At 65.4% G+C, this 57671-nt stretch carries 49 protein-coding genes and 2 tRNA genes (2 of these 51 only partly in view); 26 read left to right on the top strand and 25 right to left on the bottom strand.

The window, feature by feature from the left end; genetic code table 11:
* The 6 genes from NCW75_03535 to serC all read left to right on the top strand — a co-directional run.
* Nucleotides 1-565, top strand: partial view of a prepilin-type N-terminal cleavage/methylation domain-containing protein gene (locus NCW75_03535; GenBank protein ID UYV13362.1) — the 3' portion only. The gene continues 485 nt to the left of window position 1, outside the view; the window shows 565 of its 1050 coding nt (coding positions 486-1050); the start codon falls outside the window, past its left edge; its stop codon occupies nucleotides 563-565.
* Between the two features lie 223 nt (nucleotides 566-788).
* Nucleotides 789-1844: a type II secretion system GspH family protein gene (locus NCW75_03530; protein UYV13361.1), complete on the top strand. Its 1056-nt coding sequence runs from the start codon at nucleotides 789-791 to the stop codon at nucleotides 1842-1844.
* A 260-nt stretch (nucleotides 1845-2104) separates the two neighbouring features.
* On the top strand, nucleotides 2105-3148 hold the full coding sequence (locus tag NCW75_03525; GenBank protein UYV13360.1) for a prepilin-type N-terminal cleavage/methylation domain-containing protein: 1044 nt from the start codon (nucleotides 2105-2107) through the stop codon (nucleotides 3146-3148).
* 306 nt (nucleotides 3149-3454) lie between these two features.
* Nucleotides 3455-4522, top strand: a complete 1068-nt coding sequence (locus NCW75_03520; protein ID UYV13359.1) for a type II secretion system GspH family protein — start codon at nucleotides 3455-3457, stop codon at nucleotides 4520-4522.
* An 84-nt stretch (nucleotides 4523-4606) separates the two neighbouring features.
* On the top strand, nucleotides 4607-5641 hold the full coding sequence (locus tag NCW75_03515; protein ID UYV13358.1) for an NAD(P)-binding domain-containing protein: 1035 nt from the start codon (nucleotides 4607-4609) through the stop codon (nucleotides 5639-5641).
* 56 nt (nucleotides 5642-5697) lie between these two features.
* Nucleotides 5698-6819, top strand: a complete 1122-nt coding sequence (gene serC, locus NCW75_03510; GenBank protein UYV13357.1) for a phosphoserine transaminase — start codon at nucleotides 5698-5700, stop codon at nucleotides 6817-6819.
* On the opposite strand, the gene NCW75_03505 is transcribed toward serC, so the two are convergent.
* On the bottom strand, nucleotides 6788-7885 hold the full coding sequence (locus NCW75_03505; GenBank protein UYV13356.1) for a glycosyltransferase family 9 protein: 1098 nt from the start codon (nucleotides 7883-7885) through the stop codon (nucleotides 6788-6790). The genes serC and NCW75_03505 overlap by 32 nt on opposite strands.
* Nucleotides 7886-7945: 60 nt before the next feature.
* Here NCW75_03505 and NCW75_03500 point away from each other — a divergent pair, with 60 nt between their 5' ends.
* The gene (locus tag NCW75_03500; protein ID UYV13355.1) at nucleotides 7946-9109 is read left to right on the top strand and encodes a hypothetical protein; all 1164 of its coding nucleotides are present in this window, start codon (nucleotides 7946-7948) and stop codon (nucleotides 9107-9109) included.
* A 7-nt stretch (nucleotides 9110-9116) separates the two neighbouring features.
* On the opposite strand, the gene NCW75_03495 is transcribed toward NCW75_03500, so the two are convergent.
* Entirely contained in the window at nucleotides 9117-10808 is a 1692-nt protein-coding gene (locus tag NCW75_03495; GenBank protein UYV13354.1) for a GspE/PulE family protein, read from the bottom strand.
* A gap of 177 nt (nucleotides 10809-10985) precedes the next feature.
* Here NCW75_03495 and NCW75_03490 point away from each other — a divergent pair, with 177 nt between their 5' ends.
* Nucleotides 10986-11504: a DinB family protein gene (locus tag NCW75_03490; protein ID UYV13353.1), complete on the top strand. Its 519-nt coding sequence runs from the start codon at nucleotides 10986-10988 to the stop codon at nucleotides 11502-11504.
* Nucleotides 11505-11522: 18 nt separating this feature from the next.
* Nucleotides 11523-12353 (top strand): metalloregulator ArsR/SmtB family transcription factor, encoded by an 831-nt coding sequence (locus NCW75_03485; protein ID UYV13352.1) that lies wholly within the window; start codon nucleotides 11523-11525, stop codon nucleotides 12351-12353.
* A gap of 6 nt (nucleotides 12354-12359) precedes the next feature.
* Here the strand turns inward: NCW75_03485 and NCW75_03480 are convergent, their stop codons facing one another.
* A complete protein-coding gene (locus NCW75_03480) occupies nucleotides 12360-13820 on the bottom strand; it encodes a hypothetical protein (GenBank protein UYV13351.1) in 1461 nt (486 codons plus the stop codon).
* 432 nt (nucleotides 13821-14252) lie between these two features.
* Between NCW75_03480 and NCW75_03475 the strand changes: the two genes are divergently transcribed.
* Entirely contained in the window at nucleotides 14253-14855 is a 603-nt protein-coding gene (locus NCW75_03475) for an SRPBCC domain-containing protein (protein UYV13350.1), read from the top strand.
* Nucleotides 14856-14862: 7 nt separating this feature from the next.
* Here the strand turns inward: NCW75_03475 and NCW75_03470 are convergent, their stop codons facing one another.
* The 3 genes from NCW75_03470 to gluQRS form a co-directional block, all read right to left on the bottom strand.
* On the bottom strand, nucleotides 14863-16131 hold the full coding sequence (locus NCW75_03470; GenBank protein ID UYV13349.1) for a SpoIIE family protein phosphatase: 1269 nt from the start codon (nucleotides 16129-16131) through the stop codon (nucleotides 14863-14865).
* Nucleotides 16132-16193: 62 nt separating this feature from the next.
* On the bottom strand, nucleotides 16194-16697 hold the full coding sequence (locus NCW75_03465; GenBank protein ID UYV13348.1) for a DUF192 domain-containing protein: 504 nt from the start codon (nucleotides 16695-16697) through the stop codon (nucleotides 16194-16196).
* Nucleotides 16676-17623, bottom strand: coding sequence for a tRNA glutamyl-Q(34) synthetase GluQRS (gluQRS, locus tag NCW75_03460; protein UYV13347.1), 948 nt, complete (start codon nucleotides 17621-17623; stop codon nucleotides 16676-16678). Before gluQRS ends, NCW75_03465 begins: the two co-directional genes overlap by 22 nt.
* Before the next feature lie 97 nt (nucleotides 17624-17720).
* Between gluQRS and NCW75_03455 the strand changes: the two genes are divergently transcribed.
* The gene (locus tag NCW75_03455; GenBank protein ID UYV13346.1) at nucleotides 17721-18059 is read left to right on the top strand and encodes a 4a-hydroxytetrahydrobiopterin dehydratase; all 339 of its coding nucleotides are present in this window, start codon (nucleotides 17721-17723) and stop codon (nucleotides 18057-18059) included.
* A gap of 29 nt (nucleotides 18060-18088) precedes the next feature.
* Here the strand turns inward: NCW75_03455 and NCW75_03450 are convergent, their stop codons facing one another.
* The 6 genes from NCW75_03450 to NCW75_03425 all read right to left on the bottom strand — a co-directional run bounded on the left by NCW75_03450 (nucleotide 18089) and on the right by NCW75_03425 (nucleotide 22967).
* Nucleotides 18089-18487 (bottom strand): 2Fe-2S iron-sulfur cluster-binding protein, encoded by a 399-nt coding sequence (locus tag NCW75_03450; GenBank protein UYV13345.1) that lies wholly within the window; start codon nucleotides 18485-18487, stop codon nucleotides 18089-18091.
* Nucleotides 18488-18559: 72 nt separating this feature from the next.
* Nucleotides 18560-19246: a hypothetical protein gene (locus NCW75_03445; protein UYV13344.1), complete on the bottom strand. Its 687-nt coding sequence runs from the start codon at nucleotides 19244-19246 to the stop codon at nucleotides 18560-18562.
* A gap of 54 nt (nucleotides 19247-19300) precedes the next feature.
* Nucleotides 19301-20416: a hypothetical protein gene (locus tag NCW75_03440; GenBank protein UYV13343.1), complete on the bottom strand. Its 1116-nt coding sequence runs from the start codon at nucleotides 20414-20416 to the stop codon at nucleotides 19301-19303.
* A gap of 20 nt (nucleotides 20417-20436) precedes the next feature.
* Complete coding sequence (locus NCW75_03435; GenBank protein ID UYV13342.1) at nucleotides 20437-20997, bottom strand: hypothetical protein; 561 nt, start codon at nucleotides 20995-20997, stop codon at nucleotides 20437-20439.
* On the bottom strand, nucleotides 20994-21896 hold the full coding sequence (locus tag NCW75_03430; protein UYV13341.1) for a hypothetical protein: 903 nt from the start codon (nucleotides 21894-21896) through the stop codon (nucleotides 20994-20996). The genes NCW75_03435 and NCW75_03430 overlap by 4 nt, the downstream gene beginning before the upstream one ends.
* Nucleotides 21897-21935: 39 nt before the next feature.
* On the bottom strand, nucleotides 21936-22967 hold the full coding sequence (locus NCW75_03425; GenBank protein ID UYV14220.1) for a rod shape-determining protein: 1032 nt from the start codon (nucleotides 22965-22967) through the stop codon (nucleotides 21936-21938).
* 549 nt (nucleotides 22968-23516) lie between these two features.
* Between NCW75_03425 and NCW75_03420 the strand changes: the two genes are divergently transcribed.
* The gene (locus tag NCW75_03420) at nucleotides 23517-24344 is read left to right on the top strand and encodes a hypothetical protein (protein UYV13340.1); all 828 of its coding nucleotides are present in this window, start codon (nucleotides 23517-23519) and stop codon (nucleotides 24342-24344) included.
* Nucleotides 24345-24360: 16 nt separating this feature from the next.
* Here NCW75_03420 and NCW75_03415 read toward each other — a convergent pair whose 3' ends face one another.
* Both NCW75_03415 and NCW75_03410 read right to left on the bottom strand, forming a co-directional pair.
* The gene (locus NCW75_03415; protein UYV13339.1) at nucleotides 24361-25119 is read right to left on the bottom strand and encodes a fumarylacetoacetate hydrolase family protein; all 759 of its coding nucleotides are present in this window, start codon (nucleotides 25117-25119) and stop codon (nucleotides 24361-24363) included.
* Nucleotides 25120-25274: 155 nt separating this feature from the next.
* Nucleotides 25275-26297 (bottom strand): fasciclin domain-containing protein, encoded by a 1023-nt coding sequence (locus NCW75_03410; GenBank protein UYV13338.1) that lies wholly within the window; start codon nucleotides 26295-26297, stop codon nucleotides 25275-25277.
* A gap of 422 nt (nucleotides 26298-26719) precedes the next feature.
* On the opposite strand from NCW75_03410, the gene tig reads away from it, so the two are divergent.
* Together tig and NCW75_03400 are read left to right on the top strand one after the other, a co-directional pair.
* Nucleotides 26720-28090, top strand: a complete 1371-nt coding sequence (tig, locus tag NCW75_03405) for a trigger factor (GenBank protein UYV13337.1) — start codon at nucleotides 26720-26722, stop codon at nucleotides 28088-28090.
* 93 nt (nucleotides 28091-28183) lie between these two features.
* The gene (locus NCW75_03400; protein UYV13336.1) at nucleotides 28184-28822 is read left to right on the top strand and encodes a response regulator; all 639 of its coding nucleotides are present in this window, start codon (nucleotides 28184-28186) and stop codon (nucleotides 28820-28822) included.
* Between the two features lie 149 nt (nucleotides 28823-28971).
* Here NCW75_03400 and NCW75_03395 read toward each other — a convergent pair whose 3' ends face one another.
* From NCW75_03395 to NCW75_03385, 3 genes are all read right to left on the bottom strand, one after another.
* Nucleotides 28972-30030 (bottom strand): hypothetical protein, encoded by a 1059-nt coding sequence (locus NCW75_03395; GenBank protein UYV13335.1) that lies wholly within the window; start codon nucleotides 30028-30030, stop codon nucleotides 28972-28974.
* 237 nt (nucleotides 30031-30267) lie between these two features.
* Nucleotides 30268-30765: an SsrA-binding protein SmpB gene (gene smpB / locus NCW75_03390; protein ID UYV13334.1), complete on the bottom strand. Its 498-nt coding sequence runs from the start codon at nucleotides 30763-30765 to the stop codon at nucleotides 30268-30270.
* Nucleotides 30766-31750: 985 nt separating this feature from the next.
* A complete protein-coding gene (locus NCW75_03385; protein UYV13333.1) occupies nucleotides 31751-34234 on the bottom strand; it encodes a hypothetical protein in 2484 nt (827 codons plus the stop codon).
* A 1689-nt stretch (nucleotides 34235-35923) separates the two neighbouring features.
* On the opposite strand from NCW75_03385, the gene NCW75_03380 reads away from it, so the two are divergent.
* Nucleotides 35924-36610: a hypothetical protein gene (locus tag NCW75_03380; GenBank protein ID UYV13332.1), complete on the top strand. Its 687-nt coding sequence runs from the start codon at nucleotides 35924-35926 to the stop codon at nucleotides 36608-36610.
* 112 nt (nucleotides 36611-36722) lie between these two features.
* Here the strand turns inward: NCW75_03380 and NCW75_03375 are convergent, their stop codons facing one another.
* From NCW75_03375 to NCW75_03365, 3 genes are all read right to left on the bottom strand, one after another.
* A complete protein-coding gene (locus NCW75_03375; GenBank protein UYV13331.1) occupies nucleotides 36723-37586 on the bottom strand; it encodes a DUF4198 domain-containing protein in 864 nt (287 codons plus the stop codon).
* An 81-nt stretch (nucleotides 37587-37667) separates the two neighbouring features.
* Nucleotides 37668-39275, bottom strand: coding sequence for a DUF4331 domain-containing protein (locus tag NCW75_03370; GenBank protein UYV13330.1), 1608 nt, complete (start codon nucleotides 39273-39275; stop codon nucleotides 37668-37670).
* Nucleotides 39276-39506: 231 nt separating this feature from the next.
* Entirely contained in the window at nucleotides 39507-42353 is a 2847-nt protein-coding gene (locus NCW75_03365) for a sodium/proton-translocating pyrophosphatase (GenBank protein UYV13329.1), read from the bottom strand.
* Nucleotides 42354-42541: 188 nt separating this feature from the next.
* On the opposite strand from NCW75_03365, the gene NCW75_03360 reads away from it, so the two are divergent.
* Complete coding sequence (locus NCW75_03360; GenBank protein UYV13328.1) at nucleotides 42542-42766, top strand: DUF1427 family protein; 225 nt, start codon at nucleotides 42542-42544, stop codon at nucleotides 42764-42766.
* Here NCW75_03360 and NCW75_03355 read toward each other — a convergent pair.
* Nucleotides 42764-42838 (bottom strand) — tRNA-Glu (locus NCW75_03355). The two genes, NCW75_03360 and NCW75_03355, sit on opposite strands and share 3 nt — an antisense overlap.
* A 493-nt stretch (nucleotides 42839-43331) precedes the next feature.
* Here NCW75_03355 and NCW75_03350 point away from each other — a divergent pair.
* A complete protein-coding gene (locus NCW75_03350) occupies nucleotides 43332-44255 on the top strand; it encodes a LamG domain-containing protein (protein UYV13327.1) in 924 nt (307 codons plus the stop codon).
* Nucleotides 44256-44335: 80 nt separating this feature from the next.
* On the opposite strand, the gene NCW75_03345 is transcribed toward NCW75_03350, so the two are convergent.
* Both NCW75_03345 and rpsT read right to left on the bottom strand, forming a co-directional pair.
* Nucleotides 44336-44599, bottom strand: a complete 264-nt coding sequence (locus NCW75_03345) for a CPBP family glutamic-type intramembrane protease (GenBank protein ID UYV14219.1) — start codon at nucleotides 44597-44599, stop codon at nucleotides 44336-44338.
* A 652-nt stretch (nucleotides 44600-45251) separates the two neighbouring features.
* Nucleotides 45252-45527 carry a 30S ribosomal protein S20 gene (rpsT, locus tag NCW75_03340; protein UYV13326.1) on the bottom strand — a complete coding sequence of 92 codons (276 nt, stop codon included), beginning with the start codon at nucleotides 45525-45527 and terminating at the stop codon, nucleotides 45252-45254.
* Between the two features lie 402 nt (nucleotides 45528-45929).
* Here rpsT and NCW75_03335 point away from each other — a divergent pair.
* Together NCW75_03335 and NCW75_03330 are read left to right on the top strand one after the other, a co-directional pair.
* A tRNA-Arg gene (locus NCW75_03335) sits at nucleotides 45930-46003 on the top strand.
* Nucleotides 46004-46069: 66 nt separating this feature from the next.
* Nucleotides 46070-48736 carry a phosphoenolpyruvate carboxylase gene (locus tag NCW75_03330; GenBank protein UYV13325.1) on the top strand — a complete coding sequence of 889 codons (2667 nt, stop codon included), beginning with the start codon at nucleotides 46070-46072 and terminating at the stop codon, nucleotides 48734-48736.
* Nucleotides 48737-49313: 577 nt separating this feature from the next.
* On the opposite strand, the gene NCW75_03325 is transcribed toward NCW75_03330, so the two are convergent.
* Nucleotides 49314-50696, bottom strand: a complete 1383-nt coding sequence (locus NCW75_03325; GenBank protein UYV13324.1) for a hypothetical protein — start codon at nucleotides 50694-50696, stop codon at nucleotides 49314-49316.
* A 232-nt stretch (nucleotides 50697-50928) separates the two neighbouring features.
* Between NCW75_03325 and NCW75_03320 the strand changes: the two genes are divergently transcribed.
* Complete coding sequence (locus NCW75_03320) at nucleotides 50929-52803, top strand: hypothetical protein (GenBank protein UYV13323.1); 1875 nt, start codon at nucleotides 50929-50931, stop codon at nucleotides 52801-52803.
* 259 nt (nucleotides 52804-53062) lie between these two features.
* Nucleotides 53063-53824, top strand: coding sequence for a hypothetical protein (locus NCW75_03315; protein ID UYV13322.1), 762 nt, complete (start codon nucleotides 53063-53065; stop codon nucleotides 53822-53824).
* Between the two features lie 91 nt (nucleotides 53825-53915).
* Here NCW75_03315 and NCW75_03310 read toward each other — a convergent pair whose 3' ends face one another.
* Nucleotides 53916-54857 (bottom strand): MoxR family ATPase, encoded by a 942-nt coding sequence (locus tag NCW75_03310; protein ID UYV13321.1) that lies wholly within the window; start codon nucleotides 54855-54857, stop codon nucleotides 53916-53918.
* Nucleotides 54858-55035: 178 nt separating this feature from the next.
* On the opposite strand from NCW75_03310, the gene NCW75_03305 reads away from it, so the two are divergent.
* The 5 genes from NCW75_03305 to atpH all read left to right on the top strand — a co-directional run.
* A complete protein-coding gene (locus NCW75_03305) occupies nucleotides 55036-55524 on the top strand; it encodes a hypothetical protein (protein UYV13320.1) in 489 nt (162 codons plus the stop codon).
* Between the two features lie 17 nt (nucleotides 55525-55541).
* A complete protein-coding gene (gene atpB / locus NCW75_03300; GenBank protein ID UYV13319.1) occupies nucleotides 55542-56567 on the top strand; it encodes a F0F1 ATP synthase subunit A in 1026 nt (341 codons plus the stop codon).
* 76 nt (nucleotides 56568-56643) lie between these two features.
* Nucleotides 56644-56949, top strand: a complete 306-nt coding sequence (locus NCW75_03295) for a hypothetical protein (protein ID UYV13318.1) — start codon at nucleotides 56644-56646, stop codon at nucleotides 56947-56949.
* Nucleotides 56950-57002: 53 nt separating this feature from the next.
* Nucleotides 57003-57623 carry a F0F1 ATP synthase subunit B gene (gene atpF, locus NCW75_03290; GenBank protein UYV13317.1) on the top strand — a complete coding sequence of 207 codons (621 nt, stop codon included), beginning with the start codon at nucleotides 57003-57005 and terminating at the stop codon, nucleotides 57621-57623.
* A 35-nt stretch (nucleotides 57624-57658) separates the two neighbouring features.
* Nucleotides 57659-57671 carry the beginning of an ATP synthase F1 subunit delta gene (gene atpH / locus NCW75_03285; GenBank protein ID UYV13316.1) on the top strand. 632 nt of this gene lie beyond the right edge of the window, so only the first 13 of its 645 coding nucleotides appear in the window; the start codon lies at nucleotides 57659-57661; its stop codon lies beyond the right edge, outside the window.

Below are 57671 nucleotides of genomic sequence, written 5' to 3'. Positions count from 1 at the left end.
CCTCAACTGGCAGCAGGACCCCCAGAATCTCTTTGACACCAACTACTGGTTCCCATTCCAAGAGGCCGCCTCCGAGAGCAACAAGCGCTGGCCGTACAGCTCGAGCTACCAGGTCGTCCCCGCGTCGTACGACGCCGGACTTGTGGGACAACGCATCGAGCAGAGCACGAGCAGTCACCGCTCGTACCGCGTGCTGGGCGGCAAGATCGGCGGCCTGCGCATCACCGCCGTCGATGCCCCGGCTCAGAAGGTGTTCATGAGCGACAGCAACGATCGGTACAGCAAGCTGGAGTTGTTCTACGCGTTCCCCGACGCGAAGTGCACCATCTTGATGTTTGACCTCTCGGCCAGCCAGCGCGTCACCGACGACTCCAACCTCGGTTGGAGGCCAAACTCCCCGACAACCGCTCAAACGATGCGGTTCCAGTTCGACGCCACGAGGTCGCTATGGGAGCCACAAGCTCGTAGCCCGTCGGTCGTCGACGGCTACTACCGCTGGACCCGCGGCGGACTGAAGGGTGTCGATTACGGCGGCACCGAAGTTGATACCGGCCAGCCCTTCTAAGAGGCCCCCCGATTTCTGAACAGTCGCACGCCCGCACCTCCCGGTGCAGGGCGTGCTTTTTTTGGTATTTGTTTGATTCTCGAACGAAAAATTTACTGGAATCGCTTTGAGTTTTCGTGTAAGCTGCTCCGATGCCGCAAAAATACCGGCCTGCTCGATCGGTGTTTACTAGGAATTGCGGCTCGATGCGTTCACATCCAAGGACTTGTTTTAGGGGAACACCATGAAGACTCGAACCGCCGTCGCGACGGCAGGCTTCCGTCAGCGATTGCCAGGCTTCACCCTCATCGAACTGCTGGTGGTGATTGCGATCATCGCGTTGCTCATCAGCGTGCTGCTGCCCGCCCTTGGGGAAGCTCGCAAGACCGCCCGCCTTGCCATCGATTTAGGCAACCTCAAGCAGTTCGGGTTCGCCATGGGCACGTACTCGGCCGACTACCAGGATCGCATCTTCGCGTTCACCTGGAACGACAATGACGATGTCCGCCGCAACGAGCAAGGAGACGGGGGCGATCTGCGGGGCGGCACACCACTCGAAGCGACCGCGGCCCAAGCGACCGACATCATCCGCTACCGCGCGAATCGACCCGACTTCAACCAGCCTAGCGGCTGGATCCCGAACGTGTTGTACACGCACCTCGTGGTGAACGACTACCTCGCCCAGCAGTTGCCCGAGAAGATGGTCGTCTCTCCCATGGATCGCTACCGCCTCAACTGGCAGCAGGACCCAGAGAACCTGTTCGACACCAACTACTGGTTCCCGTTCCAGGAACCCGCCAGTGGCTCGAACAAGCGGTGGCCTTACAGTTCGAGCTACCAAGTCGTCCCAGCGTCCTACGACGCCGGCCGGAGCCCACAGGAGCGCATCGGCCAGGGTGCAACACACCGCACCTACGCTGTGCCAGGCTCCTCCGCATCCATCGGCGAACTGAGGATCACCGCCGTCGACGCGCCGGCCCAGAAGGTGTTCATGAGCGACGCCGTCGACCGCTACACCAAGACTCCCCTGTACTACGCCTTCCCCGATGCGAAGGTCACGATGCTGATGTACGACCTCTCAGGCAACCAGCGCGTGACCGACGACTCCAACGAGGGTTGGAACCCGCGCATCTCCGAGACGTCCTCGACGCCCACGACATTCACGTTTGTCGGCGGATCGCAATGGGAGCCCCAGGCACGATCGGGGTCGGTCGTGACCGGCTATTACCGCTGGACCCGTGGCGGGCTCCGGGGTGTCGACTATGGCGGCACCGAGATTGATACGGGTCAATTGCCGTAAACGGCCAGAAAGCCTGATCTCGATAGCCCGAATTTCATGTTGCCCGTATGACCTTCATACGGGTTTTCTTGTATATCTGCTTTAAATTTGAGTATTATCCCGGTGTTCTGAACCCGACAAGAAACTTGTTCTTCACAAATGGCGAGTTTTCGGGTATTCTGGGTGAAATTGCTTCACGGTCGGGCCACCTGCCATTCGGTGATTCACCGGCCGGGCCAGATATCCGCGGGACAGTCCGAGACGGACAAAAGGGGACAACCATGAAGACGCGTTCTGTTGTCGACGTAACCGGTCGTGGCCGTGGGCTGCGTGCATTCACCCTCATCGAGCTGCTGGTGGTGATCGCGATTATCGCCCTGCTCATCAGCGTGCTGCTGCCCGCATTGGGCGAGGCTCGCAAGACCGCCCGCTTGGCCATCGACCTGGGTAATCTCAAGCAGTTCGGCTTCGCCATGGGCACATACTCGGCCGACTACCAGGATCGCATCTACGCGTTCACGTGGAACGATCAGGACGACATCCGTCGGAACGAGCAGGGCGACGGCGGCGATCTGCGAGGCGGCACGCCGATCGAAGCGACAGCGGCCCAGGCGACCGACATCATCCGCCACCGCGCGACTCGGCCCGACTTCGACCAGCCGAGGAGTTGGATCCCCAACGTGCTGTACACGCACCTGGTCGTGAACGACTATCTGGCCCAGAAGCTGCCCGAAAAGATGGTGGTCTCACCTATGGATCGCTACCGCCTCAACTGGCAGCAGGATCCTCAGGAATTGTTCGACAGCAACTACTGGTTCCCATTCCAAGAGCCGGCTAGTGGCTCGAACAAGCGTTGGCCCTACAGCTCGAGCTATCAGGTCGTGCCAGCGTCCTACGACGCATCGCTCGAGGGCAGCCGCATCTCGCAAGCCACGCACCGGGGGTACTTCGTTCCCGGCACGGTGAAGTTGGGTGAACTGAGGATCACGGCCGTCGACGCTCCGGCCCAGAAGGTCTTCATGCACGACAACGTCGATCGCTACACCAAGACCCCGCTGTACCACGCCTTCCCCGATGCCAAGCCCACCATCCTGATGTTCGATCTGTCGGCCAACCAGCGCGTGACCGACGACTCGAACGAGGGGTGGATGCCAAATTCACCCAGGTCTGCCCAGCCGACAACGTACAGGTTTGTCGGTGGTTCGCAGTGGGAACCCCAGGCCCGGGCCGACTCGCTGGTGACGGGCTATTACCGCTGGACCCGCGGCGGCCTTAAGGGCATCGACTTTGGCGGCACCGAGATCGATACCGGCCAGCCGTTCTGAGGCCCGCGAAGGGTTGACATTCTGATTTGATGAATAAATCGCCGGCCGGTGTGGGAACACACCGGCCGGATTTTTGGTTGTCGTATATGGCAATTCGTTCCGCGACCGCACCAGGTGTTACCAGGAAGTTGCTCGTGCGGATCCGCCAGCCAGCGGCTGGCGAACATGAATCGTCCGAGGCAGGCCGTCGACCAACGCTCGATGGACGCCGGGAAGTCTGTTTGACATCTAATTGTTTGCTATCGACCTGAGCGCACGTTCGGTTCGCTATCCAAGGAGCCCCACGGGGCGGCAACGGAGAACACCATGAATCAGATACTCAATCGAATGGCCAGCGGGCGCAGGACTCGCTCCGCCCGGTCGGGCTTTACATTGATCGAGTTGCTGGTGGTCATCGCGATCATCGCGTTGCTCATCAGCGTTCTGCTGCCCGCTTTGGGCGAGGCACGCAAGACGGCGCGACTCGCGATCGACCTCGGCAATCTCAAGCAATTTGGTTTCGCGCTGGGTACGTATTCGGCTGATTACCAGGATCGTATCTACTCGTTCACCTGGAACGACCAGCAGGACGTGGCCCAGTTCCGCCAGAGCAAGGAGGGTGGTGCCCTGAGCGGTGCCGACGCCACGGACGCCGCGGCCGCCCAGGCGACCGACATCATCCGCTTCCGGGCCAACCGCCCAGAGTTCAACCAGCCCTCGAACTGGATTCCCAACGTGCTCTACACCCACCTTGTGGTGAACGACTACCTGGCCCAGAAGCTGCCCGAGAAGATGGTCGTCTCGCCCATGGATCGCTACCGCCTGAATTGGCAGCAGGATCCCAGGGAACTGTTCGACAGCAACTACTGGTTCCCCTTCCAGGAGCCCGCGACGAATGAGAACATTCGTTGGCCGTACAGTTCGAGCTACCAAGCGGTCCCCGCGTCGTACGACGCTGGCCGGAACGAGTCCGAGCGGATGTACCAGAATCCCAGCAGCCACCGCTCGTACCGCATCCCCGGCAACGCGACCATTGGTGGCCTGCGCATCACGTCGGTTGATGCCCCGGCCCAGAAGGTGTTCATGCACGACAGCAACGATCGCTACAGCAAGTTGGAGCTGTTCTACGCCTTCCCGGACGCCAAGATCACGATGCTCATGTTCGATCTGTCCGCCGGCCAGCGTGTGACAGACGACTCCAACCTCGGTTGGGATCCACGCTTCCCCCGCGAAGATCGGGCTATGCGGTTCGTGTTCGACGCCTCGGCCTCGCAGTGGGAGCCACAGGCCCGCAGCCCGGCCCCGGTCGACGGCTACTACCGCTGGACACGTGGCGGCTTGCGTGGCGTCGATTACGGCGGCACCGAGATCAACACCGGCCAGTTGGGCCGCTAGGCCTGGCGTCTCGCCCTCAAACCAACCTCTCGGCCCGGCCCAGTGCCGGGCCGTTTTCATTGGTGACGCGCTATTGTTCGGGTGATGCCAGCGCGGGCCCTTGGCGGGCTCGCGAGCGTTCAGGAGGTATGCCCGGTGCGAGTGCTTATTGCCGACAAATTCGAGGATTCCGGGGTCCAGGCCCTGAAGGCCGCCGGATGCGAGGTTGTGGTTGACCCGGGGCTTGGCCCCGACACGCTGCCCGAGGCCCTGGCCACGCACGGGCCGGAGATCCTGATTGTGCGATCGACCAAGGTGCCCGCGGCGGTCATCGAGGGCCAGGGCTCGCTCAAGGGCATCATCCGGGCTGGCGCGGGGCACGACAACGTCGACTCTGCGGCGGCCAGCGGCAAGGGCGTGGCGGTGTGCAACTGCCCGGGCATGAACGCCGTGGCAGTGGCCGAACTGGCCATGGGCCACATCATCAACTGCGACCGCCGCCTGCCCGCCCAGGACGCCGAGATCCGGACCGGGCAGTGGAATAAGAAGGAATACGCCAAGGCGAGGGGGCTCAAGGGTCTGTCGCTGCTGCTGGTGGGCATGGGCGCCATCGGGCGTGAGGTCGCCACGCGGGCCAACGCCTTTGGTATAGACGTGGTCGGCTGGTCTCGCAGTCTGACGCCGCAGAGCGCCGAGCAGATGGGCGTGCGTTTTGGTGGCAGCAGCCAGGACGACCTGAGGAAGCTGCTGGGCGACGCCGACGTAGTGAGCGTCCACGTTGCGGCCACGCCCGAGACCAAGGGCATGTGCGACGCGTCGTTCTTTGGCGCGATGAAGGATGGGGCGTACTTCATCAACACCGCGCGCGGCACGCTGGTGGACGAGGCGGCCCTGCTCGACGCGATCAAGACCAAGGGCCTGCGCGCCGGCACCGACGTGTACCAGAACCAGCCCGGAACGCCCAACGAGGCGTTCGAGACCTCGCTGGCCGGCAACCCGAGCGTGTGTTGTTCGCACCACTGCGGGGCCTCGACCGACCAGGCCCAGCAGGCCGTGGCCCAGGAGACGGTGCGGATCGTGACCGAGTACCAGAAGACCGGCCAGTTCATCAACATGGTCAACGCGCTCCAGCCCGCCTGACAGCACACCCAACACAGAACCAACACCCAGATGGATCGCAAGAGGAGGCTCATACGATGACGGCATCGGCAACGCAAGGCACGCTCACGGGTTCGGAGAACACGCGCGGCACGCACAACTTCTCGGCCGGCCCGGCGGCACTGCCCGAGGCCGTGATCCGGCGTGTGCAGCAGGACATCTGGGACATCGACGGTAGCGGCATCGGCATCATGGAGCACAGCCACCGGGGGCCCGTGGTCGATGGTGTGTGGGAGCGCACCGAGGCGGCCTGCCGCAAGCTGGCGAACATTCCCGATGATTACGTGGTCATGTACGTACAGGGCGGCGCGTCGACGCAGTTCTCGATGGTCCCGGGCAACTACCTGCCCGACGGCGGCACGGCCGACTACATCAATACCGGCGCATGGTCGAAGAAGGCCATCAAGGAGGCCAAGCTGTACGGCAACGTCAACGTCGCCGCCAGCAGCGAGGACAGCAACTTCGACCACATCCCCACCGACATCAAGAACTCCGACAAGCCGGCTTACCTGCACTTTACCAGCAACAACACGATCTTCGGTACCGAGTTCAGCGCCGAACCCAGGTGCCCCGATGGCTCGTTCCTGGTGTGCGACGCGTCGAGCGACATCTTCAGCAAGCCGATCGACGTGAGCAAGTACGGCATCATCTATGCCGGCGCTCAGAAGAACCTGGGCCCCAGCGGCGTGGTGCTGGTCATCATGCGTAAGGACATCGCCGAGCGCTGCGAGCGCACGCTGCCCAGCATGGGCATGTACAAGACCCACGCCGAGAACGACAGCCGCTACAACACGCCTCCCGTGTTCGGCGTGTACGTCATGGGCGTGGTGTTCGAGTGGATCCTGGAGAACGGCGGCCTGCAGGGCATGGCCGTGCGGAATGCCGCGAAGGCCCAGGCGATCTACGACGTGCTGGACGCGGGCTTTTACAAGCCCCACGCCAAGACCGGCAGCCGCTCGATGATGAACATCACGTTCAACTGCCCGAGCGACGACCTGAACAAGAAGTTCTTGAGCGAGGCCCAGACCAACCGCTTCGACGGGCTCAAGGGCCACCGCTCGGTGGGCGGCATCCGCGCGAGCATCTACAACGCGTTCCCGGCCTCGGGCTGCCAGGCGCTGGCCCAGTTCATGCAAGACTTCGCGCAGAAGAACGGCTGAGCCCAGGCACTTTGAGGCGATCCAAGGCCGCCTCGATGGCCTCATCCGCCGCGATCGCGCGCATCATGCTCGCATTCGCGGCGTTCTTGTGCGCACTAGCGTGGGCGGGAGACTCGTGCTGGAGCACGTCGCCCGCACGCTGGTAGGGGCCGACCAGGCTGGTGAGCGTCGGCCCGAACAGGGCGACCAGGGGCCGATCGAAGCCCACGGCCATGTGCAGGACGGCCGAATCGTTGGCGACGACCAAGGCCGAGCGCTGAATGATCGCCATGAGCTCGCCGATGCCGGTCTGGCCGACCAAGTCGATGACCCGGGGGTTGTGGTAGCTCAGGGCGCGGGTGCGCTCGCACTGGGCTTGCTCGCCCGGGCCGCCGACGATGGCCAGTGTGGCATCGGTCTCGTTGAGCAATGCGAGGGCGAGTTGCGCGAAGCGGTCGTCGGGCCACTGCTTGGCCGGCCAGCGGCTTGTGGGCGCGAGCACGATGATCGGGGCCCCGCCAGCGATCGTCAGCGATCTCTCCGCCTTGGCCCGCGCTTCGGCTGTCGTATACAGCCGCATGTCCGGGGCAGCGATCGACTCGGTGGCACCGAACGTATCGACGGCCGCCTGGGCGAGGGCCAGCATGCGGTCGACCGCGTGCATGTCGTGGGTCGCCGGCACCCGGCGGGTGTAGGCCAGGGGGGCCAGCTCCCGGGCATCGGCAGCACCAAGGCGAATCGTGGCCATCGTGGCAAGGGTCATCAGGCCGCTCCGCATGAGGCCCTGGCAGTCGATCACGAGGTCGTAGCGGCGATGGCGGAGCCGGTTGCCCCACTTCACGGCGGCCAGCAGCTTGTCTGGGCGCGCCAGGGGCGAGAGCTCCCGCCGGGGGAAAGGAACGATCTCGCTGAGGGCCGGATGGGCGGCCACGGCGTCGGCAAAGGCGTCTTGGACCAGCCAGTCGATCCTCGCGTGGGGCCAGCGGGCCCGCAGGGCGGCCAGCACCGGCACGCTGCGGCAGACGTCCCCCAGGGCGCTGGGGCGGATGATGAGGATGCGCTGCGGCTCGCTGGCTTGGGGCTCCACGGGGCAGTGTATCGGCGGCGGGCCGGTGAGTGGTCACCACAGGGGCTCTATGCTGTGGGCATGAAGCGAATGGCATTGCTGGCGTTGCTCCCAATCCTCACGCTCATGGCGAGTTCAACGCTGGGGCAGGACGCCCCGACGACCGAACCAACGACCGAACAACCGCTCGCACCCTCCCCGCTGGCCGGGCTCATCGTGCACGGGGACCACGAACTGCCCGGGGCCGAGCCTGCCCGCTTCCGCACGGCGCTGGCGGGGCTGGACGCGTTCGGGTCGTTCAACGATGGCGAGAGCATCGCAGCCGTCGTGCGCGTCATGCTCGAAGCGTGCTCCGCACCGGGCACAACAATCGCCTTGCTGGACATCGAAGACGGCGCGCCGGTTGTCGCCGTTGCCACGCCGGGCGCACTGGGCGAGAGCGACGGCCAGACCGGCAACGTCCGCTGGTGGGCCGGCTTCGGCTACACCTACATGCTCTACCAGCGCGATGACGAACCCGTACTTGGAGCCCCAGCGATCGCCGAGGCCTTGACGGCGGTGGCCACTACGTTCGAGTCCCACAGTGGCGAAGGGAGCGACGGGCTGGAGCTCATGCTCGACCTCGAGAACCTCCGCCGCGCCTGGCCGCAGTCGCTCGCCGATGGCCCGGCCCGCCGCGTCGTCTCAGTCACCGGGCTGGCCAACGCGCGCAAGGTCCATGTGCATGTGCCCGAATCGGGCCCAGTGCGGCTGGCGTACTCGAGCCGGGCGTTGGTTCCCGAGGACGTCTCCACCCGCACCGGCCCAGCGCCCGCGGCTGGCGGCGAGGTTGGCGTGCGCTGGCCCGCGGTGTTCGACGCCGGGCTGCGGGCCTACGCGGTCGCGCTCGAAGACGGGCCCCGCGAAGCGTTCGCTAAAAAGTTCCAGGAGTGGATGAGCGTCAACGGCGGGCGGCTGCGCGGGATCATCCAAGCCGTCGAGATCGCGATGGATTGGTCGGTTTCGCGCACCGAGGGCGATGGGCTCCGCGTCGAGGTGAGCACCCCGGTGCGTCAGGGCATCGAGACGGTCCGGCTCATCGAAGCCGTCAAGGCCACGCTTGCCAACTCAGGGTTCGAGGTCGAGGGCCAGCGTGGCGTGCTGGCGCTGCCCGCGGGTGTCGCGTCGGCCGTTGGCGGGGGCACGCTGGCGTTCGAGGTCGACGATTCGGTCGACCGGGGCGTCGTGAAGATCACGATCGAGTAGAACCGTCTCAGACGGTAAGCACGCGCATGACCTCGGAGATGGTCGTCGCGCCTGCGCGGGCCTTGGCGAAGCCGTCCAGGCTCATGCGTTGGAGCGTGCCGTCCTTGAGCGCGTGCTTGGCGATGTCGCCGGCGCTGCGGCCGTGCATGATGTCGTCGCGTAGGCGGTCGCTGCTCTTGAGCAACTCGTACAGGCCCACGCGGCCACGATACCCGCTCTGGCGGCACTCGCGGCAGCCCGCGCCCCGGGTCAAGGTCCCATCGCCTTCGGGATCGAACCCTGGCGGGAGGTCGGTGGCGTCGGGTGTGTAGGCCGTGGCGCAGTGCTTGCACACGCGGCGGACGAGCCGCTGGGCCAGCACACCCTCGACGCTCGAACTCACCAGGAAGGGCTCGACGCCCATGTCAAGCAGGCGAGTCATGGCACCCGGTGAGTCGTTCGTGTGCAGCGTGCTGAACACGAGGTGGCCCGTGAGCGACGCTTGCACTGCCGTCTCAGCGGTCTCCTTGTCGCGGATCTCACCGATCATCACGACGTCGGGGTCGTGACGCAGGATGCTGCGTAAGCCCGCGGAGAACGTCAGGCCCACCTTCGTATTTACCTGAATCTGGTTGACCCCGCCCACGTGATACTCAACCGGATCCTCGACGGTGATAGCCTTGATCTCCTCGCTCACGATGCGGTTGAGCGAGGCGTACAGCGTGGTCGACTTGCCCGACCCAGTCGGCCCGGTAACCAGGAGGATGCCGTAGGGCCGCTCGATGAGCCCGTACCAGCCCTTCTGGATCCACTCGGGCATGCCCAGGTCGGAGAGTTCCATCAGCACGGCGCTCTTGTTCAGGATGCGCAGTACGACGCCCTCGCCGAAGAGCATCGGGATGACGCTCACGCGCAGGTCGAACTCTTGCAGCACCATGCGGCCGCTCTGGTCGGGCAGCCGCTGCTTGAGGGCGATGCGGCCGTCCTGCGGCTTGCGCTTCTCGGCGATGTTCATGTTGGCCATGATCTTCAGGCGGCTGATGATCGCCGCCGAGAAACGGTTGATCGACTCGGGCACGTTCGCGCGTTGGAGCACGCCGTCGATGCGGTAGCGGACGATCAGGCGGTGCTCGTACGGCTCGATGTGGACGTCGGTGGCTCGCTCACGGACGGCCTCGAGCAGGATGTCGTTGACCAGCTTGATGACGCTGGCTTCCTGGGCCTGCTCGATCTCGTCTTCGTCGCCCTTAGTCTTGACCTCGACGCCCGCCTCGGCCGAGAGCGCATCGAGCGTGTCCGAGCCCACGCCGTAGTTGGCGCGGATGAACCGCTGGAGGCCGTCGTCGTCGGCCAGCACCAACTCGATGCTGTAGCCGGTGAGCAGGCGCAGCTCGTCGAGCACGCTGAGCTCGAAGGGGTCGCTGGTGGCAACGGTGAGGATGCCGTGCTCTTGGCGGATGGGCACGCAGCGTTGCTTCTGCACCAGGCTGGCCGGAAGGGTCTGGAGCACCGAGGACTCAACGTCGGTCGTGTCGAGGTCGACCACGTCGAGGTGGAATTGGTCGCCGATGGCCTGGAGGACCTGATCGGCGTCCACCACGCCCATGCGGACGAGCACCCGGTCGAGGCGCTCTCCGGTCGCCCGCTGCTGGGCGAGGGCGTCGTCCAGTTGGGGCTGGGTGATGACCCCGTGGTCGAGTAGTACGGTGCCGATTCCCATCTCTACGGGGAGTGTATTGCCCGCCGGGCCCGTCGTAACGGCCTGGACAGCCCGAGTCAGGTTTTTGTGGTTATTGGGTTGACACGGGGCGGATTCATGTTACCATATGGTCACATATTGGCTGGCGGGGTCGCTAGCCAGGATTTGACAAACAATTCTCACATACGGAGCCACACCATGCCCGACGCACCGTCAGCAGCCCAGTCTTTCAGCCACGTCCGCGACGGCCTCCGCAATATGGAATGGGGCCGGATGCTGCTCACCGAAATGGCCAAGGCCACGCCCGACGACAAGTTCTACGAGGTGCCTTGCGAGGGCGGCAACCACGCCGCGTGGAACATCGGCCACATCGCCGTGACCGACGACATGATCCGGGCACAGCTCGGCGGCGGCGAGCCGGTGCTGAGCACCGAGTGGCACGAGATGTTCAAGGGCGGCAGCGTGTGCAAGCCGGGAGCCAAGGGGCACCCGTCGCGTGAGGAGTTGCTCGACGGGCTGGCCCGCTCGCGAGCGGCCGTCGTGGCCTGGCTGAGCGGCCTGAGCGAGAGCGAACTCAACGAACCCCTGACGGGGGGCATGACCCAATTCGCCCAGGATCGCATCATGCTGATGGGCTCGCTCGCCTCGCACGAGGCGTTCCACGCGGGCCAGATGAGCGCGGCACGCCGGGTGTTCGGCATGCCTCCGCTGTTCTGATCGCTGGGTGCGTGACGCATGGAGGCACCGCCCCCCACGACTCCCGAATCGGCCCATCCCGATTCAGCAGAGATTGATGATGTGTGGAAGGCCCTGAGCGACCCGACGCGGCGGGCCATCCTGGACCTCTTACGCGAGAGCCGCGCCAGCACGGGCGACCTCGCCGGCGCGTTCCCTGCGCTCACTCGGTTCGCGGTGATGAAGCACCTGTCGGTGCTCGAGGCCGCCGGGCTGGTCGTGTCGCGAAAGGAGGGGCGCCAGAAGTGGAATTATCTCAACGCGGTACCCCTGCGCAGGGTGTACGAGCGATGGGTGAGCAGATACCAAGACCGATGGGCCGGTTCGCTCGTCGGGCTGCAAAGGCTCGCAGAGAGCCAGGAGGATTCGCCAGTGCCGACCGACACGATCAACATGTCCGCCAGCGTGGTCCAGACCGAGATCACCATCGACGCCCCGCCCATGAAGGTCTACGACCTGTTCTTCGATCGCCCCAACGATTGGTTCTACGAGAGCGAGGAGAGCCGCAAGACCCAGACGACCAAGGCCGAGCGCAAGATCGGCGGGCACTTCTACATCGAGACCGCCCACCCGGACGGCACGTCCGACCACAACGTCATCGGCACGATCACGATGCTCAAGCCCGGCCGCAAGGTGCGGATGCGCGGCGACTGCACGATGCCCAACGCCTTCATCGCCAACATGACCATCGCCTTCGAGGCCGCCGGCAACGGCACCCGCGTGAGCATCGAGCACCGCATGGCTGGGGAGTTCGACGACGATCTGCCCGCCGGCTTCGAGGAGGGCTGGCAGGACGGGCTGCAGAAACTCAAGAAGCTGGCCGAAGGCTGAGCACGCTCAGCGGAGCCTGACGTCGAAGCGTTTCGGCGGCGGCTCGAGATTCCGGACTTGCACCGCCGGCAGGGGAACGACCTCGGCCGGCTGTTCTTGGCGAATCAGCGCGAGGCGGTCGATGGGCACGACCGAGCCATCATCCTCGATCCGGAGGACGAGCAGGCGATCCCACTCGATAAGGCCCGGCGGCAGGCGGCCGCCGTCCCAGGCCGGACCATCGGAGAGCCCAACGGTCCAGCCTTTGGCAGAGAACTCCGACGCGGGCGCGCCGAGAGCGATCGAGAAGCGGTGCTTGGCGTAGATGTCGTCATGGCCAAACTCATGCCGGAGCACGGCGGTAGCCATGTGGTCCATCTGCCAGGCACTCCAGAATCGCATGTCGTAGTGCGACCGGCCCGTGTCGGCCTCGCGCCACGCGGCACGGGCGATCACGAAAACCGATCCTGGTGCCGGATCGGGATAGAGGGCGGCGATGGCCTTCGCTTCGGCCATGTCCATCTGATACCGATCGCGCAGTGTGGTCTGGATGCCCACGAGCGACACAGCAGCAACACACGACCAGAGCACGACAACGCTCGCCGCCATCGCGCCAATGGTTCGGGTGAGACGAACCGGCAGCGTGCGCCCAGTGACGCGACACACCACAAGTGCCACCAAGAGCAGCCCCACTATCGGCAGGTAGACATGCCGAGCCTCGATCGGGCCGGTCTGCACCACAACGAACGGAACCAGACCCAGGACAAACCACGCGAGCCCGAAGACCGCGAGCCACAACAAGGCGGGCGAGCGATCCTCGGTGGGAACCCGTGGAGCCGAACGCCACACCCACACGAAACCCGCCGCCACGGCCACAACCAGGAGCACGACCCCCACGATGCCGAGGCTTGGCAGACCTACTTCGAGACCGCCCAGCGTGAGATCTCTGCCATACGGCCCGAGGAGTTGGCTCCATGACTGTTCGAACACCCTCCCCCCGCGCTCCAGCCAACGTGCGGGCGAGACGAGCGTGGACGTACCACCCCGGTGGGTGCTCGGCGCCGTCAGCCTTACCAGCAGGATGTACCCAAGGGATGGCAGCCCGACGGCTAGAACAGTCGTCGCGGCTGCGGCCAGTCGCCGACGTAGGGCCTGGGTCGTCGCCAGAGGCAATAGTGCCACGGCACCCATGCACGCGACGGCCTGCTCGTTGAGGCAGCACGCGACGAACGTGAGCAGAGCGACGCCCAGGGCATTCGCAATCTTGCGTTCCGTCGTTGGTGCCGACATCGAGAGACGGGCAACAGCGACCGCGCACAGCCCGGCCAAAGCGGTGGGCATCGCGGTCGGCCAGTGCATGACGTCGTATGCCATCGGCAGCGTGAGCAGGACCATCGCCGCCACACCCGCACCGAGCGAGAATCCGAGCGTACGGAACCATCGCCACACGGCCAGCGCGAGCACGCCGTGGCTCAGGGCGGTCAGCAAGTTGGCAATCCACGGGGCATCCCACGTCAGGCTCACAAGATGGCGGACGAGAACGAGCGAGATCGGGCGCCAGAAGAGTGGCAAACGCCAGAGGTCCGCGACCGCGACACTACCTGTTGCGGGGTCGTTGACCGCCAGGTGTAGTCATCGCGGGTCTTGCCGATATCACCGGCATAGAACGCGCCTGCCAGTACCCATAGCGCCAAGCAGGCCACGAGCAGCGCGAAGCTACCTGTCAGCCTCTTGCTCGTGGGGTTTGGATCGGGTTTTGGGTGCCCCCCTGACATGCGGCGGACTGTACCACCAACAACAAGGAGACGGGTCGAATCCGCCCGCGACTCCATGCGTTGGGGGAGGGCAGTTGGCAAAAGCCGGGCCCATCGCGGCGGCTCGGCCCTGGGACAAGGACGGACCCAGCAAGGAGTGCGTGCAATGGGCAGGTTGGTACAGGGCGTAGCGGTGGTTGCCGGTCTGGGCGTAGGGTTGGTGGTGCTGGCGATGGGGCCAGCCGGCGACCCCCAAGGGGCAATGATGGCTGAACCCAACAGCGGAACCGGAGACCTCACCATCGACGGCGGGCTGCACGAAACGAAGCCGACCGACCGGCAGATCGTGGAAACCCGGGTGGTGGCCGCCTCTCCGAAAGCGTGCTGGGACAAATGGACAACGAGCGAGGGTGTCGGCAGCTTCCTCACAGAGAACAACACCGTCGAGCTCCGTGTGGGCGGGCCCTTCGAGGTCTACTTCGCGATGCAACTACCCGAGGGGCAGCGTGGCTCGGAGGGGTGCAAGATCCTGAGCTATTTGCCGCAGCGGATGCTAAGCTTCGAGTGGAACGCGCCGCCGACGTTCCCCGAAGTACGCGAGAAGCGCAGCCGCGTGGTCGTGATTTTTGAGAAGGTCGAGGACGGCACGCGAGTAGAGCTCACCCACCTGGGCTTCGGCTCAAGCGAACAGTGGGGCCAGGTCCACGAGTACTTCACCAAGGCGTGGCCGCGGGTGATGGATAGCTTTGCAGGGAGCTTCGAGAGCTAGATCGAACTCACGCCGCGCGCTTGCGCGCCTTGGTTTTGGGCAACGCGGCAATCGCCACCAGGGTCAGGTCGTCCTGCTGATGCAGCGAACCGGCCTGACAATCAACGCGCTCGGCCAGCGTGCGCATGGCGTCGGCCGTGCAAGCCCCTTCGCGGCTCCCAATCCACGGCAGGCCGGCGAACTCTTTGAGATAGGCCTCGGTGTCGAGCTTGCCGTCGGTCGTGCCCTTGGATGCCTCTTCGGCATCGGGGAAGGCGGTCTCGTAGCCGTCGCTATAGAGCAAGAGGGTCTCGCCTTGTTCAAGGATAAAGCTCGTTTGCTCGTAGGGCTCGCCCTCGAATACGCCCAGGAGCGCCCCGCCCGATTCGACGGTGCGTTGTTCTTTACCCCCGAGAATGAGCGCCGGCGGGTGACCCGCGGTACACAGCGTAACCTCGCGTGTGCGGATGTTGATCGTGCCGCACACCGCCGTGGCGAACCGCGAGCGGCCGCGCTGGGCACGAACGAGATCGGCGTTCAGGGCGGTCACGGCCTCGGCGGGCGTGCGGGTGCCCGCGCCGCCGCGCAGGCTGCGCGAGATGACCATCGTCAGCAGCGCCGCGGGCACGCCATGACCCACGGCGTCGGCCACGAAGAACCACATCCGGTCGTCGTCGAGGCGCGCGACGTCGTAGATGTCTCCGCTGACGTACGTCGCCGGGCGGAACATGACGCCAAACTCCAGGCCTTCGGCTTCGGGGAGCTCGGCGGGCAGCAGTTCCTGCTGGATCACCGCGGCGAGGTTGAGTTCCTCGTGCATGCGGTCCATTTCCTGGCGTACGCCACCCTGGGCGCTGCTGAGGATGCGCAGCTCGCGCTGCATCTCCTCGACCGACTCTTGCCGGCCGAAGAGGGCACGGAGCCCCGTGGCGATGGCCTGCGGCGGGTGGTCGCCGTCGACGCCCACGAGCCCCCCACCGCTGATCTGTTCCTGCACTTCGGCGGGCATGCCCGGCATCATGACGAAGCCGAACGCCTGGGCGTCGTGCAGCAGGTGGGCCAGGGCAATGAGTGTTGCCGTGGGCGTGCCCTCGTCGAGCAGCACCAGGACAGCCTGCACGCGCGGCCCATCCTGACCCTCGCTCTGGGCAATGAGCGCGTCGGCGAGGTCACCCACGTCGATAGGGTCGGCCTCAGGAACACGCGGACCCCAGGCGTCACAGATGTTCTTCCAGAGCGTCCGCGCGGGGTCGCCGGCGGGGTCTGAGCTTGCGAGGATGATGCTCGGTACGGCCACGCGACGCCCTCCGCGGGCGCACCACCAGCCGTGGCGGGAGCGCCTCTGGAGGAGGTATCGGCCTAGCGGGCCATCTGCTGGAGGCGAGTCGTGTCGAGATCGATCTTATCGCCCCGTTCGAGGCCAAGTTCTCGGAGCTTGCCCGCCTTGAACTCCAAGGCGAACATCGCGGCAGCGTTGCTGGAGTAGGTGGTCAAACCGGCCAGGTAGTCCTCTCGGCTCTCACCGGGGTCGGGAAGCTCGACGGGCATCTCATGGGTCTGCACGACGGTACCAAACTGGTCGAGAAAGGCGATATCGATCGGCACGAGGCAGTCCCGCATGACGAAGCCGAGCACGCGGGGCCGGGGGAAGATGAAGATCATGCCCCCATCGTCCTCGACGAGCTCACGCCCGCCCAAGCCCTTAAAACGCTTCGCATCGGTGGCGGCAACCTCCATGAAGAACGTCTGGTCGTTGATCGTAATGGTCTCGACGTCGTTGGAGACGGCCTCGCCCGGTACACAACCGCCCATCAGAACCGAGACCAAAGCAAAGAGTGCGATCAGGATCGTCCGAGAAGCCATGCGTCATCCTCCGGCGTGAAGCGGGCTGGCCCGCGGGGCATGGTATCGACGTCGAGGCGGCTGGTGAACTCGGCCAGCTCGATGGGAATCCGGGGCTGGCCCCGCAGCGACCAGTGGGCCAGCAAGCCCAGGATGCGCTCGACGGGCACGCCATGCCGCTGATAAGTGGTCAGGCGGCTGTCGCCGTGGCGCTTGGCCAGGCGGCGGCCATCGGGACCAAGGACCAGAGGCAGGTGCGTGTAGGTGGGCAAGGGTGAGAAGCCCAAGGCCTGGTAGAGCAGCACCTGGCGGGCCGCCGAGGGCAGAAGGTCGTCGCCTCGCACGACCTGGGTGACGCCCTGGCGTGCGTCGTCGACCACGACGGCGAGCTGGTACGCGGGCATGCCGCGCTTGGTCCAGATGACAAAATCGCCGGCGTCTTCGGACAGGTTGGGTGTGGTGCTACCTGAGAAGGCGTCGTCGATGGTGACCGGTGTGGCCGGGGTCGCGAAACGCCAGTTGGTCTCACGGTTCTCAAATCGCGAGGCCTCTAAGCGTGCTGGTCGCGTGACGGCGGCCGGGGCGGCATCGCCCGCGTGCGGAGCCGAAGCCGCGGCTGCGATCTCTGTCCGAGTGAGTTCGCAGGGGTACGCCAGTGCCGCACGGGCCAGGGCATCCATGGCTCGAGCGTGCGGCTCCAGGTCGTGGCTCTGGATCGAGGGCCCGCCGTCCCAGTCGAGGCCCAGCCAGCGGAGCGTCTCCAAGGTCTGATCGATCGCCTCGGGCTTGACGCGCGGGCCGTCGAGGTCCTCGATGCGCATCACCACACACCAGCCATGCCGGCGCGCGAGGATCCAGTTGACCACGAAGGTCCGCGCGTTGCCCAGGTGCAGCGCCCCGGTGGGCGAGGGGGCCAGACGCGTGATCTCGGGCGGTTGGGCGCTCATCTGAGGCGGATTTGTAGGGTTGCCGTTGGGGGCGGGTTGGTTCGTCGGCCCCGGGCGCTACCGTTGGGGCCCGGCGGGCAGGCCCTCGGAGGATTCGATGGCCCCCGTAACCGGATCGATGGAGTACTGCCCTATGGAGAAGCTCTCCGAAGCCGAGGTGAAGGATCGCCTGACGCACCACCCCGAGTGGACCGAGGTGGGTGGTGAGATCCAGCGGACGTTCGAGTTCGCGGATTTCCGGGCCTCGATCCGCTTTGTAAACGAGGTGGCCGAAGAAGCCGAGCGTGTGCAGCACCACCCCGACTTGCTGATCCGCTACTCGAAGGTAACCCTAACGGTGTCGACCCACGACGCCGGTGGCATCACGGTCAAAGACTTCGATCTGGCGGCCTTCGCCGATCAAGCGTCCGATGCGATCGCGGCAGCCACGGCCTGACCGGACCAGCACAACCAATCCGTGTAGAGCTAGTGCGGTACTTCCTTGACGGCGTTGCGGTTCCACGCGGGAACCCGGACCGTGATGGGCCCGTCGCCCTCGATCTCGCACTGGCAGCTCAGCCGGCTGTTCATCTGCAGGCCTGGGGCCTCCTCGACGCGGTCTTCCTCGGCCTCGGTGGCCTCGGTCACCTCGTCCATGCCCTTCTCGATGTACACGTGGCACGTTGAGCAAGCGCACACGCCGCCGCAGGCGTGCTCGATGTTGATGCCGTTGTCGATGGCGACCTCGAGCAGGTGCTCACCCTTGGCGGCCAGCACTTCCCACTCCTCGCGCTCGGAACCGGTGAGGGCCTCTGGATCTTCCAGGATGAACTTGACGGGGACCTCCTTGGGCCCATGGTCATGGTCGCTGTGGCGTAGGTGCATGGGACAGCATAGGGCCCGGAATTGAGGCTTGGAATCGTTCCAGACTGGCAGTTTGGGTCTTCCGTAGGACTGTCAGCAGCCCTGGTCGAAGCGGTTCTGGAAGGCCAGGAAGTCGAACAGGGTCAGCTCGCCGTCGAAGTCGAAGTCGGCCATCGGGTCGCCCGTGACGAAGGCATTCTGGAAGGCGAGGAAGTCGAAGATATTGAGCTCGCCGTCGAGGTCGAAGTCGGCGCGGCAGGGGACGACGAGGATGGTGGCGCTGCCTTCAGTGAATTCGTCGAGGCGGGAGGCGGACACGCTGCTCTCGCGGTCGGGATACACATCGAATCTATTGGTTCTGGTCTCGAACACGACTTCGGCAGGCTCGGATACGTCCGGTGCCATGTATGAGAACTCGAAGGCCGGCAATGGGCTGCTCGGATCGGCGTAGATGTCCGCCGCCGGAAAGTTGAGCTGGCCTGCCAGGAATCCGCACAGGCCAATGTCGCAGCGGATCGGCGACGATGGCATCGAGTCCCATGGCGGCATGCCTGAGAGACCGGAAATGCCCTCACCCATCCTCGGGGCGGCAAGGTCGAAGCTGACCGCAGCCATCGCCCAGTCTCGGCTGGTGTCGAACGCCGGAGCCAGGATCACACGCGCAAACTCGCCCGGCTCCAGCACCGGCCGATCGACCTGGATCTCGATCGTGTACGACTCGGTCTGAACCAACGCGACGGAGGTGGAGGCAAGCACGATAGCGGCAACGGTCAGACGCATGGCGGGTTCCCCTTCTGCTCCTAAGTTACCGCAAACGCCCGACCGATGCTAGCGTTATTGGCCCACGAGCTCAATAAATCTCGCCTGTTCGGCGGGTGTCGGCCTTGCGTCACGCCGGGCCATGGCGGCGATGGCGACCTCGAGGAACTTCTCGGGGCGGTAGGGCTTCTCGCCCGCATCGGTCGACCAGCGCATCGGGCCAATACGGCCGATGATCGGCTTGCTGGCCGCCCACATGGTGCCCGTGCCCACGACGGCACCGGTCATGATGCGCGTACCGATGGCGGTGCGCACGTGGTCGCCCAGCACGCAGCCCATGAAGGTCTCGCCGGTGCGCTGGCGGTCGATGACGACCGGGCCGTAGGTGTTGAGCAGGTTGCTGTTGGTCGTGCCCGCCCCCAGGTTGACCCACTTGCCGACGTACGAATCGCCCAGGAAGCCCTCGTGGGCCTTGTTGGTGTAGCCCTGGAAGATGACGCCGGTGATCTCGCCGCCGACCTTGCAGACCGGGCCGATGGCGGTGTTGGGGCGGATGGTGGCGTGCTCGATGACCGTCGAGCCCGGGCCGATGTACGCGGGGCCAAGGATGACGGCGTGGTGGCCGACGCGGGCGTTCTTGTCGATGACGATCGCGCCGTTGCTGGCGTCCAGCACGGCGCTCTCGGCGACGTTCGCGCCTTCTCGAACGACCACGCCCTTGGCCGGGGCCATGCGCGAGAGGTCGTAAGCGATACAGGCGTCGCGATGGGTGCGCACGTGCCAGCAGCGGTCGAGGATCGGGCCGTCGTGGTCCTTCGCCGTGTACGAATCGGGATCGAGCGGATCTCCCCCACCATCGCCGACACGGGCGGCAAGAATCGTGCCATCGTGCGTCAGCGCGTGGCATTCTTCGAGTTCGGCGATCGTCTCGGCCTGCTCGGCGGCCAGCGGCCAGCGGCCGTTGACGAGCACGGCGCCCCTCGGTGGCGTGTCGTTTACGGGCGTCTTGGGGTACAGGTCGCGCGCGAGGTCGGCCTGATATTTGGGCACGAGCAGGCACGCCGGCGTCATGCCGATATCGGCCCAGCGTTCGAGAGCGGTCCACGCGCCGGTGCGAACGTCGAAGGCCGGGCGGACGTCTGTGAGCGGCGAAAGTTCGCCCTTGCCATCGTCGAAGAGGATGAGCTTCATGGCGTCACGTTACGCGTCTGCTATGTCCGTCGCTGCCAGGCGCGGGGGCTGTTGTTCGCAAAGCCAAGCAGTGGCGCGGCGGCGATGAGCAGCAGCCCCAGCGGCACGGCCAGCACCGCGGTGTAGCCGGCTGAGCCGAGGCGTACGAGCAACTCCCGTCCGGGCTCAAAAGCGAGCGGTTCGCCGGTGAGCTTCTGGATGCTCAGCAGGGCGACGACGACGATCTGGGCCGCGATGACCCCAAAGAACGTGAGCACCGAGAGCGTGGCCAAGTGGTGGCGCACGAGCTTGCCACGAAGCGTCAGGATGACCTGGGCCATCAGCACGCCGCCCAATGCGTATGGACCGATGAGCGGCTGGGCCGAATTGCCGAGCATGGGCCAGCCGCCCGTGAGGTCGAGCGTGAGCCCGAGCACGAGGCAGGCCCACACGGCGTGCATGGGCGGGGCGCTCAGCGCGATGTACGCGCCAAAGGCCAGCAGGAAGCTGGGCTGGATCGGGCCAATGGCCAGCGCGTCGCGCAGGCCGCGTTCCAACCCGAGCAAGAGGTAGGCGAAGATGGCAAACACGGGCCAGTTCATGGCGTGCCATCCTCGTTCGGCTCGGTTTGGGGATCGATCGGCACACGGAGCACGACCTCGCTGACGCGCTGCAGCGTGACGGTGGGCGTCACGGTCACAATGGTGCGCGTGGGCTCGTCGGGCGCCGGATCGACGGCGGTAACCTCGCCCACGATGAGCATCTGGGCGCTGCGCGGCCACGTGTCGTCGCGCAGCCGAACGGTCATGCCGACGGCGATCTCGATCGGGCCGGCTTGCGCTTCGTTCCACTCCCACGTCGCGGGGCCACGCAGCAAGCCGCCACCGATCGGCTCGAGCCGGCACGTGATCCCGCTGTCCAACTGCTCGCCGGTCATCACGAGCGCCATCAGGCCGCCGGCCGCCTTGTCGGTGATGGGACGCACCACGCACCAGGCGCTGGTGACGCGCTCGACCCTGCCGAGGAGCTGCAGGCCCTCGACGACGGCCACCGCGTTTTCGACCACGCCCCGCCCGCCGCCGGCGCGGACCTGGAGGGCAGAGCTGGACGCCTCGGTGAACCGGCCGATGACCGGGGCGGCGATCTGGCGGACGCCCAGCTCGGGCGTCATGGCGGCGCCACGCTGCAACTCTTCGACGCGCCGCTGCAGCTCACGCACCTTCAATTCCATGTCGAGGGCCCGCTGACGCGAGACCTCCAGCTCCTGCAGGTACTGCTCGGCCAGCGCGGGGTCCGCGCCGCGGCGGAAGGGCCGCGTCAGCGGGTCGGCCACCCAGCGCACGGCGTTGCTCACCGGCGCCGACACCGTGACGGCGACGTCGGAAAAGCCGGTGGTCCACCGCGTGAAACGCATGGGCACGACCGAGAGCAAGAACAGCGCCACCAGCGTGGCACGCAGCAGCGTTCGGGCGCTCGGTCGTTTGGAGAGTGGTCCGGCCAATGTCGTCCCAGAAAAGTCGCCCCAGGGAGGTCGGCCCGATCAGACGTCGATGTCGTTCTCGAGGGTGGCCTTCCACTCCTCGATGTGCTCGAGGTAGATCGCCGTGCCCCGGGCCACGCAGGTCAGCGGATCGTCGGCCAGGATGCACTCGAGCCCGGTCGCCTTGCGGAGCACCTCGGGCAAACCGCGGAGCAACGCCCCGCCGCCGGCGAGCATGATGCCGTTCTCGACCAGGTCGGCGGCCAGTTCGGGCTCGACCTTCTCGAGCGTGCGGGTCACGGTCTCGATGATCTGGCCGATGGGCTCGCTGAGGGCCTCGCGGATCTCCTCGCTGGTGATGGTGGCCTTGCGGGGCAGGCCGCTAATCATGTCGCGGCCGCGCACCTCGATGGTGCCCTCTTCGCCGCCACTCCCACCCACAGGGGCCGCCGAGCCCAGCTCGATCTTGATCCGCTCGGCGGTCTGCTCGCCGATCATCAGGTTGTACGTGCGGCGCATGTGGTTGATGATGGCCTCGTCCATGTCGTCGCCGGCCACGCGCACGCTCTCGCACACGGCGATGTCGGCCAGCGACATGACGGCCACCTCGGTCGTGCCGCCGCCGATGTCGACGATCATGCTCGCCGTCGGCTCGGCCACGGGCAGCCCAGCGCCGATGGCGGCAGCCACGGGCTCTTCGAGCAGGTACGTCCGCCGCGCACCCGCGTGCTCGGCGCTATCGAAGACGGCCCGCTTCTCGACGGCGGTAATACCACTGGGCACGCTGATGACGACGCGCGGGCCGATGAAGCCCCAGTTGCGGGTCAGCTTGTTCACCTTGTTGATGAAGTAGCCCAGCATGGCCTCGGTGATCTGGAAGTCGCTGATGACGCCGTCTTTCAGAGGCCGCACCGCCGCGATCGAGCCGGGCGTCTTACCGAGCATCTCCTTGGCCATCCAGCCGACGGCCTGGCCGTTCTTGAGGACCTCGTTGGTGCCCTTGCGCACGGCGACCACGCTGGGCTCGTTGAGCACGATGCCCTGGCCGCGGACGGCGACGAGGGTGTTGCACGTGCCGAGGTCGATGCCCATGTCGACACTGAACAGACTTGTAACACGATCGAGATACCGCACTGCCGGGGCGCCCTCCTCAAGGACATGGCCAGCCTCCGCGGCGTCCCCCATGGAACTATGGCTACGGGTGCTCCGCATAGGGCGATCCATCGGCCCCAGCGCTCGGCAGGCGTGACATTATAGGAATCGGTTCAGGCCCCGGGCGTAGGCAGATCGCGACTTTGGTCGCGGGAGTTCCTATTGGGCAGCCCGTGCTCCCGAGCGCCCACCGCGACACCGGTTCGCGCTCGTCGGGCGGTGGGGTGAGCCCGGGAAGGCCGTGTTCGCATGATGATCGGGACTTCGCCCCTGCGGGCCTCCCAGCGGGGATCGGCGGTCGTCTCAGTGTCCACTGAGCTCGTGTCAGTGCCCACTGAGAAGACATCCGTGCCCACTGAGAAGACCTCAGTGCCCACTGAACTCGTCTCGGTGCCCGCTGGGAGGACTCCATCGCCCGGAGCGGGCCGCAACGCCCCGGCCCGGGCGCGTGTACGGACCACGGGGAGCGTGCATCGGAAGGTGGCTGATATGGGACGTGCCTGGGTGTTCGGGATGGTGGCGGTCGCCGTGCTAGCGTGGGCGCCGCTAGCGTCGGCGGAGCGCATCTTGTTCGGCCGCTTCGGCGACTTGGAGTTCCCGTACTTCACGGGCGCGATCATCGATCTAGGCTTGCAGGACGAGACGACGGTGACGGTGCGTCAGGACGACTTCCTCGATGAGTTGCAATCGGGCTCTTTTGAGCTGGTGATCGTGCGGTCGCTCGACCTGTTCCAGCCCGCGTTGGAAGACGCGATCCTGACCGAGCTGGAATCGCACGTGGTCCGCGGTGGCAAGCTGCACTTCCAGATGGCCGAGTTGGATCAGGCGTCGGACCGGTACCTGGATCTGCTGGGGCTGGAGGCGGTGGTGGAGCTGGAGCTGCCGCTGCCGAATCTTCGTGCGCCCCAGCCGACGCACCCTTCCGTTGCTGGCGCGGGGTTCATCGATGCTGCATCTGAATGGCTCATACCTGACTACGGCGACATTCTTGTGCCTGGGATTAGCTCCTTTGTTACAAGGACGTTCGAGGATGGAGGTCCTGCCGCAGCGATGATCTCGGGTGACGGAAGGGTCCTAGTCAACGGCCAGCAGTGGGACAACTGGGGAGCAACCTCTGGAACAATCGCACGGGAATTCACGTGGCTGCTCTCGTGCGCAGCCGATCTCGACGGTGATGGCGACCTGACGGTCTTCGACTTCCTGGAGTTCCAGACGCTGTTCGACGCGGGCGACGTGCGTGCGGACGTGTTCTACGACGGACGACTGGACATCTTCGACTTCCTGGCGTTCTTCAACCAGTTCCAGACTGGGTGCTGAGGGCACGCTGCCATCCTTACCCCGCCAGCGTCACACGATTGCGCAGCGTGCCGATGCGGTCGATCTCGACTTCCACGAGATCACCAGCCTCGAGGTATCGCGGCGGGGTGCGGGCCGCGCCCACGCCCGAGGGGGTGCCGGTGAGGATCACCGTGCCCGCCGGCAGCGTCGCGCCCTGGCTGAGGCGGTGGATGATGTCGGCGACGGTGTAGACCATGTCGGCCGTCGAGGTCTGTTGCACCACCTCGCCGTTCAGGCGAGTCGTGAGGGTGAGGGTGGCCGGGTCGCTGACGCGGCTGGCGGGGATGACCTGGGGGCCTAAGGGGCAGAAGGTATCGAAGCTCTTGCCGCGCACGAACTGGCCGCCGGCCCCGTGCTTCTGCCACCAGCGGGCCGAGACGTCGTTGGCGCAGCAGTAGCCCAGCACGTGGTCGAGGGCTTCATCATGGGCCACGTCGCGCGCGGGCGTGCCGATAATGACGGCAAGCTCACCCTCGTAGTCGACCTGCGGCCCGCCGGTGGCCTCGTCGAGGCAGCATCGGGGGATGGCGATCTCGTCCTCGTGCAGTATGACCGAGGCGGGGCTCTTGGCGAAGATGGTCGGATGCTCGGCGTTGCCAGAGGGCTTCGTGGCGGCCTGCGCTGCGGCCATCTCCTTGGCATGGGCCGCATAGTTTCGGCCGACGCACACGATCCAGCGCAGTTGCAGCGATCCCGACTCGGTCAGGACCAGCGCACCAACATCATCACGAACGAGTTCCATCACGTTGAACATAGGCCGAGTGTTCCCCGACCGAAGGCAAAACCAAGGTGGGGCTTCCGAGATACGTAAAGCCCGCCGCGGGCTTTCGCCGCACGGCGGGTGGGGGTATTGGAATGCGACATTCCTTGGGGACGCCGCATCCAATTGGACCAGAAGAGAGAGATGGATCAGTCGGGCAGGATCACCGTGTCGATGACGTGGATCACGCCGTTGCTGGCCTCAATATCGCTGTTGACGACATTCGCGTCGTTGATGGTCAGGCGGCCGTTGTCGATACCAACACGAACCTGCCCCCCCTGAAGTGAGGTGGCTCGCTGGGCGCCTACCGCGTCACGGGCGTACACGCGGCCCGAGACGACGTGGTAGGTCAGGATGTTGACCAGCGTGTCGCGGTTTTCTGGCTTGAGGAGATGCTCGAGCGTGCCGGCGGGAAGCTTCTGGAACGCCGCGTCGGTGGGCGCGAACACGGTCAGCGGGGCGTCGCCGGTGACGGCGTCGACCAGGCCCGCGGCCTCGATGGCCTTGGCCAGGATGCTGAAGCGGCCGTCGCTCGTAGCGATCTCCACCAGATTCTTGCTCTGCGGCATGATCACGCTGTCGATGACGTGGATCACGCCGTTGCTGGCGTCGATGTCGGTGGCGATGATGCGAGCGTTGTCGACGTAGGCCCCCTTGCTCGTCGCCTTGAAGTCGATGCGCTGGCCGTTGAGGGTGGTGGCGTCGTTGCTGCCGATGACCTTCTTGGCCGGCAGTTCACCGCTGACGACGTGATAGGACAGGATGCTGGCCAGCTTCTGCTTGTTCTCTGGCTTGAGCAGGTCGTTGATGGTGTTCTGGCCCAGCTTGGCGAACGCCTCATCGGTCGGGGCGAACACGGTGAACGGGCCGCTGCTGCCCAGCGCCCCGGCTAGGCCCGCGGCCTTGGCGGCGGCCAGCAGGGTGTTAAACTGGCCGGCCTCGGACGCGACCTCGACGATCGTGCCCTCGGCGGCGTGCGAGTCCAACGCCACCATCGTGACTGCGCCCTGCGCGTCCTGGTCGTTCGAGCCGCACGCCGTCTGGGCGGCCTGGCACGATCCGGACTGGCCGGTCTTGTTGCCGTTGGTGCCCATCGCGAGCGCGGCTGTGGCGAGACCAGCAACAGCGGCGATAGTCAGAGCGGAAGTCTTGCGAGCGGTAGTGCGAGTCATGGCGGGTGTCCTCCTTCGGGGGAACGTGTTTGGTGTGGCCGTCCGCGTGTGTTCGGCGGCGGCCATGCGGAATACTCGCACGCTGGGATCCCTCGTTCCGCAACGCCCGTCGCCGGCCGATTGGCGCCCGATTCTCCGGTTTGTGCCCGCCAACGGCCTCCATTGGACGCCAGGGCCGGTTTGTCGGATCTGGCCATCAGGGGGTTCCGCATCGGGCATCGCGGGGATGCCCCGGCCGACGCGGGCAAGTCGGGGTACAAAAATTATGCCGAATTTGGACGGGTCGCGGCCTCGGACAACGGGTTTGAACACTGCGGGCCTTCCCGCGGTCGCTATACTCCCCTTCGCGCTCCGCCGATTCGGCGGATCGTGATGGCGAATCACACCCGAATCAGCACGACCTGGTCTCTCGGAGCCCCATCATGGCCGACACCGCACAAGCGGACATCTTGAAGAACTACACCGTCACCGACAGTGGTCCCAGCCGCAAGCGGTTGGAGATCGAGGTGGCCGCCTCGACGGTCGACGATCGCCTGCGCACGTCGGTCGACACGATCCTGGAAGAGGCCGAGTTGCCCGGCTTCCGCCGCGGCCGCGCTCCCAAGGCGCTGGTCGAGAAGCGATTCGGCTCGAACATCAAGAACGAGGCCCGCAACCAGATCGTGGCCGAGGCCTATCAGCAGGCGATCGAGAAGAGCGAGCTCAAGGTCATCGGCGACCCCTTCGGGACGCAGATGGGCGACATCGAGCTCGAGCAGGGCAAGGACCTGAAGTTCGGGCTCGACGTCGAAGTCCAGCCCGAGTTCGACCTGCCCAAGCTCGAGGGGCTCGAGCTCAAGCGGCCCATGATCGAGGTATCCGACGAGCGCGTCGAGGAGGAGCTCACCAAGATCTGCCTCAACGAGGGCACGCTGGAGAGCCACGACAGCAGCGAGAAGGGCGACTACCTGACCGGCAACGCCAAGATGATCGACGCCGAGGGCACCGAGCATTACAACATCGAGGGCGCGGTCGTGCAGACGCCCCCCGATGGGGGCCAGGGCATGGTGCTGGGCGTCATGGTCGACGACCTGGGCAAGCAACTCGGCCTGCCGAAGGTCGGCGAGACGAAGACCATCAAGGCCAAGGGCCCCGAGCAGCACGAGGTCGAGGCCATCCGCGAGAAGGACCTGACGATCACCTTCGAGGTGACCGCGATCGACAAGATCGTCCCGCTCGACCGTGCCGAGCTGCTCACCCGCTTCGGCCTGGAGAACGAGGACGAGCTCAAGGGCCGCCTGCGCGAGCGCCTGGAGCAACGCACCAAGGTGCAGCAGGCGACCGCCGTCCGCCAGCAGGTGGCCAAGTACCTGTTGGAGAAGGTCGACTTCGAGCTTCCCGAGCGTTTGACCGCCCAGCAGGCCGGCCGCGCGATGGAGCGTCGGCGTATGGAGCTGATGTACCGCGGCATGGACGAGATGGAGATCGAGAGCCACATCGGCCAGCTCCGGGCCGCGTCGGCCGCCGAGGCCCGGCAGAACCTGAAGCTGTTCTTCATCCTCAACCGCGTGGCCGAGGACATGGACGTGCAGGTCTCCGAGAACGAGGCCCGCCAGCGCGTGGCCGAGATGGCCTTCGAGCGCGGTGCCCGCCCCGAGCAGTTGTTCCAGGAGCTGGTCCAGGGCGGCCGCATCCAGAGCATCTTCCTCCAGATCCGCGAGCACAAGACCCTGGACGCCATCGTCGAGAAGGCCAAGGTCACCGACGTGAAGGCCGAGGACTACAACGAGAAGGACGTCGAGGCGACGGCCTGATCCGCGAGTTTCCCGCCCTAGACTGATCCGAACGAGCCGCGTGTGGAAGCACGCGGCTTCTTTTTCGTCGGCTGACCGATCTACCCTCGTGCCATGGCCACGCCCGACCAGCCCCCACCACCGCCCGCGCCCCCGAGCCTGAGCATCGTCGCGCTCGACGACGACGCCGACTTCCGGGAGTACCTCGCCGGCCTGCTCGCCGACGGCGGGCACGAGGTGCGGGCCGTGGCGACGCCCGCCGGGTTGTACGAAGCGTGCGAAGCGCAGCTACCCGAGGTCGTGCTCCTGGACATCAACATGGGCAAGATCCGCGGCGAGGACGTGCTGGCCGAACTGAGAACCCGGTGGGAGCGCCTGTGCGTGATCGTCATCACGGGCCACCCCACGATGGACTCGATGCGGCAGACGTTCAAGAAGCAGGTGTTCGACTACGTCACCAAGCCGTTCGAGCCGGCCGAACTCAAACGGGTCCTGGCCCAAGCGGCCGCCGAGTACTCCCTGGGCGTCCGCCCGCAGGACAAGCTGCGCGCGGCGCTCGGCCGGCAGATCAGGCTCACCCGTTCGGCGCGGGACTGGACGCTCAAGGACCTGAGCGAGGCCTCGGGCGTGAGCGTGAGCCAGCTCAGCAGCATCGAACGGGGGGCGCACCTGCCGAGCCTGGAGAGCCTGCTGGCCATCGCCCAGGCGCTCGGGGCGTTGCCGAGCGAGTGGCTCGCGGGGGCGGAGTTCTAACCCGCCGGCCTGGTGGGTGCGGATCCTCGCGAACGCGGTCCAATCAAAAAGAGCGGCCCCCCACGCCATGTTGGGGGCCGCGAACTCGTGGCCGACGCGCCGCTCCCGCCGCGTCGCAACCACGAGGGGGTATTTGGATCGTCACCGCGTCAGTTGACGCAGACGCTCTGGCACCACGGGAAGCCAACGGGATCGATGAGCGCGCCATCGGTGAACGTGATGCGGATCTCGTAGAAGTCGTCGGTGATGCGAATCGCGTCGGCGATCACCTCGATGGGCTCGTCGCAGTCGCCCGCGGGCGGCACGGCGAGATACATCGCCTCGATGGCCGCCGCGATCGCGCGGGCCGTCTGGCGCACGTTCTGGTCGCTCAGCGCCGTCCAGGTGTACACGCCGGTGTCGGGGTGGCGGCAGGGATCATCGGCGGCCCACATGCGGCTGCAGATGTCCAGGCTCTCGCCGGCCTCGATGGTCCGGCTCCAGGGCTGGCGGTTGCCGGCGTTGCCCGGCAGCGTCGTGCCGGCAACAAGAACGGTCGACAGGAAGCCGGGCACCAGCTCGATCACCGGGCCACGGGTGGGGATGGTCTGCGCCTGCCGCCAGCCCCACATCTCGCCCTGCAGTTCCCATTCGGGGAAGCTCAGGCCGCCCTTGGGGATGATGTCGCCCTCTCCGGCGAAGACCATGAGCTGGGCCGGGCCGATCAGGCGTTCCTCGAACGGCAGCACCGTTGCGACGATGCGATCGGTGGTCAACCGGTGCACCCGCAGGCCCACGGTGGGGACGAAGTCTTCCTCGATCATCGGGCGGAACCCGATGCAGATGTCCTCGGGTTCCAGGTCCTGGGGGAAGTCGCCGGTGATCTCGATCTGCTGGCCGGCGCGGATCCGATCGGGCACGTCGTCGAACTTGAACGCCGGGCAGCCGAACCGCTGGCCCTCGGCGAACGCGTTCTGGAAGCACAGGAAGTCGAAGATGGTCAGCCTGCCATCGAGGTCGCAGTCGGCGCGCAGGTCTCCCGCGGCGAAGGCGTTCTGGAACCCCAGGAAGTCGAAGATGTCCAGGCTGCCGCTCTTATCGAAGTCGGCGAAGCACTCGATGCGGTTCTGGGCGTGCGTCGTGGCGGGCGCGGCCAGCAGGCCGCCCGAGGCCAAAACGAGGCCCGCGACGGATGATCTCAATACGTTCCTCAGCTCGGTTTTCAGCATGACTCTCACTCCATTGCCCGCGCTCTGGCACGGGATGCCAAACATTGCCGGCCGGCCCGGCTATCCCGGACCGGCCGGGGGCACGAAAAGCCGCACCCAGGTCCACAGCGTCGCCCGTATTGCCCGGTCACGCGTGATTGCCCAGATTTCCCAAGATCATGTCGGCGATGCGTCGCGCACGACAGCTCGACGACGCGAGTGCGACGGAAACCCGGTTCGTTTTCGTACGCCCGAGGTCTAGCCCACCACGCCCGAGCCGCCCTTGAGCCGGCTCTTCATCGAGCGGTCGAGCTCGCGCTTCATCTCGCGGTCGGCGATGGCGTGCCGCTTGTCGACCTTGCCCCGGCCGCGGGCGAGGGCGACCTCGAGCTTGGCGTAGGGGCCCTGGAAGTACAACCGCAGCGGGATGAGGGTGATGCCCTTCTCGTCGCTGGCCTTGGCGAGCTTGACGATCTCGCGCTTGTGGGCCAGCAGTGTGCGCACGCGCGTGGGGATGTGCTGGTGCCCCTGGGCGGGCGGGTACTCGGCGATGTTCACCGAGAAGAGCTCGAGCGTCGCCGGCACCGCCTCGGCCCGCACGTACCCCTCGGCCAGCGACACCTTGCCGTCGCGGATGCTCTTGACCTCGCTGCCCAGCAGGCGGATGCCGACCTCCAGCGTGTCGAGGATGTCATACTCGTGCCGCGCCTTGCGGTTCTCGATCATGACGGGGCGTGGCTTGCGCTTCTTGGCCATGGGGGCATGGTAGGTGGCGGCGTGAGCCCCCGGCCTTCGGAGTTTTTGAACGCGAAGGTCGCGAAGGGATTGAAGAAGAGGGGGATTTACCACAGAGGCACAGAGGCGGAAAGCGGAGGAAAGAGGGACAAGTGCGAACGACCGCCCAGGCGACGCAGCATCCGCCAAGCCAGTCTTCGGGCGCCGGCGCATGCGGAGGCGCGGCCCGCAAGGGCCCGGCCGGCAGGCCGCAAGGGAGCGCAGCGACCGCTCAAGAACAACCCACCTTGGGGCAGCTCTGGCGCAGCGACCCTGTCTTCAGGGGCGCTCCGCCAGAGCGTCGAACGTCCAAGAGCCCGCCGAACGCACAATACCAACGCCCGAGCGCCGGCCGCCGCCCGCACCTCGGGTGCGATCGCCTGGGCTTCTCGCGCGATGGCCCGAGCCGTTCCGGATGCCGCCAGAGGCCCCCATGCGATCGCCCGGGACATTCTGGCTGTCGCCCGGGGTCCTCGTGCGATAGCCAGAACATTTCTGGGTGCTGTCAGCATGGCTCTGGACGCTGCCAGAACGGCTCGTGCGATTGCCAGAATGATTCTGGCAAGGAGTTATCTTGGTCCGGCCGTGGGCGGGAATGGGCCTCGCGGGCCGGGAATCGGGGAGCGGGCGGGTTATCAGGGGGCGCTAAGTGTTCGGTTTGCGTTCAGTATCCAACCATTTGGGCAAAGAAGGCGGGGTTCTCGACAGCAAGTGGCTTCGTAGGTTCTGTGACGAACGACCGCTGGATTACTCTCATGGTGTCAGTTCGCATCCTACCCCCTCGAATACTCACACACTCCAGATGCTCGGCAAGCACAAGAAAAGTTTTGTTTATTGCGGCGCGGTAAGTATCGCGCTGGTGAGGTGATGGTTCAAACAGACAACTGATGCTTCGTATGAAACGCAAGCTGGGCACAACATCACTGTCACGTCGTGCCCACACTCCCGTTGACCGTAATACTGTCAGTCACTCAGTTACGATGGCATCAATCGATCCGATGACATAGCACAAGCGAGAGAGCAGATCTTGAAGCATTTCTTGTTCCGGGCTTTGGCCAGGCCACCCAAGCAATAGGACGCCGTGCAGATCAAGTTGCATATGCGAGATGATTGGCTGGGCGTAAACACTTCGGATTGCAAGCTCCTCAGGAAAATCGGACTTCTGTGCGAGTAACCCTACCTCACAATCTGTGCAATACACCGCAACTCGACCGCGGGCAGCCTGTTCGGCGATAATCGAACTACTTATTCCTCGCTCTTGCCAATCCCCGAGCCGCACACGCCATGCATCGCGCGACGTGTCATCTGTGACAAGCCTCTCGCTGAGATGCCATACTCTCCGCGGACCAGTATTGGCTTCAGAGCAAAGCACCGTCGCGCATGTCAGGTTTTTCAAACCTGAAGACTCGACCAACCACTTTGTAAGTTCGGTAAATACAGCAGATCGTGTTGTCACGACCCTCTCTGTCCCGAGCAACCCAAGGCAGAACTTCCAGGTGCGTTCCCACAGCACCTCACTCCTGCTCGGCGAGGAACGGAAGTAGTCAAACGCTGAGTAGAGTCGGGCGGCCGCGTCGATTGATAACAAGAACGCATCGTCTTCCCGAGCAGCATCCGTCGCTATGTCCGCGTTCTTTGCTTCGACATCTACAACAGCGAGGGATGGGAGTCCTGTGGTCCGAGGCATATCTGGAGGCGCAAGGCGACGTATGGGCATTGCAAGTTCCCATCCCGTTGGCCATCGTACTTCGTCGTCGTAGCGACACACTTCGCTTAGGGAAGCAAGCGGATCGCTCGCTTCCTGGGCGGTGCGTAAATCGGGATAGAAGATTGCAGAGCCCCAGGCCGCTGCCTGAACGGACAATCCAGACCCGACCAGCCCGCTATCCACCGGTATCATGCTCTTGAGCGGCCGACACTCCTCGATGAGCTCTTGCTGTGCTTCGTCGGCTGCGACATTCTCGTACTTTGGTTCGTTGGCCGCTGGGGGGATGTGGCTGCCACTCTGGAATTGAACAACGTAACGGCTATCAGATAATGCCGAGAGCCACACAATGTCTGCGAGTTCCCGATGTACTCCGTGCTCTGTTCCATCAGTACAGAAACACACTTCCTTGCTTGTCGGATCGATCCACACAGAGCCTGGGCGCGCGCGCGGAATGCCCCCCAAAGCTGGCGGGGGGGTGAACTCGGCAATATCATTATCACCGGTTTCGCCTGATTCGGGGACTTCGGAGTTCTCGTCCGCATGGTCATTTGCTGCGAAGATCATTGAGCTCTGAACCACGGGCAACACCCAATGCACGGACACGGAGTATTCACCGTCGTCGAACGGCACCAACTGACTGAAGGCCCCTGCCAACGCCGTGGCGGCATTATCGAGGTGCTTCGCCGTTAATGCCTCACGAATGTTGCGAAACACGTGCCGGCGCGCATTTTGTGGTACTAACGGGGGGCGGCTTTCGTCGCATCCAAGGGCCTCGTACTGGATCCACCCGGCCAAGTACTTCGCAGCAGGTTCCAGATCGAGCTTGAGCTGATCTAGCAAATCGTCATCACACTCCTTGACGCGAAAACTGAGAAAGAGCTGAGCTTCTTGCAATTGCCTATCCGGACACACCCAAGAAGTACGAAACACAAATGTCCGATGGATCTCCTCGCGGGCAGCAAATGGCATTCTTGTACGACTGTACGGCCAAGTGCGATTCTCAAATATTTGCTGCTCGCCTTCCATCTCAGCGGGGCTCATGCTCGGAAAGTCAAGATCTATCTCAAATACAAGCCCTTTATTCTGTTCGCTCGTTGGTCTCGCCACTCGGCCAACCGCACTGCTGAGTGAACGAATCCCATCCACAACGGCAGGATGTCTCAATCCCCTGCTGTACAATAATTCAAAACGTCGGGCAGCGGCATTCCAAACGTACGCCACGTCTAGCAACTCGCACGCGAGATCGTTGTCAACGAATGGTGCTTGGCCTGACGCGCCTTCGATCGTGCATTCTCCGTGATCATCAGCGCCTTGTGGCGCTATCGAGTTCAGCTCCGACTGTCGCAGGTCCAGTCCAGTCCGGACCTCTTCGGAAAATGCCAGAAACGCTCCCCGAAGCCTCTCACGTGGACCAGCGTTTGCGTGGGCACCGGAAACGGCGCCCAACTTGCCGATCAATCGACTTAGCAAGCGATGAGCATGGAAGCTGCCCATGTTGGCCCAGCCAATCCAGGTATCGATTCCCAGGAGTCGCATATCTTTCTCAAGATCCTCAAGTGTTGCTTGGCGTTGTGTGCGTTCGCTTTCTCCTCTGGGAGGTCTCGCCCACTTGTCGTAGAAGTGCTGGCCTGACTTGCTGGCCCTACCGGTACCAGAAGGCTTTCTGTGCAAACGCTTATACTCGACGACAGCTGCCGCGATCTCGTCATCGTTTAGATCGCTTCGCAGCCGGAGTTTGATCAAGTCAACAAGAGCGTCTACCGACGGACGAACTAGCTCAGCGTGTGGGATTCGCTCTGGCATGGGCATATCTCCCTATGAGTCGCATTTTGGCTGCAAACCGCCGCTGTTTGGAGCAATATTAGCGGCTTGAAAGCCCGCCCATAGTACGAACAACATGTTGAGATGTCCGTATCTCGTGCAAACTGCCTGCTTTGATCGCGGTGCCCTCGAACACACAGCCCTCTGTTTGAAGCACAGAGGCGACAATCCAACGCCGACGATCACAAGGTCTGGAATGCTCTCGATTCACACTACCAACGGCCGTGCTGTGTGCGATTGAATCAGTTTTTATTCGGGACTTAGCCGCAATTAGTTTGAGTAACTCGGGGCCGAGAGGTGCGAACACGACCCTACCGTGAGTGGTGTGGACGACGTATTTTGCAAGATCGGGAAATATTCGGGTATGGGAGCATAAGGCTCCGGCGATCGAGTTTCAGAGAATTTCGGGTAGAAATCCGACCCGCTCGATCTCCTCGGTGTTCTGGACCGAATGCGAGTCTCAACCTGATGCGCATTGTGTATGCACCCTGGGATTCTCGTTTAACGAGATCGCGATCGCTTACAGCGAATGTCGCGAAGCATGATTCTCGCCAAGCAAGAAAGCTGATCGCGGGCCCATCAGTACGGAATGCAACTCCGATCAACTGCGATAGGCCCGCGCGCATTGTGCAACGCTGGCGACACCGGGGCCGTTTTTCGGCACAGGCAGTTGTACTCATCCGGCCGTGACAACGAAGCGTTTATCACTCCGAAAGGAGTCAACAATGCTTTCGAGAATTGGCCAAGCGTTAACCATGGAAGTGCATTCGATGTCGATGTCGTCGCTTTTCGTTTTGAGCGTGGGCGTGTGCGTCATGGGCAGCTTTTCCTGGTTTATAGTGACCATTTGACTCACTCCCACCAGGTGGATGCCGTAACATCGGCTAGTACACGAAGACCGTGTGCCGGAAGTGGGCATGCGGTCTTGTTTTAACTTGAGTGGTGCATCTCGCAGCATATTAGAATATAAGCTGCCTCACACCATCCACGATAGTTGCCTCCTGATTCGGTGTGGGCTCCGGCCGGTGTTTCGCCCAACAGGCTGCAAAGTGGCGCGGGTTGCTCCGTTAGAGGCAAGGGCGTGGGGCTTGATCACCGTAGGGCAATGGGGGAGAGAACGTGGTCGGTGTACGCGACGAGCGACAGGTGGCATGCGAGCCGCGATACTCATCAGGCAGTCCTGATCGATCGCACCGGTGAACCAGTACCCACGCTTCTGGGCTCCAGAGGCCAACAACGACCCCAAAGAGCAAAACTGGACTTTTGTCACCCTGGTTGATTGTCACTGTGACCTTTGCGACCGGCCTGGCAGAGAGGGCGTGCAGGCGGTGTTAATGTGATGTGATCACCTCGAGGCCGCGTGTTCACCCACGCGGCTCGGACGGAGCGCAACCGCCAGCTCATCTTCCCTCCCTGCCTCTGTGGCGATCCCCTCTTCCCGGCCTCCGAGGCCACATTCCTGGCAATCTTCACAAAATCCTTGATCCCAACTCAAGCCGCCCCCGCACAACCCCGATGATCCCTCCAGACCACACTGGAACCGCCCACGAGCGGCACGCCGGCATTGGGGCCGGCACGTCGTATGGGGCACGACGCATCGGAGAATCGGCCATGGCTTCAGACCGCTACCCCCGCAAGGAATCGCTCCTCCTCGCCTGGGCACGCCAGCACGCCACCGTGTGGGCCGGTGGCCAGAGTGGCCCGCCCGACATCGGGTTGAGCGCAGCCCAGCTCGTCTCCTTTGACAATGCCGTCACGAGCGCTGAAACGGCTTTCTCGGAGCAGACGGCGGCCCTGAGCGCCTCGCGCAGCAGCACCGAAAACAAGAACGACGCCTTCGACGTGCTGCTCGCCCAGATCGGCAGCACCATGGCCACCATCGACGCGTACTTCAAGACCACCGACGACCCCGGCGTCTACACCCGGGCCCAGATCGACCCGCCCAAGCCGCCCTCGCCCCGGGCCGCGCCGCCCAAGCCGGTCGAGCTCGACCTGGTGAGCTTCCCCGACGGCACGCTGCGGCTGAGCTTCAAGGTCACCGCCGCCGGCTCGGTCTTCGAGATCCAGCGCATCACCACCGACGCTGAGGGCCAGGAGGGCGAGTGGGCGACCATCGCCGTCACGGGCGACAAGATGTACACCGACCCCAGCGTGCCCCGCGGCCTGCGCCGCGTGGAGTACCGCGTCCGCGCCGTCTTGCCCAACAACCAGGCCAGCGAGTGGAGCACGCCGGTGCCCTTCAACTTCGGCAGCCAGGGCAGCGAGGGCGGGCCGATGGCGGCCGCCGAAGCGGCGTAACGCGGGCCCGGATCAACAACCGAGGGCAACGGAAGCCGCCGGGCGACCCTGAGCGCGACGCTCACGGTGGCCCGTTGCCATTTGGGGCGGCGGCGTTCCGAGCGTGCTCGCTTCAGCCGGCCGGGGTCTTGGCCGCCACCGCGTCGCCCACTGGCACGCTGAACGTCAGCGACGCCCAATAGCTCTTCCAATCCGCGTCGTCGCGATCGTCGGTGCGGAACATGTGCAGGCCGGTGACCATCCAGGGGCCGGCCCGGTCGAGTTCGAAGCTGGCGTAGCCGTCGGCGTCGGTGTGGATGATCGTTTGGCCGGTGGTGTCGGCGTCGGGCTCGGCCCGCACGCGAGCCTCGGACTCCGCGGTCAGGCGGGCGTCGGCCAGCGGCTTGCCGTCGTAGAGCACACGGACCCTCGCCGTATGCCCGACCTCGACGTGCTCCAACGGCTGGAGCACGATCTCCATCGGCAGGCCCGCGACCTGGTCGGTCAACCCGGCGGGTGTGGCCTCGCCGCCGGCGGAAACGCTCACGAGCGCCTTGGCGCACCGGACGTACATCTCGACGCCAACCTCGTCGGTCTCGCCGAGCTGCTCGCGCTGGCGGGCGATGTGGTCGAGGCCCTCCTCTTCGAGATACGCCGCGAACCGCTCGGGACCGAGTTCGCTGAGAACCTCACGGCTCTCGTAGACCACGACATTGGTGCCGGGCGTGGCGAAACGGGCGACATTCGTAGACTGGCCGTGCCGGCCCATAATGCGCTGGCTGCCGTCCGAAGCGAGCAACTCGAATCGCTCGACGTACGGCTCGTTGCGGGGCACGAACTCGCCGTCGAAGCGGTGGCCGTGCATGAGGTAGAAGCGACCCAACTCGCCCTGCGTAACCGTGAACTGGCCTGGGCGGACCCAGAACTCGTGGGCACTCGCCAACACGGCACTGGCAAGGATGACAGAAAGGGCGGCGATGATCTGGAATGTGCGCATGGGGTGTTCCTTCGATGGGTGTTGTAAATTGCCGCGAGGCGCGTCAACGCGTCGCGACAGGGGTATGAGAGATGAATTTAATCAGAACGCGCCAGCGCGCTCCCAGATGTTGAAGAACTCGAGCACGTCGAAGATCGTGATCTCGCCATCCTCATCGATGTCGGCGATCTCGAAGTCGGTCAGCACCTTGTCCTTGCTATTGGCACTGCCCGCGTGCGGCGTGGCGGCGTAGGGGAACACGCCGTTGTACGCCAGGTCGTTGCCGGGAATGTTGTCGCCCACCAGCGTGATGGCGCTGTAATCCGGGCCGCTGGCGACCGCCGTGAGAGCGATGTCGATGACGTCGTCGCCGAAGCGCCGCCCGTTGGGCCAGCCGCTCGAGACGCCGCCCATGTCGGCGGTCACGTCGCCGCCGATGAAGCCCAGGCGACTGAACCCGTCGTCGCCCGACAAGCGGACCGGACCCGTGGTCGTCGCCACGCGGAGCACGTCGGGGATGAACACCGCCACGAGGTCGGCGCGGCCGCTGGTTGCAAAGTCGGTGCCGTACACCAGGTTGATCAGCGTCGCCAGCTCGGAATTCTCGGCATACGTGGCGAATTGGGCGTCGTCGACAGGATCGGTCGCGTTGAACCGGTCCTTGTCGGCCAGAGCGACGAGCGCCTCATTAAACAGTGGGTTGCCCAGACGGTTCACCTGCACCCAAGGCCCGGTGGAGCGGAACTCGTCGCCGGCCACGCGCTCGGTGAACTGGCGGCGGCTGACCGAGGCGAACACGCCCACGCCCACCTGATCGCCGAAGAACGCGTCGGAGTAGGGCAACTGGGGCAGGTCGCTCAGCGGGATCTGGACGGCAACCGTGAGCACGTTGAAGCCCTTGAAGCCGTCCACGCCGTCGCCGTCCTGGCCCAGCCCGTCGCCCAGGTCGCCGTTGCGATCGAGGATGCGGGGGTTGAGCAGGTCGAACACGCCGGGGATGTCGGCAAAGAAGCTGTCGTCACGCGGGCCGGCGAAGAACGTCGTCCCGTCGGCGCCATTGGTTATGGCCTGCCGGGTGTAGCCGTCGAGTTCGTCGAGCGAGCGGGCACCCGAGATGGCGAACCCGTCGGCGTCGTTGTACAGCGGCGTCACCCGGTTGCCGGGGTTGGGCGGCGCGACGGCCGCATCGGCAACGATCGTGGCCGAGCCGGCCGAGTCGAAGCGCTCGACCTCGTATGTCTGGGTGAAGTTCTGCCGGGCGTCGCCGATCTCCATGATCGCCCCGGGCTCGGTGCCCAGCCCGTAGCTGAGGATCGTATTCGGGTTCTTGAGGCCCCCGTCGACGGCCGAGAACGTGAAGTCGTAGCGGATGAGCGTCTCGCCGCTGGTCGGGTTGGTGACGTGTAGGCTGTACCGCGCATCGTCGGCGAACCGCTCGTAGTGCGGGCCATCGCCCGGCTCGGAAAAGGGCCGGACGTTGGCGATCACGTTGAGCACCTCGACGCTCGGATCGTCGTACTTGGTGCCCACGAACGCGTACACGTCGGTGAGGTTGGCCTGGGGGTCCTGCTTGATCAGCGGCGCATCGCTGTGGCTCGAAGCGAGCGTTGCGGGCGTCATCAGCGCGGCCGCGCCCGCAGCGGCAACGATGGCGGCCGCGGCCGTCATGCCCGTTGCGGTGCGTGCGATACTGAATCGAGTCTTTGACATCGTCATCTCCTTCGCGTGCGGGCGTACGACAGCGCCAGAGGCAACGTCGCCCCGGTCTCCGCCGTATGCCTGGAAGCGGGTCCGAACCGAGTTCGGTCGCACGCGACCCAGCGATGCATCAAGGGCTAACTGAAATTTCTAAATAAAATTTTTCTTACAAAAAGACCGGCCCGCAGCGTACCGCGGGCCGGTGGAGTGTCGGAATTGCGACCGAAGCCGCCCGGCGGGAACTCAACTCAGGCCGAGCGCGGCGCCGATCGCCGGGGCAAACTTCACCACCAACCCAGCAAACACCACCGCCACCGACGAGAGCAACTTAATCAGGATGTTCAGCGATGGGCCGCTGGTGTCCTTGAAGGGGTCGCCCACGGTGTCGCCCACGACGGTGGCCTTGTGGTCGTCGCTGCCCTTGCCGTAGACGCACTCGTCGCCGTGGCCGGCCGCGACCATCTCCTTGGCGCGGATGAGGATGTCGCCACGGATCACCTCGGGGATCTTCTCACGCTGGGCCGCATCGTTGAGCGCGTCGGTCGCGGTGATGCGGCCGTAGCTCTCCAGCAGCTTCTTGGCGTTGTCCCACGCGCCGCCGGCGTTGGCCATAAAGACCGCCACCGCGAAGCCCGTAATCAGCCCGCCCGCGAGCAGCCCCATCACGCCGCTGACGCCCAGGATCATGCCCGTCGCCACGGGCACGACGACCGCCAGGATGCTCGGTAGCACCATTTCCTTGAGCGCACCGTTGGTGGCAATGGTCACGCAGCGGGCGTAATCGGGGTAGGTCTCGGTGCCCGAGCCGACCTGCGTCGGCCAGCTCTGCGGGTTGGCGATGTCCTCCTCGCTCATGCCCTGCTTGCGGAACAGGGTCCGCATCTCGCCGAACTGGCGGCGGCACTCCTGCATCATGACGTTGGCGGCCTTGCCCACCGCGTCCATGGTCAGGGCGCAGAAGAGGAAGGTCAGCATCACGCCCATGAACAGCCCGCCCAGCAGCGTCGGGCTGGTCATCGAGACGTTGTAGAACAGCAGCACGTCCGAGATCGAGACCTGCCTGGTGTTGACCACGCGCAGCTCGATGCCGTCGTGCACATGATCACCGTGGGTGATGCCCCCGGTGAGCGTGAGGTTCCGCTGCAGCCGCAGGTCGGTCCCCTCGCCCGCCCAGCTCACCGCGAAGGAGTCGCCCCGCAGGAACTGGTCCATGATCTCGTTCTTGGGCAGGTCGCCCTGGTCGCCCATCTCGTCGAACTGGAAGTTGTCCAGCACGAGCGCGCCGCCGGTGTACGTCGTCTCGTTGTCCTCGTCTTGCGTGAAGATGCCAAAGCGGCGGTGGCCCTCGTACACCGCGTAGGTGCCCGGGCCGGCGGTGCTCACCAGCGCCGCTTGCTCCTTGGCAAAGTTCGTCGTCTGCTTGTTCACGTGGTACTGCACCACCTGCACGTACGCCGCCAGCAGGGCCAGCGCGGTCAGCGCGGCCGAGCCGATGGCAAAACCCTTGCCCGTGGCGGCCGTCGTGTTGCCGATCGAGTCGAGCAGGTCGGTGCGCTCGCGCACCTCGGGAGGCTGGCCGCTCATTTCCGCGTTGCCGCCCGCGTTGTCGGCGATCGGGCCGTACGCGTCGGTCGCCAGCGTAATGCCCAGCGTCGCCAGCATACCCACGGCCGCGATACCCACGCCGTACAAACCCATCAACAGGTTCTCGTTGCCGCCCGCGACACCGAAGGCCACGAGGATGGCGACCACGACCGCGAAGATCGACAGCCACGTGCTCTTCATGCCCTCGGCGATGCCAGTGATGATGACCGTCGCCGGCCCGGTGATGGCCTGGGCCGCGATGCGTTTGGTGGGTGGGTGCTCGTAGCTGGTGCAATACTCGGTCCACCAGGCGATCACCAGGCCACTGATGAGGCCGGCCGAGATCGACCCGCCGAACTGCCACCACTTCACGCCCAGCACGCGGGCCGTCTCGGCGTCACCAAGCAGCAGGAACGGCACGCCGAACGCGGCGACCAGCAGCAGGAACGACGAGAGCCACACGCCCTTGTGCAGGCTCTTGAGCAGGTCCTTGAAGCCCGCGTCTTCCTTCGTCCTGACGGCGAACACGCCGATGATCGAGGCGATGATGCCCACGCCGGCCAGCACGATCGGCAGCGTGCCGACCTTCATGGCCAGGTCGAAGCCGCCCTCCATGCCGCGGAGGACCGTCACGCTAAAGGCCGCCGACACGCCAAGGGCGATGGCGGCGATGATGCTCGAGTAGTAGCTCTCGTACAGGTCGGCGCCCATGCCCGCCACGTCGCCGACGTTATCACCAACGTTGTCGGCGATGGTCGCCGGGTTCCGCGCGTCGTCCTCGGGGATGCCGGCCTCGACCTTGCCGACAAGGTCGGCACCCACGTCGGCCGCCTTGGTAAAGATGCCGCCGCCCACCCGGGCGAACAGGGCCTGGAGCGACGCGCCCATCTTGAAGGAGATCAGGACCGTCACCATCGCGGCCAGCAGGCCCTCGCGGTTGCCCGGCTCGGACAGGCTGAACGCCCCGAGCTTGTCGCCAAACCCGATGAAGAAGAAGTACCAGAAGCTCAGGTCAAGGATCGCCACGCCCACGCACGTCAGGCCCATGACGGCGCCCGAGCGGAAGGCAACGGTCAGCCCATCGTTCAAACTCGTCTGGCACGCCGTGGCGGTCCGGGCGCTGGCGTTGGTCGCCATCCGCATGCCGAACCAGCCGCACAGGCCGCTCAGGAAGCCGGCGATGGGCACGCCCACCATGGCCCACACGGGCTCGAGCTTGCCCCAGACCATCAGCCCCAGCACGGCGATGAGCAGCACGAACACGATGCCCACGACCTTGTACTGGCTCTTGAGGTAGGCCATCGCGCCGTCGCGGACGGCCTGGGCGATGCGGACCGTCTCGCCCTCGCCCTCGGGCTTGCTCATGACGCTGCCGCGCAGGTAGATCGCCGTGGCGATGGCGGCCACGCCGGCAATCGGGGCGACGTAGTACGGTGCGGGGATGTCGCTGATGGCCCCCAGGGTAATGGGCAGGGGGGGCAGCGACGGCATCGATGATACGGGCATGGAACGGGATCCCTCTGTACGAGATTCTGCGGCGATCAACCTGGCCGGCTTGTCACGGTCGGCTCGCGTAAAGGGCCGATCATAGATCGGACAACCCCGGATTCCGACCCCCCGGCGGCCGCAATCTGCGGGTCTCCCGCCTGCCGCCCATCAGCCTGCTGAGCCACCATCCCATAGAGGAGAGCCCCATGCTCATCAAGACCATCGCCGGCGTCGCCCTGGCCTTCGCCCTGGGCGCCTTCTGCCGCTGGATCGACATCCCCGTGCCCGCCCCCAACCGCCTGATCGGGGCGGTCTTAGTGCTGGCCGTCACCCTGGGCTACCTGGCAGCCGACGGCCTGCTGCCGCCCCAGGTCGAGCCGCCGTCCCAAGAAGAAACCCGCGACAGTCCTGAGACCGCCGCGGGCGAATGACCCCACCGGGATTCGAACCCGGGTTTCCAGGATGAGAACCTGGCGTCCTGGACCAGACTAGACGATGGGGCCAGTCGGCAAAACGAAAACGCCAGAGGCAACGCTACCAGCGATGTGGGTCGCGGTCAACCGGCTGGAGGCGGACGACCGCCCGAGCGAGCCCACAAGCAAACCGCCGCCAACGCCAACCACGAGCCGCCCGCGGCCACGCCACATTTCTCCGGCCACCCCGCCAGACCGCGCACGACCTGCGCAAAGTGCGTCCGAGAACGGCCCCAAGGTCCGCGTAAACGAAGTTCAGAATCCTCCGGAACAACAACAGAATCGTCCGGGACAGCTTCGCAAGCCTTTAGAACAGCTTCGGAATGCTCCAGAAGAACTTCCGGAGGCTGCCGGACAGCCGCGGAATGGTTCGGATCCATGACAGAACGCCTCGGAACAACCGCCGGGGGCCTGGGAACCGCCACCGGGACCCTCGGAGCTACCGCGGAACCCTTCCGAACCGCCACATTTCGGCTTGCGTGCGGGGCCGGTTTCGGGTATGCTGGCGGCCAGGAGAATCTCCATGCCCCGGATCCAAGACCTCGTGGCCCCCCCGGCCGTCCCCACCGCCCGGCTGCTGGCCGCCGCCGGCCTACTGGCGTGCGCGGCATCCGCGCTGGGGCAGGGTGCCGACCCCATCCTGCACTACGACTTCGATGATGGCCTGCGCCCGACCGCCAATCTGGGCACGCTGGGCCCCGCCTACGACGGACAGATCGGCGGGGGCATCGAGTTCGTCCCGTTCATGGGCGGGCTCGCGCTGGGCTTCGACAGCACCGGTGATGGGCAGGTCCGCCCACTGGGCGATGAGGACGCCTTCGACCTGGCGGACGGTGACTTTTCCATCGCGGTGACGGTCGTAACGTCCAACACCGAGCCGGGTGCCGAGGGCGGACGGTTCGTCGTGAACAAGGAGAAGTCGGGCTCCGATGATGGCTGGGCCCTCACGGTGCGCCGGGACGACGGCGTGGCCACGTTCTCGATCTCGGCGGATGGCGTGCTGGGCGTGGGGCTGCGCAGCGTGACACCGGTCAACGACGGGCGGGCGCACGAAGTGGTTGCCGTCCGTGTGGATGACCGCTTGGCCATGGCTATCGATGGCGTCATCGAGGCGGTCGTGCGCATCCCCGCGGGCTTCGGCTCGACGGCCCAGAACGATTTCGAGCTATCGATCGGTGGACGCGGCCGCTTTAGTGGCAGCCCGACCACGGGAGCCAACGACGAGTTCCTGGGCACCATCGATCAGGTGAGGATCTACGACACGGCGATCATCCGCCCTTGCGACGCCGATTGCGACCTCAGCGGGAGCCTCGACCTCTTCGACTTCTTGTGCTTCCAGAACCTCTTCGACGCCGGCGACCTGGCCGCCGACCTCGACGGCGACGGCAGCCTCACGCTGTTCGACTTCCTGGCCTTCCAGAACGCCTTCGACGCGGGGTGCCCGTGAGAAGAGGCAATGGGCAATGGGTTCGGAAAGACCACTACCCTCCGCCTCTGCCCCATTGCCTATTGCCCATTGCCCCGCCCCTACGCCGGCCCCAGCAACACCAGCACCGTCGTGTTATAACACGCGTGCGCCCCGACCGCCAGCCCGAAGCCCCGCAGCAGGTAGATCGCCCCCAGGTACAACCCGCCCACCAGGTACAACAACGCCGGCCAGGTGAGCACGCCCACGTCGTGGTACAGCATGAACGCGGCCGCCGAGATGGGCAGTCCGATGGCCACCACCACCTTTGGCCCCAGCTTGCACAGGTCGGCCAGCACCGCGTGCAGCAGGGCGAGCAGGGCCATGCGGAAGAGCAATTCCTCGTACAGCCCTGCCCCGATGGCGATCACCAGCCGAGCCTGCCAGCTCAGGTGGCCCAGGGCGTCGAGGCTCGCGGGGACAAGCGGGGGCGTGGAGGCCGGCGCCGGCTCGCTGATCCGCGTCACCACACCCGCGAACAGCAGCAGCGGCACCATCCACGCCACCGCCTCGGCGAACATCAGCGGCACCACCATCGGCCGCAGCCGCCACCGCCGCTTCTCGAACACATGCCACAGCAGCAGCACAACAATTACCACCGCCGCCGGCAGCGAGTACCCCACCACCGTCGACGCCGACACGCCCAGCCCCTCCATCGCCTGGGCCAGCAGCACCCACGCACGAACGCCGCCGGTCTGGGCGAGTTCCTCGTGTCGCATGGCCAAGCCGACCTCGTAGATCACGATTAGCGGCAGCAAGAACGCCAGGATGTGCAACGGCGACCGCGACGCGCGGGCGTACTCGGCCAGGGCAGGGCCCTGGCACAGGTCGGGCTCGCGCCGGTGATGGTCACGAGCCCGGCTCGTCGTCCGTGCTTTGCCCTGTCTCGGCATGGTGCGATGGTAAACCGTGCTACGGAAGAAACAAAAAGCCCGCCAAAATGCGGCGGGCTTGATCAGTGACTGCTTGTCGCTTCGCTCAGTTGCCCGAAAGAACACGGGCCTTCAGCCTCGCGTTCAGGCGGCTCTTGCGGCGAGACGCCTGATTCGGGTGGATCACGCCCTTCGAGGCGGTGCGATCCAGCACCTTCTGCACGACCAGGAAGGCCGCCTTGGCCTCATCGACCGAGCCGTGGGCCAGCTTGTCGTTAAAGTCTTTGATCGCGGCGCGCATGGCCTGCAGGCGCCAGCGGTTGCGGGCGCGGTGGCGGAGGTTCTGTCGGTTGCGCTTGCGGGCAGAGACGGTGTGAGCCATGTGCGATCCATTCCTCTCCGGGAGACCGACCCTCGATGGGACCGATCCTGCCGAGCCATTGGCCAGTTTCGTGGAGCCGAGACAAGTCTAGGCCGAACCCAGACCCCACAGCCGGCACCATCGAGCGTGCCAATCCGCTGAGAGTCGGTCCGGGCGGGCCCCCACGGCCGTGCCAAGCGGCGACAACCGCCCGCCACAGCCCCCGTGGAGTGGGTGAATTATGACGCCCACGCCCCCCCCAATCAAGCCCCCCACCCTCGTCAATCCAAGCAATCCCGCCCGCGCCAACCGCCCGAGCCCAAACCCAAGGCCACCCACCAGCCCACCGCCTCCCATTGTCACACCCCGGCCACCGGTGCTACTATCGCCCTCGACTCGCCGGGCCAGACCCAGCGAGTCGTTGCGGGTGTAGCTCAATTGGATAGAGCACCTGACTACGGATCAGGAGGTTTGGGGTTCGAATCCCTACACCCGTGTTGATGACGCCCCCGGTTGAGAAACCAGCGGGGCGTTTTTCGTGCGCGGCGGCCGAACAATGCCGCATGCCATCCACCACGATCGCGTCCGACCAAACCACCCTCCTCACCGCACTCGCCCAAGCCTGCGACCGCGTCGGCATGGGCCGGCACTTCGACGCCGGCGAGGCCATCGCCGGCCGCTGCGGCTCCAACGCCACCGACGCGGACCTGGATTGGGCCGCGGGGCAACTGGCCGGCATGGACCTGGACGCCCTGGCCGGGCTCATCCGCGTGGGGGCGGCCCGCTTCCACCTGCTGAACAAGGCCGAGCAGCTCAACATCATCCGCGTCAACCGCCAGCGCGAGATGGACGCCGGCGATGGCCCGGCCCGGCCCGAATCCATCGACCAGGCCATGGAGCAACTCGTCTCGAACGGCATGGGCCCGGCCGACATCGCCGCCCTGCTCGGCCGCCTGGACATCGGCCCCACGCTGACGGCCCACCCCACCGAGGCCCGCCGCCGCACCGTGCTCGACAAGCAGGCCGACGTCGCCGCCAGCATCGTCCGCCTCGGCCGCGGCGGGCTGACCGCACGCGAGACCGCCGAGATCCACGGCCGCCTCGAACGCGCCATCTCCCTCCTTCTGACCACCGACAACGTGCGCGTGCAGCGCCTCGACGTGCCCGCCGAGGTGCGCAACGGGCTGTACTTCATCCAGACCACCATCTGGCGTGCCGTCCCCCGGCTCGTGCGCGACGTGTCGTGGGCGGCCAAACGCACCTTCGGCGAAGACCAGAGTGAAATCGTTGCCAACGACCTGCCCGCCATGCTCCGCTACCGATCCTGGATCGGCGGCGACCGCGACGGCAACCCCAACGTCACCGCCGAGGTCACGAAACGCACGCTCGACCTCATGCGCGAGACGGCCCGCGAGCTGTGGGACACCGAACTCCAACGCCTGCACGACGCCCTCTCGGTCTCGAGCGAACGCGCCAGCTTCGGCGACGCCCTGCCAACCGACGGCGACGGCCAGTACAAGCACGAGCCGCTCCGCGTCAAGATCACTCAGATGCGCGAGCGCCTCACCGACCGCGACTACAACTCCCAGGCACTCCTCGCCGACCTGCTCACACTCCGAAAAGCATTGCACAACACCAAGAAGCCCGGCCTCATCCGCGTGGCCGAGGAGGGCCTCCTCGCCGACGCCATCACGAGAGCGAGGGCCTTCGGCCTGCATCTGGCGACCCTCGACATCCGCCAGCACTCTGGCGTCCACGCGAAGGCGCTCGCCGAGTTGCTGAAACTCGCGGGCGTGGAAGACAACTACGAATCCCTGGACGAGGCCGGCAAGCTCGCCGTCCTGCGACGCGAACTCTCCGCCAATCGCCCCTTGGTTCGTGAGAATGCCGTTCTCAGCGACGCGACCACGGAACTCATGGCAACACTGCGCGTCGTCCGTGACGCGGTGCAGCGCGAGCCCGAAGCCGTCCGCTGCTGGGTCATCTCGATGACCAGCCACCTGTCCGACATGCTCGCCCTCCTGCTGCTGATGCACGAGGTCGGCCTCACCATCCAGGTCGTTCCGCTGTTCGAGACCGTCGACGACCTGGCCAACGCGCCACATCTGATGCACGAAGCGCTGGCCGACCCCATCTTCCGTGCGCACATCGACACAACCAGCACCGGCGACCCCGAGCAAGAAGTCATGCTCGGCTACAGCGACTCGAACAAGGACGGCGGCTTCTTGATGGCCAACGCCGCCCTTCACGTCGCCCAGCGCCGCATCGCGGAGGTCTTCGACACCCACAACGTCGGCCTGCGCTACTTCCACGGCCGCGGCGGCACCATCGGCCGCGGCGGCGGGCGCGCCGGGCGCGCCATCCTGGCCGCCCCACCCGCGGCCCGCAGCGGCCGCATGCGTTTTACCGAGCAAGGGGAAGTGATCACCTTCCGCTACGCCCTGCCCGCCATGGCCCGCCGCCACCTCGAGCAGATCGTCCACGCTGCGATGCTCGCCGAAGCATCACGCGGCAAGAGCCAGGGCGCCGACGACTTCGAGGCACTCGTGCTCGACCTTGCCGGCCACGCGCGAAAGACCTACCGCGAGCTCATCGACGCCCACACGTTCTGGCCCTGGTTCGTCGACGCCAGCCCGGTGCGGCACATCGGCGACATGCGCATCGCCTCGCGCCCCGTGTCCCGCGCAACGGGCTCCAAGCTCGTGTTCGACAAGCTCCGCGCCATCCCCTGGGTCTTCTCGTGGGTGCAGATGCGCGCCCTCGCCCCGGGCTGGTACGGCCTGGGCTCGGCCATCGAGCACGCGAGCGAGTCCCAGATCGACCAATTGCGGGACGCCGCCGACGAGCGCGCGTTCCTCGGCACCGTGCTCGAGAACGCCGCCCAGGAGCTCGCCCGCGCCCGCATGCCGATCTTCCGCCGCTACGCGCTGAGCGCCGAGCATGGCCAGGCGATGTTCGAGACTCTTTCGACCGAGCACGACCGCACGCGCCGCGCCATCGCCACACTCACCGGCCGCGATGACCTCATGGCCCACGCCACCGTTGTCGGCCGCTCGATCGACGAGCGCAACCCCTGGACCGACGTGCTGAACCTGGCCCAGCTCGAGCTGCTCGAGCGGCACAAGGGCGCGAGCGATGCCGAGGCCGACCCCCTCACAATTGAGCCGATCAAGGCCGCCCTCCAGGCCAGCATCAACGCCATCGCCGCGGCGATGCAGTCGACCGGGTGAGGCCTTCCCAACGAGGCCCGGCCGCCAGCCCGGGCGTTCTTATGTTCAACGCGAAGGGCACGAAGGGCTCGAAGGACTGGGGCGTCCGAGAATCCCCCTCGCCCGCCCCGCCCGCGGCGGGGCCTCGTGCATCGCCCGGGGAAGCCCGCGGACGCGCGGCGGGAGTTTGTGGATCCACAACACAATTCTGCGCGAGCGCAGCGGGAGTTTGTGGATCCACAGAACAATTCTGCGCGAGCGCGGCGGGAGTTTGTGGATCCACAGAACAGTTCTGCGCTAGCGCAGCGGAAGTTTGTGGATCCACAGAATAGTTCTGCGCTAGCGCAGCGGAAGTTTGTGGATCCACAGAATTGCGCTGCGCCGACGCGATCGGGGCTGGGGGGGCGCCAGGGCGGTTTTGCTATCCGGACGGTCCGGGAATCACGGGCGGGAGCGGCGGCGGACCGCTGAAGAGTGGAAATTGGCAATTGGCAATAGGAAAGAGCCGGAGGAACGGCATCGTTTCCGGACCAATTGCGGATTGCCCTCTTCCTCTTCTCTTCCCCGATGCCCTATGCCCAGTGCCCGATGCCTTTCTTCACTCACACCCCGCATCAAACGCCGTCTGGAACGCCAGGAAGTCGAAGAGGGTCAGCTCGCCGTCGCCGTCGAAGTCGGCGGTTGCGTCGCCGTCTTGGAAGAGGTTGAGGAACGTCAGGAAGTCGAAGATGGTGAGGGTGCCGTCGGCGTCGAGGTCGGCTTCGCAGTCGCCGCAGGTGAGGTCGAAGAAGTAGGCCGCGCCGGGCCACGAGGTGCCGCCGGCGTGGTCTTCGGGTGCTCCGACGAGCGTGTGCTGGCCATCGGTCGCGATCGAGACGCCGTAGAAACCCGCGTAGCTGAATGGATTCGGCACGAGTTGTCCGACCTCGTGCCACCGGCCGTCGGCGTCACGCTCGAAACGCAGCACGGTGCCGTCGTGGCCCGGGTCGCTGCCGTTACGATTGGTACGAGCGAGTAGAAGATCACCAGTGAGAGCCATGCGGTGGCCCAATTCGTCACCCTCTTCTGGGTTGCTGTGGTTTAACTCCTGGCGCATCACCCACTGGTCGCCTTCCAGTTCGTAGATGAACACGGCTCCCTGGAACTCGAATTCCCGCTCGACTCGACGGGCCGAGATCGCCAGGGTTCGGCCATCGAAGGCGATCCAATCGCCGAACTCGCGATTGTCGATGTAAGGCTCGGGCGGGAGGATCTTTTGCGTAAACTCGAATTCTCCATCCGCATCCCGGCGGAACACATAGACCGAGCCGCCGTCGCGAATGAGGGAACTGTCCCGGACGGCGCTGGCAAACAGCCAGTTGTCCTTCAATGCGGTGATCGCACCGAAGGATGCTGAGCTAGGCAGGCCATCGGGTGCCTCGATAGTCTGGCTCATTTCCCAACCGTCGATACCTCGCGTGTAGATGTGTTTCTGGAGAGTAAAAATCGGAGACACGACAACTGTGTCGCCATCGAGAACGACGAATGTTCCCCAACCTATTCCCCTGAACAACAACGGCGGCACCAGCCTCGCGGTCTCGACCCACTCGTCGCCGTCGAACTCGTACACGAAGCCGCCACCTCGGCCGGTTGTTGTTGGCCATCCGGTGTTGTACGAGCCTACGACGAGGCGATCGCCGTCGGCGTCGAGCCACGTGCCGAACATGTCAAACGAGGCCGCGTCGTGAGGCACCAGTGTCTGTGTGTGGACGAGCCTGCCCTCGATATCCTCGTAGACATAGACGGCCCCGGTGGTGCAGCAGCCAATTCGGGCCTGAGCATCGCTCACGAACCAGAACCGCCCGTTGGTCGCGGCTGAGCCTCCGAAACCGGTTGTGTGTGTGACTGGCGGCGAAACAACCCGCTGGGGCTCACACCCCTCGTCGGCTGAGGCGAACGTAGCAAGAATGGCGGCACACGTCACGGCGAGGGATCGGAACATGCCCATATTCTGACCGATCCAAGCCGTTGATGCAAGGGGACTTGCACAAATGTGGCAAAGAAAATGCCCCAAACACCGTGGTTTAACGCATCAGACCCCACATTGACCCGTACAGAGGAACAACGTGATCATTTCTCGAGTCAATAGGACTTCAACCATGCCTGTGTCCAGAGCAACTGTTGCCCTATGCCTTCTTGGCATCTCCGGATTAGCCCTGGGTCAGGGCCAACTTGTGAACGACCCTGAAGATGGGGACTACGACGCCGTCCAGAGCACGGCCCCGAACATCGCGGTGGGTGAACTTACCGCGATCGTGGCCGGGCCCCATGGCATCCGGCTCTACGACAAATCCGCAAGCGTGCTGGACTCTCGCTTCTGGACGGGTTCGCTCCCGTACGCTGGCACCAACCCCATCACCGACCCGGCGTTCCCGTTTGCGCCCGCCGACATGGACGCCATCGGCGGGACACCCCGGGTGCTACAGCACGGACAGGCCGACTACGACCCGATCAGCGAGCGCCTGTGGATGCTGTATTCCGAGACCTGGGGGTTCAACCCGGAAATTGGCATCAACTGGCAGTGCGTGCAGCAAGTGCATATGGCCGTGAGCGGCGATCCGGACGGCTTCATGCCGATGGACGTGCTGGACACACTCTCCGACGAGCACTGGTGGTACTACACGGGCAACACCACCGAGGGCACCGACGGCAACGGCGGCATCGCCTTCGATTTCAAGAGTGGCGCCATAAACTCGTTTCGGGGCGCTCCATTTGATGTCAATCACCGCCCTACCGAAGACACAATCCGATTCCCCTCTCTCGGCTTCGACGAACGTGCGGTGATCGTGGCGTTTTCGAGCCATGGGCTGTGTGCAGTGGACGACGTCACGCCCTTCCAGCAGTTCATCTACATCATCCCCCGCGAATACCAGGGGCCGACGGGCCCGGTCGAGTTCATCAACGGCGGGCGCCCCACGGAAAACGATTTCATCTCCATTCGCATGCTTGGCAGACCCATCATCGAGGACGTCTCGGTGCAGGCCAAGATCGCCCAGGAGCCCTACGAGCAGTATGACAACGTGACGCTGATGGTCAGCACCGATGGCACAGGCTCGGGCACTCTCCAAGACTCCATCCGCATCAAAGGTCTGTTCTTCGAGCCCAATCCCGAAGTAGGACCGCCACGATGGGAAGTGCGTCAGCGTCTCGAAGAGGTTGTTTCCTCGCCGCAGGGCTGGGAAGTCCTCGACATGGGCCTGAGCAGCTACGGGCTTGAGTTCTTCCGCCCGACTTCCGCGGATGACCCCGCCGCCGCCGTGTTCTCCCCGACGGTCGAAGAAGACATGTTCACCTCGGCCATCCTTACCGAGGATGCTGCTGGCAATCCGCGTGTGTTCGCGGTGCATGCAGTTCTTCCCGATGATGGGACTGGCAGTGCCGACGACCACTGGGTCGTGCAGTGGTATGTTATCGATCCGAAGGTGCCCGATACCGACCCGATCAGCCAGGGTTATGAGCCGTTCCACGATGCCGATATTCTGTCGGAGGATTGGCGGCCGACCATCGTTGATGCCGGCCGTATCGAGGTGGAAGGCGGCCACTGTTACCACCCCGTGCTTGGTGTCTCCACGGGCGGGCTGATGACGATCGAGTACACGTACTCGAGTTCGACCGACGAGCAGGAGATCCGCCGGGCACGATTCAACAGCAGCCATGCCATTACGAGCACCACGACGCTGCGCACGGGACCAAGCGGGGGTTATCTTGGGGACCGCTGGGCGTTGTACGCGGACCTGCAATTCGATCCGAACCCGGCCACTGGCGCTGGCGCGTGCAACTGGCTGTGGTCGACCCACACGCTGGTAGACGAGGATGCCACGTCGTCAACCTTCATCCGCGACGTGTGGCTTTTCCGTAAGGCCAGCACGCCCTTCTGCTTCCAGACCGACATGAACTCCAACGGCTTCACCGAGATAGATGACATGGTGATGTATAACAACCTGTTCTTGCAGGAAGACGCTCGCGCCGACACCGACGCCGATGGCGTGGTTGATGCGACCGACATGGCCAACTACCTGGACGCCTACGACAAGGCGACCGGGCCGTAAGCGGATCGGCAACCTCGTTTCACCCCCACGGGCCCGCTCACGCGGGCCCGTTTCATTGCTCTAGCGTCCCATCACGCCCTGCGGCCCCACGCCCGCCTCCCCCCAGGCCGCACAACCGGACCGCGCGGCGGATCTTTTTGTGCCCGAGCCTCCCCAATGCTCACGACGCGATCGCCAACCGCCGAAGACCGCACCATGGCCGGCACCGGTTCGGTCGAGCGCGCAACGGCCCGTGAAGCCGGGCCCGGGAGATTCGCACATGGCAAACGAGAGAGTGCCTCGCACCGAGGCCGAGTTCGTCCCCTGGCTGGCCGAGCACGTCGTCATCTGGAGCGGCGGGCAGGGCACCCCGCCCAGCATCGGCCTGACACCAACCCAAGTGGCGGATCTGGCGGCCTTATCGGCCGACCTTGACGAAAAGTACCAATCGATGCGCGACCTGGTGGCCCTGAAGAAGGCCGCCCGCGTCGAGAAGGACACCGCCCTGGCCGCCGCCCGCGCCATGGTGGGCGGCGACATCGAGATCATCGACGGCTTCGCCAAGACCAGCGGCGACCCGGACGTCTACGCCCGGGCCCAGATCGACCCGCCCAAGCCGGGCACGCCCCGCGTCGAGGCGCCCATCCCCGCCCAGGTCACGATCACCAGCACCACCGACGGCGCGTTGGAGGTCACGTTCAAGGCCAACAAGAGCGGCGGCTCGGTGTTCATCATCGAGCGTCAGCTCGTCAGCGGCGGCATCGCCGGGCCGTGGCAGTACGCCACCACCAGCACCGAGAAGGCCTGGCTGGACCATGCCGTGCCCACCGGTCTGGACGAGGTGCGCTACCGCATCCGCACCAAGCTGACCAACGGCGTGCTGAGCGAGTGGTGCTCGCCGGTGCCGTTCTTCATGGGCACCGGTTCGGGTTCGTCGGCCGGTTCGACCGCTAGCGCCACCGATGGCGATGGCCTGACCATCGAAGACGCCCAGGCCCTCAAGGACGCCCAGACCGCCAAGGGCGCCGATAAGGCAGGCTGAATCAGTTCGAACATCTCGATCCTTCTCGCGGCGGATGGGCACGGGCCCGTCCGCCGCTTTCGCTTGGCCGGGGCGTTCTAGACAACCAAACTTACGTCGGCGCCTCGACCCCCTGGATGATCCCGTCGAGGATGCTCTCGGCCTCGCGCCCGTCGCTCTGCTCGAGCCCGCCCCGAATAATCAGGCGGTGGGCGACCACGGGCATGATGTTGTCCAGCACGTCCTCGGGCACCACGTAGTCGCGGCCGTCGATCAGCGCCGTGGCGCGGGCGACCTGCGTGAGCGCGAGCGCGCCGCGGGGCGAAAGGCCAAGCCGCAGGTCGGGCGAGCGGCGCGTCGCGCCGGCGATCGCGACGACATACTCGAGGATCTTCGCGTCCACCCGCACGGCGCTGGCCTTCTGCTGCAGTTCGATCAGCGTTTCCAGCGGCATCACAGGCCGGAGCTGCGGCAGCGCATTGCTGGCCGGCCGACGCTCGAGCACCTGCACCTCGGTCTTGGGGTCGGGGTAGCCCAATCGAGTGCGCATCAGGAAACGGTCGAGTTGGTTCTCGGGCAGCAGGTAGGTGCCCTCGAAGTCATACGGGTTCTGCGTGGCGATGACCATGAAGGGCTTGGGCAGCGGGTGGCTGACGCCGTCGATCGACACGGTCGCCTCGCTCATGGCCTCGAGCAACGCCGTCTGCGTGCGCGGCGTGGTCCGGTTGATCTCGTCGGCCAGCACGATGTTGGCGAAGATCGGCCCTGGCTTGAAGCTGAACTCGCCCCGCTCGCGGTCATAGATGCTCACACCCAAAATATCGCTGGGCAAGAGGTCGGGGGTCATCTGCACCCGCGCCAGCTTGGCCTCCACGCTCCGCGCGATGGCCCCGGCCAGCACCGTCTTGCCCACGCCCGGGACGTCCTCGATCAGCAGGTGCCCGCCGGCCAGCATCGTGCGCAGGACGCGGTCGACGGCCTTGGGGTTGCCCATGAACACCGAGGCGATGTTGTCACGAAGCTTCGAGATGGGCCCCGCCGTGGCGTCGGTCATGTGCTCTCCATAGTTCACCCCACCGAAGAATCTCCCCGGAGCCCGGGCACGAGAGCGAGGATACGCCACGAACGGTCGCCCGTCGGAGTTGCGTCGGCTCGCAAAATGCCCCCATGCCCGCTACTCTTACGCCCCCTCGCCGGAGCCACCGGCAGGCCCAATCCCGGAATCTCTGAGCATGACCCAGAACACGCCCGACAACACCGCCCATATCCCCCTGTATGGCCCCAAGGCCACGGGTATTGGCATCGCCGCGTCCATCGTGGCGTCGGCGTTCGGTGCGGGCCTGGCGCTGGCCGCCGGGGCCGAGGGCGACTCGCTAATGGGCGGTGTGGTGGCCGCGGGCCTGCTCACGGGCTCGTGGGTGCTGGCCTGGGGCGCGGCAACCCTCACAGGGCCCTATCGCGTGACAACCGCCGGGATGGCCTGGCTTGCCCTTTCCACCATCCGTTTGATGGTTTTGATCGTGTCTGGCATTGCTTTGGCGTTCGCCGCGCCAACGATGGGGCTCGGTTTGTGGTTCGCCATGCTGGCGGGCGGGCTCACGGCGGTCGCCGTCGATTGTGGGATGGCCCTCAAGAGCTTCCGCGAGCACCAGACGGTTCCGGTTGACCTGGCTTCGGTAGACCCGGCTTCGGTAGATCGCACGAGTGGAGGCACGCGTTGATGCCCTTTGGTTTGGACATGACGGGTCTTTTGACCGGTGTTGACGTCTTCGCTCCTTTGGTGGCGGCCGAGTCCAATGCCCTGCCCAGCCCGGTGGACCACATCGTGGCTCACCCCTTCATGATTTCCGAGGGCGGCTGGTGGTGGTGGTCGTCGGCGACGGCCAACCTGGTCATCTCGGGCGTCATCATGATCCTGATGGCCTTCTACGTCTCCAAGCGCGTGCGGACCGGCCCCGAGAGCCTGGGCGAGCAGCGCTACCTGACGCGAGGCAAGCTGGCCCAGTGCGTCGAGGTGCTCATCATCGTCCTGCGGGACCAGTTCATCCGGCCCGTGCTCGGCGAGCGCAGCGACAAGTTCATGCCATACCTCATGGCGGTGTTCTTCTTCATCCTCATCAACAACATGCTGGGCATGATCCCGTTGATTGACATCAACTCGCTGGTGAACTTCTACCTCGTCGAGGCGGGAGTCTTCGGTGAAGATGCCGAAAAATGGAAGGACCTGCACGTCGCGCCCTTCGGCGGCACGGCCACGCAGAGCATCTGGGTGACCGGCGCGCTCGCGGTCGTGGCGGGCCTAGTCATCAATATCGCCGGCGTGCTCCGCATGGGCCCGGGCCACTACGCCAAGCACCTGACGGCCGAAACGCCGGTCTTGCTGTGGCCCATCATGGTGCCCGTCGAGATCATGGGCACGTTCATCAAGCCCATCGCGCTGGCCTTGCGTCTGTTCGCGGTCATGACGGCCGGCCACATCCTGCTGGCGGTCATGTTCGTGTTCTTCGAGATGATCGCCCGCGACACGGCCGCCCTGGGCACCGGCATGGGCCTGGTGGTCGCGGTGATCCTGTGGATCCCGGTGATCCTGATGGCCACGTTCGTCTTCCTGCTGGAGCTCTTCGTGAGCTTCCTGCAGGCGCTGATCTTCATGTTCCTGACGGCCGTGTTCATCGGCCTGCTCGACCACCACGGCGAGCACGATCATGGTCATGGGCACGAGCATTCCGACCACGACATCCCCGCGACGGCTTCGACAGTCTGAGCCCCGCGTTTCCCAAGCAAGTATTTTTTCGCCTCCGGCAGAGGCCGGAATCGTTCCAGAAAGGATCGCAGAAACGATGATCAACAAGTACGCCCTGGCCACGCTGGCCCTGCTCGTCTTCGCCCCGGCTCTGGCCATGGCCCAGGCTGAGGGCAACGGCGACTTCACCTACTACGGCCTGGCGGCCATCGGTTCGGGCATCGCCCTCATCGGCGGTGGCATCGGCATCGGCCTGGTCGGCAAGGGTGCCGTCGAGGCCATCGCTCGCCAGCCCGAGGCCGGCGGCCCGATCGGCACGAACATGATCATCATCGCCGGCCTGATCGAGGGTGCCACGCTGGTGGGCGCGCTCGTGGGCCTGCTGGTCGTTCTCATCAAGTAAGTCTGCCGCTCGCTATCGCACCGAGAGCCTCGGTGCGCGCAGAGGAGGTCGCGATGCGACGTTCACTGATTCAATCGAGCTCGGGGATGGTCGCATCGGCGGCCGTCCTCCTGCTGCCCGCCATCGCGATGGCCGCCGATGAAGCCGGTAAAAAGGGCACGGTGATCCCCGGCATCAAGCAAGGCGTGCCGATGATGATCGCCGCCCTGCTGGTGTTCGGCATCGTGTTCTTCATCCTGTGGAAGTTCGCCTGGCCGCCGGTCGCCAAGGGGCTCGAGGAGCGTGATCGCAAGATCCTCGAGGGCCTCGAGGCCTCCAAGCGCGCGCTGGCCGAGGCCGACGCGATGAAGGAGCGCTACGAGAGCCAGCTCACCGAGGCTCGCGGCGAGGCCCAGCGTATCTTGGCCGACACCAAGGCCCGCCAGGCCGAGTTCACCGCTGAGCTGCGCTCGAAGGCCGACGCGGAGATCGCACGGATGCGTGAGCGTGCCCAGCGCGACATCGACGCCGCCCGGCGCGTTGCCGTGAATGAGCTGTACGCCGAGTCGGCCCGCCTGGCCACGCTCATGGCCAGCAAGATCCTCGAGCGCGAGGTGAGCGAGCAGGACCAGACCCGCCTGGTTGAGCAAGCACTCAGCGAGTTCGAGTCGGGCCGGAAGGCCTCGAACAACTAGGTTTTTCTTCCTTCCGCACCCGGGAGTCCCCAGGCATGCCGCTTCTCG

Origin of the sequence: Phycisphaera sp., assembly GCA_025916675.1 — a bacterium.
Lineage (GTDB): Bacteria > Planctomycetota > Phycisphaerae > Phycisphaerales > UBA1924 > JAHCJI01.
This window is presented reverse-complemented; position numbering and strand designations above follow the sequence as displayed.

Bases quoted from the DNA above. Each gene is read 5' to 3' on its own strand.
- NCW75_03530 (UYV13361.1), top strand. From the start codon at position 789: ATGAAGACTCGAACCGCCGTCGCGACGGCAGGCTTCCGTCAGCGATTG.
- NCW75_03525 (UYV13360.1), top strand. From the start codon at position 2,105: ATGAAGACGCGTTCTGTTGTCGACGTAACCGGTCGTGGCCGTGGGCTG.
- NCW75_03520 (UYV13359.1), top strand. From the start codon at position 3,455: ATGAATCAGATACTCAATCGAATGGCCAGCGGGCGCAGGACTCGCTCC.
- NCW75_03515 (UYV13358.1), top strand. From the start codon at position 4,607: ATGCCAGCGCGGGCCCTTGGCGGGCTCGCGAGCGTTCAGGAGGTATGC.
- serC (UYV13357.1), top strand. From the start codon at position 5,698: ATGACGGCATCGGCAACGCAAGGCACGCTCACGGGTTCGGAGAACACG.
- NCW75_03500 (UYV13355.1), top strand. From the start codon at position 7,946: ATGAAGCGAATGGCATTGCTGGCGTTGCTCCCAATCCTCACGCTCATG.
- NCW75_03495 (UYV13354.1), bottom strand. From the start codon at position 10,808: ATGGGAATCGGCACCGTACTACTCGACCACGGGGTCATCACCCAGCCC.
- NCW75_03490 (UYV13353.1), top strand. From the start codon at position 10,986: ATGCCCGACGCACCGTCAGCAGCCCAGTCTTTCAGCCACGTCCGCGAC.
- NCW75_03485 (UYV13352.1), top strand. From the start codon at position 11,523: ATGGAGGCACCGCCCCCCACGACTCCCGAATCGGCCCATCCCGATTCA.
- NCW75_03475 (UYV13350.1), top strand. From the start codon at position 14,253: ATGGGCAGGTTGGTACAGGGCGTAGCGGTGGTTGCCGGTCTGGGCGTA.
- NCW75_03465 (UYV13348.1), bottom strand. From the start codon at position 16,697: ATGGCTTCTCGGACGATCCTGATCGCACTCTTTGCTTTGGTCTCGGTT.
- gluQRS (UYV13347.1), bottom strand. From the start codon at position 17,623: ATGAGCGCCCAACCGCCCGAGATCACGCGTCTGGCCCCCTCGCCCACC.
- NCW75_03455 (UYV13346.1), top strand. From the start codon at position 17,721: ATGGCCCCCGTAACCGGATCGATGGAGTACTGCCCTATGGAGAAGCTC.
- NCW75_03450 (UYV13345.1), bottom strand. From the start codon at position 18,487: ATGCACCTACGCCACAGCGACCATGACCATGGGCCCAAGGAGGTCCCC.
- NCW75_03445 (UYV13344.1), bottom strand. From the start codon at position 19,246: ATGCGTCTGACCGTTGCCGCTATCGTGCTTGCCTCCACCTCCGTCGCG.
- NCW75_03440 (UYV13343.1), bottom strand. From the start codon at position 20,416: ATGAAGCTCATCCTCTTCGACGATGGCAAGGGCGAACTTTCGCCGCTC.
- NCW75_03435 (UYV13342.1), bottom strand. From the start codon at position 20,997: ATGAACTGGCCCGTGTTTGCCATCTTCGCCTACCTCTTGCTCGGGTTG.
- NCW75_03425 (UYV14220.1), bottom strand. From the start codon at position 22,967: ATGGGCATCGACCTCGGCACGTGCAACACCCTCGTCGCCGTCCGCGGC.
- NCW75_03420 (UYV13340.1), top strand. From the start codon at position 23,517: ATGGGACGTGCCTGGGTGTTCGGGATGGTGGCGGTCGCCGTGCTAGCG.
- NCW75_03415 (UYV13339.1), bottom strand. From the start codon at position 25,119: ATGTTCAACGTGATGGAACTCGTTCGTGATGATGTTGGTGCGCTGGTC.
- NCW75_03410 (UYV13338.1), bottom strand. From the start codon at position 26,297: ATGACTCGCACTACCGCTCGCAAGACTTCCGCTCTGACTATCGCCGCT.
- tig (UYV13337.1), top strand. From the start codon at position 26,720: ATGGCCGACACCGCACAAGCGGACATCTTGAAGAACTACACCGTCACC.
- NCW75_03400 (UYV13336.1), top strand. From the start codon at position 28,184: ATGGCCACGCCCGACCAGCCCCCACCACCGCCCGCGCCCCCGAGCCTG.
- NCW75_03395 (UYV13335.1), bottom strand. From the start codon at position 30,030: ATGCTGAAAACCGAGCTGAGGAACGTATTGAGATCATCCGTCGCGGGC.
- smpB (UYV13334.1), bottom strand. From the start codon at position 30,765: ATGGCCAAGAAGCGCAAGCCACGCCCCGTCATGATCGAGAACCGCAAG.
- NCW75_03380 (UYV13332.1), top strand. From the start codon at position 35,924: ATGGCTTCAGACCGCTACCCCCGCAAGGAATCGCTCCTCCTCGCCTGG.
- NCW75_03375 (UYV13331.1), bottom strand. From the start codon at position 37,586: ATGCGCACATTCCAGATCATCGCCGCCCTTTCTGTCATCCTTGCCAGT.
- NCW75_03370 (UYV13330.1), bottom strand. From the start codon at position 39,275: ATGTCAAAGACTCGATTCAGTATCGCACGCACCGCAACGGGCATGACG.
- NCW75_03365 (UYV13329.1), bottom strand. From the start codon at position 42,353: ATGCCCGTATCATCGATGCCGTCGCTGCCCCCCCTGCCCATTACCCTG.
- NCW75_03360 (UYV13328.1), top strand. From the start codon at position 42,542: ATGCTCATCAAGACCATCGCCGGCGTCGCCCTGGCCTTCGCCCTGGGC.
- NCW75_03350 (UYV13327.1), top strand. From the start codon at position 43,332: ATGCCCCGGATCCAAGACCTCGTGGCCCCCCCGGCCGTCCCCACCGCC.
- NCW75_03345 (UYV14219.1), bottom strand. From the start codon at position 44,599: ATGGCCCTGCTCGCCCTGCTGCACGCGGTGCTGGCCGACCTGTGCAAG.
- rpsT (UYV13326.1), bottom strand. From the start codon at position 45,527: ATGGCTCACACCGTCTCTGCCCGCAAGCGCAACCGACAGAACCTCCGC.
- NCW75_03330 (UYV13325.1), top strand. From the start codon at position 46,070: ATGCCATCCACCACGATCGCGTCCGACCAAACCACCCTCCTCACCGCA.
- NCW75_03325 (UYV13324.1), bottom strand. From the start codon at position 50,696: ATGTTCCGATCCCTCGCCGTGACGTGTGCCGCCATTCTTGCTACGTTC.
- NCW75_03315 (UYV13322.1), top strand. From the start codon at position 53,063: ATGGCAAACGAGAGAGTGCCTCGCACCGAGGCCGAGTTCGTCCCCTGG.
- NCW75_03310 (UYV13321.1), bottom strand. From the start codon at position 54,857: ATGACCGACGCCACGGCGGGGCCCATCTCGAAGCTTCGTGACAACATC.
- NCW75_03305 (UYV13320.1), top strand. From the start codon at position 55,036: ATGACCCAGAACACGCCCGACAACACCGCCCATATCCCCCTGTATGGC.
- atpB (UYV13319.1), top strand. From the start codon at position 55,542: ATGACGGGTCTTTTGACCGGTGTTGACGTCTTCGCTCCTTTGGTGGCG.
- NCW75_03295 (UYV13318.1), top strand. From the start codon at position 56,644: ATGATCAACAAGTACGCCCTGGCCACGCTGGCCCTGCTCGTCTTCGCC.
- atpF (UYV13317.1), top strand. From the start codon at position 57,003: ATGCGACGTTCACTGATTCAATCGAGCTCGGGGATGGTCGCATCGGCG.